This is a genomic window from Microvirga terrestris, from assembly GCF_015694425.1.
Taxonomy (GTDB): Bacteria; Pseudomonadota; Alphaproteobacteria; order Rhizobiales; family Beijerinckiaceae; genus Microvirga; species Microvirga terrestris.
On sequence record NZ_JADQDN010000001.1, the window covers coordinates 282,861 to 340,531 of the forward strand.

43 protein-coding genes and 1 pseudogene (2 of these 44 cut by a window edge) are annotated in these 57,671 nt (G+C 60.2%); 24 read left to right on the forward strand and 20 right to left on the reverse strand.

Annotated features, from left to right (window positions below):
* On the forward strand, positions 1–1,879 hold the 3' portion of the coding sequence (locus tag I2H36_RS01300) for a tetratricopeptide repeat protein (RefSeq protein ID WP_196262079.1). It extends 2 nt beyond the left edge of the window; only the last 1,879 of its 1,881 coding nucleotides appear in the window; only part of the start codon is in view: it crosses the left edge, with 1 base visible at position 1; its stop codon occupies positions 1,877–1,879.
* 19 nt (positions 1,880–1,898) lie between these two features.
* On the opposite strand, the gene I2H36_RS01305 is transcribed toward I2H36_RS01300, so the two are convergent.
* From I2H36_RS01305 to tam, 3 genes are all read right to left on the reverse strand, one after another.
* Positions 1,899–3,797, reverse strand: a complete 1,899-nt coding sequence (locus I2H36_RS01305) for a CHASE2 domain-containing protein (protein ID WP_196262080.1) — start codon at positions 3,795–3,797, stop codon at positions 1,899–1,901.
* A gap of 6 nt (positions 3,798–3,803) precedes the next feature.
* On the reverse strand, positions 3,804–4,289 hold the full coding sequence (locus I2H36_RS01310) for a FecR domain-containing protein (protein ID WP_196262081.1): 486 nt from the start codon (positions 4,287–4,289) through the stop codon (positions 3,804–3,806).
* Positions 4,290–4,490: 201 nt separating this feature from the next.
* Positions 4,491–5,264: a trans-aconitate 2-methyltransferase gene (tam, locus tag I2H36_RS01315; protein ID WP_196262082.1), complete on the reverse strand. Its 774-nt coding sequence runs from the start codon at positions 5,262–5,264 to the stop codon at positions 4,491–4,493.
* 301 nt (positions 5,265–5,565) lie between these two features.
* On the opposite strand from tam, the gene I2H36_RS01320 reads away from it, so the two are divergent.
* Positions 5,566–6,390 carry a DUF2189 domain-containing protein gene (locus I2H36_RS01320; RefSeq protein ID WP_196262083.1) on the forward strand — a complete coding sequence of 275 codons (825 nt, stop codon included), beginning with the start codon at positions 5,566–5,568 and terminating at the stop codon, positions 6,388–6,390.
* Between the two features lie 57 nt (positions 6,391–6,447).
* Here I2H36_RS01320 and I2H36_RS01325 read toward each other — a convergent pair whose 3' ends face one another.
* The 5 genes from I2H36_RS01325 to I2H36_RS01345 are packed head-to-tail and all read right to left on the reverse strand — an operon-like array spanning position 6,448 to position 10,873.
* Entirely contained in the window at positions 6,448–6,783 is a 336-nt protein-coding gene (locus I2H36_RS01325) for a cytochrome C oxidase subunit IV family protein (protein ID WP_196262084.1), read from the reverse strand.
* 8 nt (positions 6,784–6,791) lie between these two features.
* A complete protein-coding gene (locus I2H36_RS01330) occupies positions 6,792–7,514 on the reverse strand; it encodes a heme-copper oxidase subunit III family protein (RefSeq protein WP_196262085.1) in 723 nt (240 codons plus the stop codon).
* Between the two features lie 14 nt (positions 7,515–7,528).
* The gene (locus I2H36_RS01335; protein WP_196262086.1) at positions 7,529–8,233 is read right to left on the reverse strand and encodes a cytochrome c oxidase subunit 3; all 705 of its coding nucleotides are present in this window, start codon (positions 8,231–8,233) and stop codon (positions 7,529–7,531) included.
* Positions 8,226–10,007 carry a cytochrome c oxidase subunit I gene (ctaD, locus tag I2H36_RS01340; protein WP_196262087.1) on the reverse strand — a complete coding sequence of 594 codons (1,782 nt, stop codon included), beginning with the start codon at positions 10,005–10,007 and terminating at the stop codon, positions 8,226–8,228. Before ctaD ends, I2H36_RS01335 begins: the two co-directional genes overlap by 8 nt.
* 38 nt (positions 10,008–10,045) lie before the next feature.
* Positions 10,046–10,873 (reverse strand): cytochrome c oxidase subunit II, encoded by an 828-nt coding sequence (locus tag I2H36_RS01345; protein WP_196262088.1) that lies wholly within the window; start codon positions 10,871–10,873, stop codon positions 10,046–10,048.
* Between the two features lie 642 nt (positions 10,874–11,515).
* On the opposite strand from I2H36_RS01345, the gene I2H36_RS01350 reads away from it, so the two are divergent.
* Positions 11,516–13,474 carry an autotransporter assembly complex protein TamA gene (locus tag I2H36_RS01350; RefSeq protein WP_246718591.1) on the forward strand — a complete coding sequence of 653 codons (1,959 nt, stop codon included), beginning with the start codon at positions 11,516–11,518 and terminating at the stop codon, positions 13,472–13,474.
* Positions 13,474–17,775, forward strand: a complete 4,302-nt coding sequence (locus I2H36_RS01355; protein ID WP_196262090.1) for a translocation/assembly module TamB domain-containing protein — start codon at positions 13,474–13,476, stop codon at positions 17,773–17,775. The genes I2H36_RS01350 and I2H36_RS01355 overlap by 1 nt, the downstream gene beginning before the upstream one ends.
* Positions 17,776–17,838: 63 nt before the next feature.
* Here the strand turns inward: I2H36_RS01355 and I2H36_RS01360 are convergent, their stop codons facing one another.
* Positions 17,839–18,840 (reverse strand): Bug family tripartite tricarboxylate transporter substrate binding protein, encoded by a 1,002-nt coding sequence (locus I2H36_RS01360; protein WP_196262091.1) that lies wholly within the window; start codon positions 18,838–18,840, stop codon positions 17,839–17,841.
* Between the two features lie 280 nt (positions 18,841–19,120).
* On the opposite strand from I2H36_RS01360, the gene I2H36_RS01365 reads away from it, so the two are divergent.
* Positions 19,121–24,970, forward strand: coding sequence for a HAMP domain-containing protein (locus I2H36_RS01365; protein ID WP_196262092.1), 5,850 nt, complete (start codon positions 19,121–19,123; stop codon positions 24,968–24,970).
* Positions 24,967–27,075, forward strand: coding sequence for a response regulator (locus I2H36_RS01370; RefSeq protein ID WP_196262093.1), 2,109 nt, complete (start codon positions 24,967–24,969; stop codon positions 27,073–27,075). The genes I2H36_RS01365 and I2H36_RS01370 overlap by 4 nt, the downstream gene beginning before the upstream one ends.
* A gap of 541 nt (positions 27,076–27,616) precedes the next feature.
* Here I2H36_RS01370 and I2H36_RS01375 read toward each other — a convergent pair.
* Genes I2H36_RS01375 through I2H36_RS01385 form a run of 3 tightly spaced genes read right to left on the reverse strand, consistent with a single transcriptional unit; the run spans position 27,617 to position 31,030 of the window.
* Entirely contained in the window at positions 27,617–28,387 is a 771-nt protein-coding gene (locus I2H36_RS01375; RefSeq protein WP_196262576.1) for an SDR family oxidoreductase, read from the reverse strand.
* A 30-nt stretch (positions 28,388–28,417) separates the two neighbouring features.
* The gene (locus tag I2H36_RS01380; protein WP_196262094.1) at positions 28,418–29,794 is read right to left on the reverse strand and encodes an FAD-binding oxidoreductase; all 1,377 of its coding nucleotides are present in this window, start codon (positions 29,792–29,794) and stop codon (positions 28,418–28,420) included.
* A gap of 36 nt (positions 29,795–29,830) precedes the next feature.
* Positions 29,831–31,030, reverse strand: a complete 1,200-nt coding sequence (locus I2H36_RS01385) for a mandelate racemase/muconate lactonizing enzyme family protein (RefSeq protein ID WP_196262095.1) — start codon at positions 31,028–31,030, stop codon at positions 29,831–29,833.
* Positions 31,031–31,361: 331 nt separating this feature from the next.
* On the opposite strand from I2H36_RS01385, the gene I2H36_RS01390 reads away from it, so the two are divergent.
* From I2H36_RS01390 to denD, 4 genes are all read left to right on the forward strand, one after another.
* A complete protein-coding gene (locus I2H36_RS01390; RefSeq protein WP_196262096.1) occupies positions 31,362–31,904 on the forward strand; it encodes a TRAP transporter small permease subunit in 543 nt (180 codons plus the stop codon).
* Complete coding sequence (locus I2H36_RS01395; protein ID WP_196262097.1) at positions 31,901–33,184, forward strand: TRAP transporter large permease subunit; 1,284 nt, start codon at positions 31,901–31,903, stop codon at positions 33,182–33,184. Before I2H36_RS01390 ends, I2H36_RS01395 begins: the two co-directional genes overlap by 4 nt.
* A gap of 36 nt (positions 33,185–33,220) precedes the next feature.
* On the forward strand, positions 33,221–34,231 hold the full coding sequence (locus tag I2H36_RS01400; protein WP_196262098.1) for a TRAP transporter substrate-binding protein: 1,011 nt from the start codon (positions 33,221–33,223) through the stop codon (positions 34,229–34,231).
* 112 nt (positions 34,232–34,343) lie between these two features.
* Entirely contained in the window at positions 34,344–35,327 is a 984-nt protein-coding gene (gene denD / locus I2H36_RS01405; protein WP_196262099.1) for a D-erythronate dehydrogenase, read from the forward strand.
* A gap of 537 nt (positions 35,328–35,864) precedes the next feature.
* On the opposite strand, the gene I2H36_RS01410 is transcribed toward denD, so the two are convergent.
* Positions 35,865–36,164, reverse strand: a complete 300-nt coding sequence (locus I2H36_RS01410; RefSeq protein ID WP_246718593.1) for a hypothetical protein — start codon at positions 36,162–36,164, stop codon at positions 35,865–35,867.
* A 638-nt stretch (positions 36,165–36,802) separates the two neighbouring features.
* On the opposite strand from I2H36_RS01410, the gene I2H36_RS01415 reads away from it, so the two are divergent.
* The 3 genes from I2H36_RS01415 to I2H36_RS01425 all read left to right on the forward strand — a co-directional run bounded on the left by I2H36_RS01415 (position 36,803) and on the right by I2H36_RS01425 (position 39,557).
* Positions 36,803–37,783 carry a S1C family serine protease gene (locus tag I2H36_RS01415; protein WP_196262100.1) on the forward strand — a complete coding sequence of 327 codons (981 nt, stop codon included), beginning with the start codon at positions 36,803–36,805 and terminating at the stop codon, positions 37,781–37,783.
* A 91-nt stretch (positions 37,784–37,874) separates the two neighbouring features.
* On the forward strand, positions 37,875–38,711 hold the full coding sequence (locus I2H36_RS01420; RefSeq protein ID WP_425523263.1) for an aldo/keto reductase: 837 nt from the start codon (positions 37,875–37,877) through the stop codon (positions 38,709–38,711).
* Between the two features lie 12 nt (positions 38,712–38,723).
* A complete protein-coding gene (locus I2H36_RS01425; protein ID WP_196262102.1) occupies positions 38,724–39,557 on the forward strand; it encodes an inositol monophosphatase family protein in 834 nt (277 codons plus the stop codon).
* Here I2H36_RS01425 and I2H36_RS01430 read toward each other — a convergent pair.
* Both I2H36_RS01430 and I2H36_RS01435 read right to left on the reverse strand, forming a co-directional pair.
* Positions 39,548–40,192, reverse strand: coding sequence for a helix-turn-helix transcriptional regulator (locus I2H36_RS01430; protein WP_196262103.1), 645 nt, complete (start codon positions 40,190–40,192; stop codon positions 39,548–39,550). The two genes, I2H36_RS01425 and I2H36_RS01430, sit on opposite strands and share 10 nt — an antisense overlap.
* Entirely contained in the window at positions 40,189–41,304 is a 1,116-nt protein-coding gene (locus I2H36_RS01435; RefSeq protein WP_196262104.1) for an aminotransferase class I/II-fold pyridoxal phosphate-dependent enzyme, read from the reverse strand. The genes I2H36_RS01430 and I2H36_RS01435 overlap by 4 nt, the downstream gene beginning before the upstream one ends.
* A 155-nt stretch (positions 41,305–41,459) precedes the next feature.
* Between I2H36_RS01435 and I2H36_RS01440 the strand changes: the two genes are divergently transcribed.
* From I2H36_RS01440 to I2H36_RS19860, 5 genes and pseudogenes are all read left to right on the forward strand, one after another.
* A complete protein-coding gene (locus I2H36_RS01440) occupies positions 41,460–42,575 on the forward strand; it encodes an aminotransferase class I/II-fold pyridoxal phosphate-dependent enzyme (RefSeq protein WP_196262105.1) in 1,116 nt (371 codons plus the stop codon).
* Between the two features lie 15 nt (positions 42,576–42,590).
* Positions 42,591–43,982, forward strand: a complete 1,392-nt coding sequence (locus tag I2H36_RS01445; RefSeq protein ID WP_196262106.1) for a M20/M25/M40 family metallo-hydrolase — start codon at positions 42,591–42,593, stop codon at positions 43,980–43,982.
* Positions 43,979–44,284 carry a pyridoxal-phosphate dependent enzyme gene (locus I2H36_RS20265; RefSeq protein WP_210330884.1) on the forward strand — a complete coding sequence of 102 codons (306 nt, stop codon included), beginning with the start codon at positions 43,979–43,981 and terminating at the stop codon, positions 44,282–44,284. Before I2H36_RS01445 ends, I2H36_RS20265 begins: the two co-directional genes overlap by 4 nt.
* A gap of 41 nt (positions 44,285–44,325) precedes the next feature.
* A complete protein-coding gene (locus I2H36_RS01450; protein ID WP_343234379.1) occupies positions 44,326–44,910 on the forward strand; it encodes a pyridoxal-phosphate dependent enzyme in 585 nt (194 codons plus the stop codon).
* 32 nt (positions 44,911–44,942) lie between these two features.
* Positions 44,943–45,848: pseudogene (locus I2H36_RS19860) on the forward strand (Rossmann-fold NAD(P)-binding domain-containing protein).
* A gap of 74 nt (positions 45,849–45,922) precedes the next feature.
* On the opposite strand, the gene I2H36_RS01465 reads toward I2H36_RS19860, so the two are convergent.
* The 3 genes from I2H36_RS01465 to serA form a co-directional block, all read right to left on the reverse strand.
* Positions 45,923–46,516: a hypothetical protein gene (locus I2H36_RS01465; RefSeq protein WP_196262108.1), complete on the reverse strand. Its 594-nt coding sequence runs from the start codon at positions 46,514–46,516 to the stop codon at positions 45,923–45,925.
* Positions 46,517–46,713: 197 nt separating this feature from the next.
* A complete protein-coding gene (locus I2H36_RS01470) occupies positions 46,714–47,286 on the reverse strand; it encodes a hypothetical protein (RefSeq protein ID WP_196262109.1) in 573 nt (190 codons plus the stop codon).
* 136 nt (positions 47,287–47,422) lie between these two features.
* The gene (serA, locus tag I2H36_RS01475) at positions 47,423–48,670 is read right to left on the reverse strand and encodes a phosphoglycerate dehydrogenase (protein WP_196262110.1); all 1,248 of its coding nucleotides are present in this window, start codon (positions 48,668–48,670) and stop codon (positions 47,423–47,425) included.
* 447 nt (positions 48,671–49,117) lie between these two features.
* Between serA and I2H36_RS01480 the strand changes: the two genes are divergently transcribed.
* Together I2H36_RS01480 and I2H36_RS01485 are read left to right on the forward strand one after the other, a co-directional pair.
* Positions 49,118–49,891, forward strand: coding sequence for an endonuclease/exonuclease/phosphatase family protein (locus tag I2H36_RS01480; protein ID WP_196262111.1), 774 nt, complete (start codon positions 49,118–49,120; stop codon positions 49,889–49,891).
* Positions 49,892–49,995: 104 nt separating this feature from the next.
* Positions 49,996–50,940, forward strand: coding sequence for a putative bifunctional lysylphosphatidylglycerol flippase/synthetase (locus I2H36_RS01485; RefSeq protein ID WP_196262112.1), 945 nt, complete (start codon positions 49,996–49,998; stop codon positions 50,938–50,940).
* A 3-nt stretch (positions 50,941–50,943) separates the two neighbouring features.
* On the opposite strand, the gene I2H36_RS01490 is transcribed toward I2H36_RS01485, so the two are convergent.
* Positions 50,944–52,443: a phospholipase D-like domain-containing protein gene (locus I2H36_RS01490; RefSeq protein ID WP_196262113.1), complete on the reverse strand. Its 1,500-nt coding sequence runs from the start codon at positions 52,441–52,443 to the stop codon at positions 50,944–50,946.
* Between the two features lie 159 nt (positions 52,444–52,602).
* Here I2H36_RS01490 and I2H36_RS01495 point away from each other — a divergent pair, with 159 nt between their 5' ends.
* From I2H36_RS01495 to glgA, 4 genes are all read left to right on the forward strand, one after another.
* Complete coding sequence (locus tag I2H36_RS01495; protein WP_196262114.1) at positions 52,603–53,217, forward strand: VTT domain-containing protein; 615 nt, start codon at positions 52,603–52,605, stop codon at positions 53,215–53,217.
* Between the two features lie 195 nt (positions 53,218–53,412).
* Positions 53,413–53,736: a DUF2934 domain-containing protein gene (locus I2H36_RS01500; RefSeq protein ID WP_196262115.1), complete on the forward strand. Its 324-nt coding sequence runs from the start codon at positions 53,413–53,415 to the stop codon at positions 53,734–53,736.
* 141 nt (positions 53,737–53,877) lie between these two features.
* Positions 53,878–55,161 (forward strand): glucose-1-phosphate adenylyltransferase, encoded by a 1,284-nt coding sequence (glgC, locus tag I2H36_RS01505; protein ID WP_196262116.1) that lies wholly within the window; start codon positions 53,878–53,880, stop codon positions 55,159–55,161.
* Positions 55,158–56,606 carry a glycogen synthase GlgA gene (gene glgA, locus I2H36_RS01510; protein WP_196262117.1) on the forward strand — a complete coding sequence of 483 codons (1,449 nt, stop codon included), beginning with the start codon at positions 55,158–55,160 and terminating at the stop codon, positions 56,604–56,606. Before glgC ends, glgA begins: the two co-directional genes overlap by 4 nt.
* A gap of 21 nt (positions 56,607–56,627) precedes the next feature.
* Here the strand turns inward: glgA and glgX are convergent, their stop codons facing one another.
* On the reverse strand, positions 56,628–57,671 hold the 3' portion of the coding sequence (glgX, locus tag I2H36_RS01515; protein WP_196262118.1) for a glycogen debranching protein GlgX. 1,164 nt of this gene lie beyond the right edge of the window; only the last 1,044 of its 2,208 coding nucleotides appear in the window; its start codon lies beyond the right edge, outside the window; the stop codon is at positions 56,628–56,630.

Genomic DNA, 57,671 nt, shown 5'->3' on the forward strand with positions numbered 1-57,671 from the left:
GACGACCTTCGACGCTCACCATCGTATCCGCCCATCGCGATCCGCTCTGCTTGCAGCAACGGCTGCTCTGGCCCTGCTGGCAGGAGGTACGGCCTATGCATGTCCTCTCGGTGGACATGATAGTCCCCGGGTCCGTATGCTGCATGCCCTGCAGAATCCGAGCCATCACGGCTCCGGGCAGCATATGTCGGTGGCGCAGTTGCAGCCACAAACCAGTAACGTTCAGCCGAAGCGTACGGAACTCGGCGCCTATGGCCGCGACCTGCCGCGCGGTGCAGCAGCTCCCACATCTGACGCCAAGCCCCCGTTGCGCGACAATCTCGGCACTCTCTCCTGGGTGGTAATCAAAGACTCGAACGGGGAGGCTCAGGCCTATTTCAATCAGGGCTACAGGCTGGGCTGGGGCTTCAATCACGCGGAAGCGGCGCGTGCCTTCCGGGCGGCGCAGGAACTCGACCCGAATTGCGCCATGTGCCTGTGGGGCGAGGCCTGGGTGCTCGGCCCGCATATCAACTACCCGATGGATGCGGACGCCAATGCGCGCGCGCTCACAGTGCTCGAGAAAGCACGCACTGTTGCTTCAGGTAACGGCGATATGCAGGTCGCGTTGGTGGAGGCGCTCTCAAAACGGCATTCGCCTGATCCCAATGCTGATCGCAAGGCTCTGGATCAAGCTTACGCTGATGCCATGGAGGCGGTGCAGGCGCGATTCCCCAACGATCCGCATGTGGCGGTTCTCACGGCCGATGCTCTCATGAATCTCACGCCGTGGGATTACTGGGCCGATGGCGGCAAGACGCCGAAAGGCAAGACCGAGAAGATCGTCACCTTGCTGGAAGGCGTGCTCGGAACGGCGCCATCCAGCCCAATCGAAGCCAATCCCAGCCACCCCGGCGCCGTCCACCTCTATATTCATACCGTCGAGGCATCTGACCATCCGGAGCGGGCCGCTCCTCATGCGGCCCGCCTGGAGAGCTTGATGCCCGGCGCAGGTCATCTGGTGCATATGCCGAGCCACATCTGGTACCGGCTCGGTCGCTGGCGGGAGAGCCTCGATGCCAATGTGCGTGCGGCGGCAGCCGATGAGACGCTCGTCAAAGAGGGCGGCGCGAGCCTTCTCTATTCCGAAGCCTATTATGCACATAACGTTCACTTCCTGATGGTCTCGGCGCTGACCGGCGGCGATGGCGGCACTGCCGTAGACGCGGCAACAAAGCTGTCAGGTATCGTGTCCGAGCGTGCGCAGCGTGAGGTGCCTTGGACACAGCCGATCACGGCCGCGCCCTACAACGTTCATGCGGTCTTCTCGAAGCCGGAGGACGTGCTCGCCCTGCCTGAGCCGAAGGGTGATTTTCCATATGTGAAAGCCGCATGGCATTATGCACGCGGCGTTGCCCTGGCCCGTCTCGGGCGAGCTGATGAGGCCCGTTCGGAGGCTGGCGCCATAGACGCGTTGGCGAAGCGCCCTGAGATCAAGGCTCTGCCCGATGCTGGTGTACCCGGGCCGGATGTGCTCTCGATCGCGGTGCACGAGATTAAGGCCAGAATTGCGCAGCATGCCGGCGATCAGGCCCAGGCTGCCGCGCTGTTTGCGGAGGCTGCGACGATCCAGGACAGGCTGCCCTACATGGAGCCGCCCTACTGGTACTACCCGGTGCATCAATCCCTGGGAGCTGCCTTGATGGCACAGGGTAAATCCGCTGAGGCAGCGATGGCATTCCGCGAGGCGCTGCATCGCTCGCCAAACAATGGTTGGGCCGCGGCAGGGCTGCTCCGTGCAGCCGAGGCGCAGGGCGATCAGGCAACGGTCGAGGAAGCAAAGTCCCTCATGCAGAAGAACTGGTTCGGAACGGGCATGCCGGCTCCCGAACAGCTCTGAATCAGAAGCTTGATGGTGATCAGGATGGGCTCCGGTGGCGTTCACCGGAGCCCGAATGCATGTGGGTGTGACTTCTTCGCCAGAGCCAAATCGGAATGGAACCGGACCGGCCGCGGATCGCAGTCGGAAATGTTCCTTCCAGAAGACCGGATTCGAAAATTGAACAACCATCGCCTGCTGCGCGGTGGAGATCGTCGCTCAGGGCCACATCGGCATCGTGCGAGGCGGCGACCTCCATCAACCGGCTCGCCACATTGACCGTATCGCCGACGGCCGTGATGTGCTGATGACTGTCGCCACCGAGCCGCGAGGCGATGATTTCCCCGAAATGAGCCCCGATCTTGAACCCGATCTGGGATGCAATCGTATCAGGCAAGTCCGCCATCCAGACTTCCGTCCGCAGACACAGTCCGACGCAGGCCTCCACGGCATGGCAGGCATCCTCGGGCGAGGAATCCGGCAGCCCGAACAGGATCATGGCACCATCGCCCATGAAACTGGCGACGATTCCCTGATGGCGCACCGCCTCCTGATCCACGAGAGCGTGAAAGCCGCGCAGCATTTCGCGGGTTTCGTCGAGAGGCAGAAGTTCGCTCAGGCCAGTGAAGCCCGATAGATCGATGAAGATCACAGCTACCTTCTGGCGCACCGGCTTCATGAGGAAAGCAGGATCCTCGGCGAGGCGCCTGGTAAGGCTCGGAGGCTGGAAGCGGCGCAAAGTCCTGCTCTGCACGCTGAGCCTGTCTGCGCGACGCCTGTCAAGCCAGAGTTCCGCCGCTCCGAAGACTATGGCCGGAGGCAAAGCTGCCAGCAGCGGAAGGGTGGCGCTGAGCCAGATGCCTCGCGTGAACGCCGCGAAGGTCAGCCCGATCCATGCGGCCGTGACAAGGGCGATGACCGCAAATCCCCATATGCCGCGATGCCAGGCGAGGAGCAGAACGAACAGGATCGGCAGCAGGATGGCCACGCAGCCATCGGCGAAGCGCACACGCCTATCACGCACCAATCCGTCGCCATCCATGAGATGCGCCATGGCGGTCGCCAAGACCTCGACGCCCGGCAATACCGGATCGAAGGGTGTCGGAAAGGCATCGCCGCCTCCCGTCACCGTCGCGCCAATTACGACGATCCTGCCCCGAAACGCATCTTCATCGGCCTGTCCGTCCAAGACCTCGCTGGCGCTGATGGTGCGAACGGTGCCGGACGGGCCATAGAAACGGAGAGGAAGTGCATATCCCCTCTCAGTGCTTGTTGCGACGTCGCCGATGGCGACTTCGTCTGCCCGGAGAACCGGATCTTGTCCCATGGCAACAGAGACGGTGCGAAGCGGGAATGAGGGAATGATCTGGGAATTTGAGCGAACCAGAAGCGGAATGTGTCGCGGCACCCCAGACGGATCCGTGGCGATGTTCACGACACCCACCGCCGAGGCACTGGCCAGAGTTTCAATCGGCAGGAGAAGTCTCTGGACCATGGGGAGGTCGTTGAGAGCAGCTGCGTCGGCATCGTACGGCACGTTTCGATCAAATAGGCCTGCTGCCGCCAAGACGCCCCGCGTCTCGCCCAGAGCCTTGGCGAGCGCAAGGTCCCCCTCCGCCGGGCCCGGATCGACGAACAGGATGTCGAGCGCGACGGCCTTCGGCTGCATGCGTCCCACCTTTGAGACGAGCTGTGCCATCGTGGTGCGGGGCAGGGGATAGGCGCCGACCTGCTGCACGGTCTGGTCATCGATAGCCAGGATCGTGATGCCGTCCGGTGCCGGGCGTGGACCTTGGATCAGAAACCGCAGATCGACCAGGGGAGCTTCCAGCCGATCAAGAAGGGCGGACTTGCCCTGCCAGTGTAAGATGGCCAGCCCTGCACCCCAGACACCCGCAAGGGCAGCGGCGATCAACGGAATGGCGTATCGCCTACCCATGAAGGCTCAGCGCCCGAGGCGGGCGAGGAGTGCTGCTGCCCGGGCGGCTGGCCAGCGCCGCACGACGAGAGACGATGTGCCGGCCTCCACATCGACACCCTCTCCAGGCCCGAGGCTGACACCCCGGGTATTGCCTGAGACCCGCCGCACCGCGACCCGTCCCGTCACGACGAACACGGACGTCCGGGTGCCGCTCACGTCGACCGCCCATTGCGTGCCGCGCACTGCGGCAATGGCCTGTGGCGTCATGATCTGGAAGCCCCGCCCTACTGACCGCGCGGGCGCATCGACGAAGATGGCGCGGCCCTGCAGATTCACAGCATCTGGCTGGGCGTCCCGGTTGCGATCCACGATTTCGTAGGCCGCTCCCGCTTCAGCCTCAATAGTGAGGCCATCATGGCAGCGCAGGATCTGGCGCTGCGGGCCCGATGCCGCTTGGAGCACGCAGCCGACACCTTGAGCCAGTGCAGTCTCACTCAAGGGAAAATGCATCAGAGTGCATAGAAGGACGAGCCGTGCCGCAGCAGGAGAAACTGCCCAATGACTTGTCCTTCTCCATGTCATGATGTTCCTCCGCTGCCAAAGGCCCCGCTGTTGTCACGGACGGCTCAAAGATGCCAATGGTTACAATATGGAGGATAGGAGAGTGCCAGCGATGTGCCAGATGTCACCCTTCGGGGGGCGTGGCAAACCTCAATGTTTTAGGGCAACCATAAACAGGCGTGGAAAGCGCAGAAGAACCTTGCCGTCCTGCTGAACTGGATAGGCCTTCTCGATCTGTGCGTGATACTGATCCACAAACCCGGATTGCTCCTCCGGTGAGAGAGGATCGAGATAGGGTCTCAAACCCGTGCCCTTGAGCCACTCGACGATCGCTTCCGCATCCGCCAGGGGATGTACATAGGTCGTCTGCCAGAGATCGGCTGAGCATCCCGCCTCAAGCAGCCAGGAATAATAATCCTCAAACGATCCGATTTTCTCACGGGATACGGACGCAGCTTTGAGCTTTTCCGCCCAAGGCCCCTCCTGCGCAACCTTCCGCATGAGTCGGTGCGAGGGTTCCTGCAGGTTGTAGGGCATCTGAACCGCAAGGCAGCCTCCTGATTCCAGAGAAGAGGCGAGACGTGCCAGCAGGCGCTTATGGTCCGGCAGCCATTGGAGGACGGCGTTGGCGAAGATCAGGTCGTAGCGCTGGTCTGGTTTCCAGGTTGCAATATCCGCTTCCTGGAACTTGACCTCTGGCAAACGCACCCGCGCCTTGGCGAGCATGTCGGGCGAGTTATCGAGGCCGATCACGCGCGCTTCGGGATAGCGATTGGTGATCAGTTCCGTACTGTTCCCAGGGCCGCAGCCTATGTCGACGGCACTGCGGATTCCCGCCGGAGGGACACGTCTGATCAGATCTATCGCGGGTCGCGTCCGCTCATCCTCGAATTTCAGGTATTGTCCAGCGTTCCAGTCTGCCAAGGGAGGCCTCATCATCCTTAGGGTTCAGGGTCAGCACATCCTGCAGAAGCGCCAGTGGCTCCCTCGGCGCAGCCAAGCATGGCGTTGATCTCAGACGCAAGTCCCAACAGGCGATGCTGCACTGCGCAAACCTATCAGGGGAAATCAAGCCACCATTCTCGACACGGGAGAATCCATTCAAGGGCGACATCTTTCTCGTTCGAGCGTATAGTCATTGCATAGGTTACGGCTAAGCGTGACCGCTGCATTGTCGCGCATGGCCGTGTCTCAACTGCCAAGGTTCAGCCCTGGAGGAGCGCTTATGGCCCATTTTCACATTGTCGCCGGTGCAACCGAAACCCCAGCCCACCCGATTGTCAGGAAGATCACACCCGCCGATCTGAAGGAGGCATTGGCGAGGGGGTTCGATGATTTTTGGGCGATGCCATCTCACCTCGTGTTTCTCGGGCTGATCTATCCCATTCTGGGCGTATGTCTCGCCGCGCTGACATTCAGCAACAATGCGCTGCCGCTGCTCTACCCGCTGGCTTCGGGCTTTGCCCTGGTGGGGCCGTTCGCGGCCATCGGGCTCTATGAGATCAGCAGACGGCGGGAGCTTGGTCTCACCACCTCCTGGCAGGATGCCTTCGATGTCCTCAAATCGCCTTCCATCCCTTCAATCATGGCTCTCGGGGCGGTGCTGCTCGTCATCTTCCTCGTATGGCTGACATCGGCGCGCCTGCTATACCAGTCCATCTTCGGCTATGAGGTGCCTATGTCGTATTCGCAATTCGTCAATCAGGTGCTCTCAACCTCCGAGGGCATGAGGCTGATCGCCATCGGCAACATTCTCGGCTTCTGCTTCGCCGTCGCTGTTCTGAGCATCAGCGTGATCTCGTTTCCGCTGCTTCTCGACCGGGATGTAGGGGTGGCTGTGGCCGTCTACACGTCGATAAAGGCAGTCGTCATGAACCCGCTGACGATGGCCTTATGGGGCTTAATCGTGGCAGCAGGGCTCCTCGTCGGATCGATCCCGCTCTTCGTGGGTCTTGCCATCGTCATGCCGGTGCTCGGGCACGCGACCTGGCACCTATATCGCCGGGTGGTGGAGCCTCCGCAGCCTGATGAGGCTCATCCGGTCATGTGACTTGAATACTGTAGAAGGCACAAAGGCGGTCCGGTCAAAAGGCCGCCTTTTCGCTGATCAGGTGCCCGGCCCGAAGAAAGAAAGGCGGGAGAGGAGTGTGTGATCCGATTCCAGCACCATGATCGCCACGAAAACCAGCACGGCACTGATCGGCACCAGGATGGCATAGACCAGCGAGAGGCGCTCCCAGGCCATATGCATGAAGACGGCGATGATGAGGCCGGCCTTCAGCATCATGAACAAGAGGATGAGCGAATATCTCAGGAGCCCCTGAATCTGGAAGTAATCGACAGAGTAGGAGCAGGCGCTCAGGATGAACAACCAGATCCAGACTACGAGATAGAGCCTGATCGGATGCTGCTGTCCCTGCATGTGGGCAGATGCCTGTGCCATGAGCGTGCTCACCAGAGATAGAAGAAAGCGAAGATGAAGACCCAGACCAGATCGACGAAGTGCCAGTAGAGACCCATGATCTCGACAGCCTCGTAATTCCCCCTGCGGCTGGTGAAGAAACCCTTTCTCTCTTGGTCATAGTCGCCCCGCCAGACCTTTCGGGCGACGATCAGGAGAAAAATCACGCCGATGCTCACATGGGTGCCGTGGAAGCCAGTGATCATGAAGAAGCTCGAGCCGAACTGCGCCGCTCCCCATGGGTTGGACCAGGGGCGCACGCCTTCATGGATCAACTTGGTCCACTCGAAAGCCTGCATGCCGACGAAGGTGGCTCCGAGCAGGGCCGTCACCAGCATCAGAACCGCGGTCTTCCGGCGGTCGCGGCGGTAGGCGAAGTTCACCGCCATGGCCATGGTGCCGCTGCTGCTGATCAGCACGAAGGTCATGATCGCGATCAGGATGAGGGGGAGGCTGGTGGCTCCGATGGTCAAGGCAAAGACTTCACTCGGATTGGGCCATGCCACCGTCGTGGACATGCGAGCCGTCATGTAGGAAATCAGGAAGCAGCTGAACACGAAGGTGTCACTGAGGAGGAAGATCCACATCATGGCCTTTCCCCAGGAGACGTTCCTGAAGGCTTGCCGGTCTGAGGAGAAGTCGGCTGCGATGCTGCGCAGACCTGCAGCCTCGGAGTATCTATGTGTTGTGTCCGTCACAGCCTGTTCCGTCATGAGCAGGGCTCCATTCAGGTCAGCAACTGCCGACAGATGTCGATGAACCGGCCGGCCCAACCCAGCCAGATGCTCAGAAGAAGGAGCCAGAGAAGGAGCAGGAAGTGCCAGTATGTGGCGCAGAGCTCCACGGACAGGCGCAGTCGCTCAGGTACGGGCACGCGCCATGCCATCTCGGTGGTACGAGTCAACGCTACCAGCCCGCCCAGGAGATGAAGACCGTGCGCTCCGGTCAGGACATAGAAGAAGTCATTGGCCGGACTAGCGGCAAGGCGATAGCCCTCATCCGACAATTGCTGCCAGGCAACCAACTGCCCCGACAGGAAGGCCAAAGCCGAGATGCCGGCTGCAATCAGGCTCGCCTTGAGCTCTACCCTCTCGCCATGCCCCACAGCGACCTTAGCGCCCTGAAGTGCGATGCTGCTCAGCACAAGCATGATGGTGTTGAGCCAGAGGATGGGCGGGAGTGGCAGTGCGCGCCAATCCGGAAGCTGCATGCGCATTGCATAGGCGCTGATGAACAGCGCGAAGAATGAGCCGACAACAGCGAGGAAGATACGGAGCCCGATTGTTGTCGGATCCGCCGGTTGAACAGGGAGATCCGACAGGACGACCGCTGCCTCCTGCTCCAGCCACGGCTTGGACGCGATGCCCTGCCGCGAAAGCCACAATGTCGCGATGATCGCCAGGATGCTCAGGAACAACAGGATGCTACCCATGGCCTGCTCCCGTTGTGGCGCGAGTGGGCCCCGGCTGGTTCTGCGGTAGAAAATCCTGATCGGCTCCCGGCACGCTGTAATCGTAGGCCCAGCGGTAGACGACCGGCACGTCCCTGCCCCAATTGCCATGAGGAGGGGGAGTTTCCGGCGTTTGCCATTCCAAGGTGGTGGCGCGCCAGGGGTTGCCGCCCGCTTCCCTGCCGTGGCGCAGGCTCCAGAAGAGATTGAACACGAAGGCGAGCTGGGTTGCGCCGACGATCAGCGCGACAATGGTGATGAAGGCGTTGAGTGTGTGCGCTGAGGGAGGCACGAAGGCCATATCGCCGATGTCATGGTACCGGCGCGGGATACCCATCAGGCCAAGATAATGCATAGGGAAGAAAATCGCGTAGGCACCGAGGAACGTGACCCAAAAGTGGAGCTTGCCGAGCCCATCGTTCAGCATGCGCCCGGTCACTTTCGGATACCAATGATAGATCGCACCGAAGATCACCAGGATCGGGGCCACCCCCATGACCATGTGGAAATGCGCGACGACGAACATCGTATCCGACAAGGGAACATCGACGACGACGTTGCCGAGGAAGAGCCCGGTGAGGCCGCCGTTCACGAAGGTGACGATGAAGGCGAGCGCAAACAGCATGGGGACGGTGAGGTGGATATCTCCCCGCCAGAGCGTGAGGATCCAGTTATAAACCTTGATCGCTGTCGGGATGGCGATAATCAGAGTCGTGGTGGCGAAGAAGAACCCGAAATACGGGTTCATGCCGCTCACATACATGTGGTGCGCCCAGACGACAAAGCTGAGAGCGCCGATGGCCAGCAGCGCCCAGACCATCATGCGATAGCCGAAGATGTTACGCCGTGCATGGGTGCTGATGAGGTCCGACACGATGCCGAAAGCCGGCAGGGCCACGATATAGACCTCGGGATGCCCAAAAAACCAGAACAGGTGCTGGAAAAGGAGAGGGCTGCCGCCGTTGCGGTCCAGAGGCTGTCCCATCTCCACCATGGCGGGCATGAAGAAGCTCGTGCCGAGCATCCGATCGAACAGCATCATCACGGCGCCGACGAACAGGGCCGGGAAGGCGAGCAGCGCCATGAAGCTTGCGGTGAAGATGCCCCAGACTGTGAGCGGCATGCGCATCAGCGTCATGCCCCGCGCTCGCGCCTGCAGCACGGTCACCACGTAGTTCAGGCCACCCATGGTGAAGCCGATGATGAAGACCATCAGCGACACGAGCATCAGGATGATGCCCCATTCCTGACCTCCCGGCGTGCCTGACGTAATGGCTTGCGGCGGGTAGAGCGTCCAACCGGCTCCCGTGGGGCCGCCCGGTGCGAAAAAGCTTGCCACGAGAATGAAGACTGCCAGGAAATAGATCCAGAAGCTCAGCATGTTGACATAGGGAAAGACCATGTCGCGCGCGCCGACCATCAACGGGATGAGGTAGTTACCAAAGCCGCCGAGGAAGAGCGCGGTGAGCACATAGACCACCATCATCATGCCGTGCATGGTGACGAACTGGTAATAGGCATTGGCGTCGATGAAGGAGAAGACGCCTGGAAATCCCAGCTGCAGGCGCATCAGCCATGAGAGGACGAGGGCGATGAGGCCGACGGACAGAGCCACGAAGGCGTACTGGATGGCGATGACCTTCGCGTCCTGACTGAAGACATATTTCGTCACCCAGCTATGCGGATGGTAGAGCTCGACGTCCTCGACATCGGGCGCTGTGACCACTCCTGCCGATCCAAGTGGAACGTCTACCATCAGGATTCTCTCCCTGGTTCTTCACTCTTTCACTTCGCTCAATCGGGCACAGCTGTCCCGCTCATGGCGTCCGGCGTCAGGCGAGCGAAGCTCGTCGGCGCCTTGTCCTGCAGCCATGCCTGATAGTCGCTCTCTTCCTGAACGATAACCTTCCCGCGCATCTGCGGATGGCCGACCCCACACAGCTCCGCGCACAGGATCTCGAAGGTCCCGGTTCTCGTCGGGGTGAACCAGATGAACGACACCTGTCCGGGCACCAGATCCATTTTCGCCCGGAACTCCGGTACGTAGAAGTCATGGAGAACGTCAGCTGAGCGCAGGAGAGCCTTGACCGGCCTGTTGACCGGAAGATGCAGCTCTCCACCCTCGATGACGACATCATCCTGTGATTTCGGGTCGTCGCGGTTGATTCCGAGCGGGTTGTCAGGACTGATGAGGCGTGTGTCGGATGTGGCGAGCTGGCCATCGGGTCCGGGCAGCCTGAAGCTCCATTGCCATTGCTGGCCGAAGATCTCGATGTCGGTTGCGTCATCGGGCACCGTGATGAACTGCTGCCAGACGAAGAGGCCGGGCGCCAGCATGGCGGCCACACCGACGCCCGTCACGATGGTCAGCCACCACTCCAGGCGCTTGTTCTCGGGCTCATAATGGGCTTGCCGTCCTGCTTGATGGCGAAAGCGATAGACGCAATAGGCCATGAAGAGTATGACCGCGACAAAGACCGCGCCCGTGATCCAGAACGTGATGATGATCGTGTTGTCTATGTAGCGCCAATTCGATGCGATCGGCGTCCACCACCAGGGGCTGACGAGGTGGAAGACCACTGAGCCAACAGCGATAAGAACGAGTATGAGCGCTACAGCCATTCCTCACCATCCTTGCCTTAATCAGGCGTTGGATCTGAAGCAGAAGGAGCAACTCTATTTTGCGTCGTAGCTATGTTTTGATTGAGACACTACCAAAGAAGCCGCAACCAAAACGCATTCAACAATCAGCATCAGCTCTGAGGCGGCTGCTCTATACATGACAGAAACTTGGCATTTGCCTTACAGCTACATCAAAAATTACACCCGTTGGAGTTTGCGGTCAATCAGGCTTGGCCGTCCGCGGCATGAAGAAAGCCAAGTGCGGTATATTTGTTTCATGTGAAACATAAGCACATGCGCATTATGTATGGTCGGGTCGACAGAGGCGTCCTCAGAAAGTGACGGAATAATGGCAACATTCGGTCCGATTTTAGTGTGCCTGCGACAACAGTTTTTCTTATCTTGCAGGCCTTGGCGTGAATAGGGATGTGGATGTTTTCCTCACAACTAAGGTTTGCTGATCTCTTTCATCAATAATCAACTTGAAATCGCCCGGCCGGGGTTTTGCCTCTGCGGAAACTATGGTTAGGTACGCGCCTGACGAACCTCGACAGATCGCAACATGTCTCCTGGGAACACTTGGAGCGGTGAGAGATCAAGAACCAATTCCGCATTAGGGAGAGAGTGCCTCAAGTGCTGTGGTTGAGCACCATTCGAAGGACAGCGTTTCTCTTCCTGTTAGGCGTTCTGTTCAGTGGACTGCCGTCGACCTATGCCGTCGCATTCGATCTCTTCGGATGGTTCGGCGGAAGTGATGATCCGCCCCCTCCCAGCGCGGATGCCCTACCTTATTCCCTCGATTATGCCATCGGCAGCGACATAAAAAATCTGGAGCAGACGCTGAAGGATGCGTCAACGCTGCAGAGCCTCCAGTCGGATCCTCCTCCAGACGCTGCAGCCCTGGTTGCTCGGGCGCAGGCCGATCTGCCACGTTTGATCGACGCGCTCTGGGGAGCGGGGTATTATAACGCCAATGTTACGATCAGCGTCGCCGGTGTTCCACTGGCGCTTCAGTCCGGACGCATCGAGGCCGCGGCGCGCGCGGTGGCCGGGTATCGGGCACGGGCCCTCGTGCCGGTCCAGATCATCGCGGATCCTGGGCCTCAATTCGCACTCCGACATGTTGCCGTTCTGGATGCACGCTCAGGAAGACCGTTCCCGCCAAGTGAACTTCCGCCGCGGGTGGTTCAGATCAACCCGGGCGATCCAGCTCGCTCTGCCGATATCCTGGGTGCTGAGGCGCGCATCGTGGATTATTTCCGCGCCGAGTCCCGCCCTTTTGCAAAGGTGGAGCGGCGTGAGCCGGTGGTGGTTCATCCGGCGCAAGCGATGGACGTGAGCCTCGCGGTCAATCCAGGCTCTCGTGCGGGTATCGGGCCCATTACGATCCAGGGGGCCGAAGGCGTCGATCCGGCCGTGGTGCGCTCTTTCATCTACACGGAGCCGGGCGATCCCTATTCGCCAGCGGAACTCGCCTCGATGCGCAAGTCGATCTCACAGATCGAAGCGCTGTCCTCGGTACGCATCCGTGAAGCGGAGGTGCTCGATGCCTATGGGAATTTGCCGCTCTTCGTGGAACTCACCGAGCGTCCGCCGCGCATCATTGGAGCGTCTGCTCAATACTCGACCACGGACGGACCGGCGCTCAGAGCCTACTGGGCGCATCGCAACCTGTTCGGCGGCGCCGAGCGGCTGAGGTTCGAGGGCAATCTCTTTTACCTGACCGAGGACGGTGGGCGGCCAGACGAGGACGATGGTTTCGACTGGAGCGATCTCGGCGGTCGTTTCCGCGCGAGCTTCCTGAAGCCGGCCCTGTGGGGAACCCGCAACGACCTGCTCGTCGATGCACTCGTCGAGCGCGACCGCACGGAGGGCTATACCAGCCGCCTCGTCAACGCGACCGCCGCCATCCGTCACCGCTTCAGCGAGACCTTCGCGATCCAGGGCGGCATCGAGTACGAGCGGGGACAGACCTCGGACGTGCTCGGGCAGATCGACTATACCCTCGTCGGATTGCCCGTCTCCCTCACCTATGACTCCACCGATAACGCCCTCAATCCCACCGAAGGCATTAGGCTGATCGCCTCGGTAACGCCTTACCCCGAGTTCCTCGGCTCCTCGGTTCCTATCACGGTGGCTCGTGGGACTGCGTCGGCCTATTACTCGTTGGATGAGGAATCGCGCTACGTGTTGGCCGGGCGCATCGGCCTCGGCTCAATTGTCGGGGCGGATCTCGATGAGATTCCCGCCAACCGGCGTTTCTTCGCGGGTGGCGGTGGTTCCGTGCGCGGTTACACCTACAGGACTCTTGGACCGACCTTCCAGGGCGAGCCGATCGGCGGACGGAGCCTTCTGGAGGCATCGCTTGAGGCCCGCATCAAGATCACCGACACGATCGGCATCGTGCCTTTCGTCGATGCCGGCACCGCTTTTGAATCGAGCTATCCGGATTTCGACGAGCGCATCCGCATCGGCGCTGGTCTTGGCCTCCGCTATTACACCGGGATCGGCCCTATCCGCCTGGATGTCGCGATTCCGGTCAACCCGGAAAGCGGCGATCCGTCTTACGCCATCTATGTCGGAATCGGGCAGGCCTTCTGATGAACAAGCCAATCCGCTCCCTTGCCCTTCTGACCGTCTTCCTCGCTGTCGCGCTGATCGCGTCTTGGGTCCTCGTCTCGCGTCCGAGTCAGGCGCAGAGTGATCAGGGCGTTCTGGCGAGCCTGATTTCGCGTCTCCTCTCCACGCCGACTACGCGTGTCAGCATCGGCAGCGTCGAAGGAGCGCTCTCCTCGAATGCCGTCATCCGCGACGTGCGCATCGCAGATCGGGACGGTGTGTGGTTCAGTCTCGACCGCGCAAACCTGGTCTGGAGCCGGACAGCGCTTCTGCGTGGACGGCTCCAGGTCGACGAACTCACCATCAGCCGACTTCAGATCCAGCGCCGGCCGCTGCCCGTCGAGGAGGACGCGCCGGTCTCCGACGAGCCGATCCTGCCCGAATTGCCGGTCCGGGTCATCGTCGACCGCTTTGCCTTGCAGGAACTGGTGCTCGGCGAGCCGGTGCTGGGCACACAGGCACGGCTTTCAGCAGTAGGCTCCGCCCAGATCGGGAATCCTTCGGAAGGGCTCGACCTTACCTTTGCGGCGCAGCGCCTTGATGCTCCCGGGCAGCTTTCCATCGATCTCAATTACGTGCCGCAGACCAACCGCCTCGCGCTCGACCTCACGCACCAGGAGCCCCCCGGCGGCATCGCGGCCCGGCTTCTGGAGCTTCCCGGCCTTCCGCCGGTCGATCTGAAGCTGGCCGGGCAGGGGCCATTGAGCGACTTCGCGGCGCGGCTCGATTTTACAGCCGGCCCGACGATCGGAGCGGCGGGCACGACGACGGTACGACGCACGAACGCTGCCTATGACTTGAAGGTGGACCTCGCAGCCCGCATCGAAGGGCTGCTGCCGGCGCCGGCTGCCCCGATCTTCAGCGGTACCACGCAACTCGTCGGCAATGTGAATGTCGCCGATGACGGCGCTGTCCGTTTCCAACCGGTTCAGATCACGTCGAATGTCGCCCGCTTCGATATGAGCGGAACGGTCAGTTCCGGTCAGGTTCTCGATATCCGGCTCAATGCCCGTGCCCTTCCGACGGATGGCAGCAGAACGCGCGCCGGAGTGGCCGAGATCGCCCGGCTCAACTTCGACGGCACCGTTCAGGGTCCGCTGACGGCGCCGCGCGTCAATGGCACCTTGGATGCTGCGGAGATCCGGTTGCCGGAAGGCTCCCTCGATGCGCTCAACGCCCGCGTGACCATGAACCCGGTGGAGGTCGCCTCTCCCCCGGACCGCTTCTCCTTCGCCATCGATGCCAATGCCAGCGGGATCCGCCCCGCTGATCAGGCGCTGGCGCGCGCCATCGGGCCGACCCTTGCGGTGACTTCCCGCGGCTCGTTCGATCTTGAAGGTATTGCCAGCGTCGAGACTGCACGCATCGAGACGTCGACCGCGAAGGCGAGCTTCACGGGCCGGGTCGGATCGACTGTCCTCAACGGTACGCTGGATGCGAGAATTCCTGCGCTGGCTCCGTTCTCCGGCATCGCCGGACGCACGCTTCGTGGCTCGGCGGATCTTGACGCCCGGCTCACCGGCAATCCGCGCCGCTATGATATGGCGGCGGCTGTCGATGCGCGGCTTCGCGAGCTGTCGACCGGAACACCGGCTCTTGATGGACTTCTGGGACGTGCGGTCACCGCTGCAGGCACATTGCGCCGCATCCCGAATGGGTTCGCCTTCAACGACTTCCGCATCGATGGAGCGCATCTCGATGCGCGTGTGGACGGGCAGGCCACGCAATCGGCTGCGAACCTGGGTCTCGACATCACCATTGACGAATTGAGGCGTGTGGACGAGCGCATCACGGCAGGCCGGGCGACTGTTGCTGCGCGCCTGATGGGCTCTCTCGAGCGGCCGGATGTCACCGGCACCGCTACGCTCACCGATGTCCGCGCGCTCGGCCGCTCCATTCCGCGCCTTGCTCTCGATCTCAGTGCCCGCGACGTGACCGGCGCACTCGACGCGGATCTCACCTTGGACGGGCGGGTTGATGACAAGCCGGCCACGGGTTCCCTCCATCTGGCGAAGCCAACCGACGGTGGATGGCTGCTCCATCGGCTCGATCTCGACATCGGATCGGTGGCGCTCAATGGAAATCTCCGCCTAGGTCCTGACCAGTTGGCACAGGGCGAGATCACCCTGTCCGGCAGCAACCTCGACGATCTCTCTCCACTCGTGCTGACGAAGCTCGATGGGTCGCTCGATGCCGCCGTGTCGCTCAGCGCGCAGGGGGGGCGACAGGACGTGCGGGTCACCGCACGAGGGTCGCGCTTCGCCGTGGGCGATGTCTCCGTGCGGGATTTCGACACGCGGCTTAAAGTTCAGGACATCTACCGTCGCCCGGTGATCGATGGCTCAATCTCCGCTGCGTCATTGACCGCCGGGGGGCAGACCTATCGCGATGTACGTTTCGTGGCTGAGGGCACACCGGATGCCTCCCGCTTCAGCGCCTCAGCGACGGGGCAGGGGTTCGATCTCGATGCGCAGGGTCGCGTCGTGCCGGGCGACGCGACACGGATCGAATTGGCTTCGTTCAGTGCGCGCCGTGGCGGCAGGCGTCTGGCTTTGGCGCAGCCCGCCACTGTTACGCTGCAGGATGGCGCCGTTGCCCTGTCCAATGTGGTGATCGCGGCGGATCAGGGACGTGTTGCCCTGTCCGGTACAATCGGCGACAGGCTCGACCTCAATGTCGACATCCGCAACCTGCCGCTTCAGACGGCCGAAATCATTGTGCCGAATCTCGACCTTGCCGGCACTGTCAACGGTAATGCCGCAGTGACAGGAAGCACGAGCAATCCGAGCGGCACCTATCGGCTCACGGTATCCGCCCTTGCGACCGCGCAGACCCGTCAGGCGGGGCTGCCGCCGCTCGGCATTGAAGCCCAGGGCCGGTTAGCCGATCAACGCATCGGTATCGATGCGCGTGTCTCGGCCGGCCGCGCCGGCACCTTCCAGGTTTCCGGCAGCGTTCCGATCAGGACAGCCGATGAAATTGCGCTCAGGGTTTCGGGGCGCACCGACCTTGCCATCGCAAACACGTTCCTCTCAGCCTCCGGTCAGCGCCTTACCGGCACGGCCAACCTGGATCTCTCCATCGCTGGAACGATCGCCGATCCCCGCATTCAGGGGAGTGTAAGCCTTGCCAACGGCAGCTTCTCCGATGCGCTGCAGGGCATCCAGCTCAACGGCATCGCCGGGCGGCTTGCGGCACGCGGACAGGTGCTCGCTATCGAGAGCCTGACGGCGCAAACCCCAAACGGCGGCTCTCTTGCGGCCCGGGGACAGGTGACCATCGATCCGGCCGCGGGCTTTCCCGGCGAGATCAGGATTACAGGCAGCCGGGCCCAGCTCGTATCCAACGAAACCGTCGAGGCGAGCGCCGACTTGGACCTGACCCTCTCAGGACCCCTGGCCCGCCGACCTCGCGCGGCGGGTCGCGTCAGCATCATCACGATGAACGTCTCCGTGCCAGACCGCCTGCCAACCACCTTGCGGCCGCTGCCCGGGACGAAGCATGTGAGGCCCACGCCGACCGCCGCGGCCCGGCTTGCCCTAGCCCAGCGGCGGCAAGCCGCTTCTGCGAGAGGAACGCCTTTCCGAGCTGAACTCGATCTGGTGCTGACCGCGCAGAACCGCATCTTCGTACGCGGGAGAGGACTTAATGCGGAACTCGGAGGCGACCTGAGGCTTCAAGGAACCACGCAGGATCCCGTCGCCATTGGGGCCTTCGAGCTGCGCCGCGGACGCTTCGATCTTCTCGGGCAAAGGATCGACCTCGTGCGCGGGCGCCTGGACTTCACGGGCGATCTGACGCCGTCGCTCGACTTCCTGGCCGAAACCCAGGCTGGAGACGTGACGGCGCGCATTGGGGTAACAGGGCCGGCGTCGAGCCCCGAGTTCTCGTTCAGCTCGAGCCCCGATCTGCCGCAGGACGAAGTGCTCTCCCGCGTCTTATTCCAGAAGCCATCCGGCGGCCTTTCCGCCGGTCAGGCGCTGCAACTCGCGCAGGCCGTGGCGCAGCTCTCCGGCGGTTCCGGCAACGATGCATTCGAGCGCCTGCGCCGTTCGCTCGGCGTCGACAGCCTCGACATCACGGTGGGCGCCGGCGGCGGGCCGGGTGTCGGTGTCTCCCGCTATATCAGCGATAATGTCCGCGTGGGCGTGCGAGCCGGTGCGCGGCCTGAGGAAAGTGGCGTTACGGTGGATATCGATTTGACACGGCGCCTCAAGGCCCAAGGCGAGGTGAATGCCGAGGGCGGCACCTCCGTTGGGCTTGGATTCGAGTTGGAGTACTAATGCCGTCGGGCTGGAAATCATTTGGTGGGAGCTGCCAGATGACGGCTCCCACGTTTCTTTCTATCAGTCGACCTTGGCACCGGATGCCTTAACGACCTTGGCCCACTTCTCGTGCTCGGCTCCGACATAGGCCATCAGTTCATCCGGGCTCATGGGTTTGATCTCGCCGCCGAGATCGGCAAAGCGCTTCTGCAGTTCCGGCGTTTCCAGCGCCTTGCGGACTTCCTGGTTCAACTTGTTCGTGATCTCCGGCGGAGTGCCCTTGGGAGCAAACAGCGCGAACCAACTCGTTGCCTCGAATTGGGGAAGGCCTGCTTCGGCAAGCGTCGGTTGGTCGGGGAGAGCCGGGGAGCGCTTCGACGACGTGACCGCCAGGGCTCGGAGATTCCCGGCGCGCACATGCTCGATCGAGGAGGGGAGGTTGTCGAACATCACGTCCACCTGCCCGCCGATCAGGTCGTTCACCGCCGGCCCGCTGCCGCGATAGGGCACGTGAGGCATCTCGACGCCCGTCATCTGCTTGAAGAGCTCGCCTGAGAGATGGATCGAGGTGCCGTTGCCGGATGAGGCCATGGTGAATTTGCCGGGTGTCGCCTTTGCCTCGGCGATGAATTCCTGCACGGTGGTGGCCTTCACCTTCTTGGGACTGACCACCATCAGGTTCGGCACGCCGGCCACATAGGCAACGGGTGCGAAATCGGTGAGCGCATCGTAGGGCATCTTGGCATAGAGGCTCGGATTGATGGCATGAGTGCCGACCGTGCCCATGACCAGCATGTAACCGTCCGGCTCTGCCTTCGCGACCGCATCAGCCCCGATATTGCCGCCGGCACCGCCACGGTTCTCGATGACGAACTGCTGGCCTAAGGACTGGGACAGCTTCTCGCCTACGAGCCGGGCGAAGATGTCCGTGGTGCCGCCCGGCGTGAAGGGCACGATGAGGCGGACTGGTCTGGTCGGATAAGCTGCCGGCTGGGCAAACGCCGCTCCCGAGACAAGGCAGGCTCCGGCTCCGAGCAGAAGGCCAAGCATGTATTGGCGTCTCGAGTAGGAAGAGGATGGCATGGCGACTCCCTAGGGTTTAGTGTTGTTGACCGCTGGGATAATTTCCTGGGCGGTAGCCCCCATGTGAGCGCAACCGACGGCCCGGGGCAATGGGCCATAAAGGGCCGGCTTGAGGCTCCCTAGTGCCGGAAAAATTTTTCTGGATTTAGGGAACTATGATCCCTTGAAAAGTGTTACGCAGGGTCGAATTCCATCCGAAGACGAACAAAGTAGCTTTTGGGACGTCGGCATATGGGGATCCAGGCGCGGGTAAGCCTGGAACAGCGTAACAGGGGGCCTTATGTCACAAGTCGAAACCGCCATTTCGCAGCTTGATCCCAAGCTGCTGCTCAAAACCCTGCGCGCATTCCGGAGAGGCGACTTCTCCGTGCGCCTGCCATCGGATCTGACCGGCATCGACGGCGAGATCGCCGAGGCCTTCAACGACATCGCTGACCTGAACAAGGGGCTGGCCCAGGAACTGGACCGGGTGGCCAAGGTCGTCGGCAAGGAAGGGCGGATCGGCGAGCGCGGACGCCTTGCGGCAGCAACCGGTTGCTGGAACGAGTGCATCGACTCTGTCAATTCGATGATCGGCGATCTCGTCCAACCGACAACCGAGGTGGCCCGCGTGATCGGCGCGGTGGCCAAGGGCGATCTCAGCCAGACCATGCAGCTCGAGATTGAAGGCCGCCCCCTGCGCGGCGAATTCCTGCGCATCGGCAAGGTGGTCAACACCATGGTGGGCCAGCTGAGCTCGTTCGCGTCCGAGGTGACCCGTGTCGCGAAAGAGGTGGGCACCGAGGGCAAGCTTGGTGGTCAGGCGCAGGTGAAAGGCGTTGCCGGTACCTGGAAAGACCTGACCGACAACGTGAACATGATGGCAGCCAACCTCACCGGTCAGGTGCGTAACATCGCCGAGGTCACAACCGCGGTGGCAAACGGCAACCTCTCCAAGAAGATCACGGTTGACGTCAAGGGCGAGATGCTTGAGCTGAAGAACACCATCAACACCATGGTGGATCAGCTCAACTCCTTCGCCTCCGAAGTGACCCGCGTGGCGAAAGAGGTGGGCACGGAAGGCAAGCTCGGCGGGCAAGCACAGGTGAAGGGTGTCGGCGGCACCTGGAAGGACCTGACCGACAACGTGAACATGATGGCGGCGAACCTTACCGGCCAGGTGCGCGGCATCGCCGAGGTCGTGACTGCCGTCGCCGTCGGCAACCTTACGCGCAAGCTGACCGTGGATGCCAAGGGCGAGATTGCGGCGCTGGCGGACACCATCAACGGCATGATCGACACATTGGCCACCTTCGCCGATCAGGTGACGAACGTGGCACGCGAGGTGGGTATCGAAGGCAAGCTCGGGGGCCAAGCGCTCGTGCCTGGCGCTGCCGGCCTGTGGCGCGACCTCACCGACAATGTGAACATGATGGCGGCCAACCTCACCGGTCAGGTGCGTAACATCGCCGATGTGACCACGGCGGTTGCTAACGGTGACCTGTCGAAGAAGATCACCGTCGACGTCAAGGGCGAGATGCTGGAGCTGAAGAACACCATCAACACCATGGTGGACCAGCTGAACTCCTTCGCCTCCGAAGTGACCCGCGTGGCCCGCGAGGTGGGCACGGAGGGCAAGCTCGGCGGCCAGGCCCAGGTGAAGGGAGTCGGTGGTACGTGGAAGGACCTGACCGACAACGTGAACATGATGGCGGCGAACCTCACAGGCCAGGTGCGTAACATCGCGGACGTGACCACGGCGGTGGCGAACGGCGACCTCTCCAAGAAGATCACCGTCGATGTGCGTGGTGAGCTTCTCGAGCTGAAGAACACCATCAATACCATGGTGGACCAGCTCAACTCCTTTGCCTCCGAGGTCACCCGCGTTGCGAAAGAGGTGGGCACGGAAGGTAAGCTGGGAGGTCAGGCCCGCGTGGAAGGCGTCGGAGGCGTCTGGAAAGGCCTGACCGACAATGTGAATATGATGGCGGCCAACTTGACCGGCCAGGTGCGTAACATCGCCGATGTGACCACGGCGGTGGCGAACGGCGACCTCTCCAAGAAGATCACCGTCGATGTGCGTGGTGAGCTTCTCGAGCTGAAGAACACCATCAATACCATGGTGGACCAGCTCAACTCCTTCGCCTCCGAGGTGACCCGCGTCGCGAAGGAAGTGGGCTCCGAGGGCAAGCTCGGTGGTCAGGCGCAGGTGAAAGGTGTCGGCGGCGTCTGGAAGGGCCTCACCGATAACGTGAACCTTATGGCGGCGAACCTCACCGGCCAGGTGCGCGGCATCGCCGAGGTCGTGACTGCGGTTGCAACGGGCGACCTGTCGAAGAAGATTACCGTCGTGGTCGAAGGCGAGATGCTGGAGCTGAAATCGACCATCAACACGATGGTGGACCAGCTCAACTCCTTCGCCTCCGAGGTGACCCGCGTGGCCCGCGAGGTGGGCTCTGAGGGCAAACTCGGCGGCCAGGCCCAGGTGAAGGGCGTTGCCGGGACCTGGAAGGACCTGACCGACAACGTGAACATGATGGCGGCCAACCTCACCGGCCAGGTGCGTAACATCGCGGACGTGACCACGGCGGTCGCGAACGGTGACCTGTCCAAAAAGATCACCGTCGACGTTAAAGGCGAGATGCTGGAGCTGAAGAACACCATCAACACCATGGTGGACCAGCTCAACTCCTTCGCCTCCGAGGTGACCCGCGTGGCCCGCGAGGTGGGCACGGAGGGCAAGCTCGGCGGCCAAGCACAAGTCCGGGGTGTCGGCGGTACCTGGAAGGACCTGACCGACAACGTGAACATGATGGCCGCCAACCTGACGGGTCAGGTGCGTAACATCGCGGACGTGACCACGGCGGTGGCGAACGGCAACCTCTCCAAGAAGATCACGGTCGACGTCAAGGGCGAGATGCTGGAGCTCAAGAACACCATCAATACCATGGTGGACCAGCTCAACTCCTTCGCCTCCGAGGTGACCCGCGTGGCGAAAGAGGTGGGCACGGAAGGAAAGCTCGGGGGCCAAGCCCGCGTGGAAGGCGTGTCGGGTCTCTGGCGCGATCTCACGGACAACGTTAACCAGCTCGCCGCCAACCTAACCAACCAGGTGCGAGCCATCGCAGAAGTCGCTACGGCCGTGACGCGCGGCGACCTGACCCGGTCGATCACCGCGGAAGCCCTTGGCGAGCTTGCAGCGCTGAAGGACAACATCAACGAGATGATCCGCAACTTGCGCGATACGACGCTCAAGAATGCGGAGCAGGATTGGCTGAAGACCAACCTCGCCAAGTTCACCCGCATGCTGCAGGGCGAGCGCGATCTCGCCACCGTCTCCAACATGATCCTGTCGGAGATTGCCCCGCTGGTGAATGCGCAACAGGGCGTGTTCTACACGGTCGAGAACCGTGGCGAGGAACCGAGTCTGGAACTCGTCGCTTCCTATGCCTTCACGGAGCGCAAGCATCTTGGAAACCGCTTCCGCCTGAGGGAGGGGCTCGTCGGCCAAGTCGCTTACGAGAAGAAGCGCATTCTTCTCACCAACGCACCGAACGATTACATCAAGATCGGTTCGGCGCTTGGCGAGGCCGCGCCGCTCAACATCATCGTCCTGCCGGTTCTGTTCGAGCAGGAGGTGAAGGCGGTGATCGAGCTGGCTTCGTTCAACCGCTTCTCCGAAACCCACCAGTCCTTCCTCGACCAGCTGACGGAATCGATCGGTATCGTTCTGAATACGATTGCGGCCAACATGCGCACGGAAGGTCTCCTGAAGCAGTCTCAGCTTCTGACCACCGAGCTGCAGAGCCAGCAGGAGGAGTTGCGGAACACCAACGATCGTCTCGAGCAGCAGGCAGCCACGTTGCGTCAGTCCGAGGAGCTTCTGCGCCAGCAGCAGGAGGTGCTCCAGAGGACTAACGAGGAGCTTGAGGACAAGGCGCGACTGCTTGAAATCCAGAAGCGGGAAGTGGAGACAAAGAACCAGGAGGTCTCCATTGCCAAGACCGCCCTTGAGGAAAAGGCCGAGCAGCTCTCCCTGACCTCGCGCTACAAATCGCAGTTCCTGGCCAATATGAGCCATGAGCTGAGGACGCCTCTCAACTCGCTCCTGATACTGTCCAAGCTTCTGACCGAAAACTCCGATGGCAACCTGACGGACAAGCAGAAGGAATTTGCCAAGACGATCCACGCGGCCGGTTCCGATCTCTTGTCGCTCATCAACGACATTCTGGACCTGTCCAAGATCGAATCCGGAACGGTCAGCCTTGAGGTCTCCAACGTGGCCTTCAAGGATTTGGTCGAGAACATGGACCGAACCTTCCGCCAGGTGGCGGAGGAGAGGAAGCTCAATTTCCACGTCGAGGTCGATCCGAAGCTCCCGCTGGCTATCAGAACGGATTCGAAGCGCCTGCAGCAGGTACTGCGCAATCTGTTGTCGAACGCCTTCAAGTTCACGGAACGTGGAGGCGTGACGCTTCAAATCGGTTCGGCCGAGGGCTCGCCGCTGCGGGCTGGAAGCCAATGGATCGCCATGTCCGTAACAGATACCGGCATCGGCATTCCCGAGGAAAAACAACGGATCATCTTCGAGGCGTTCCAGCAGGCGGACGGGACCACGAGCCGCAAGTACGGTGGAACCGGTCTCGGCCTGTCGATCAGCCGTGAGATCGCGCGCCTCCTTGGCGGCGAGATCGTGGTGTCGAGCACGCCAGGAAGCGGCTCCACGTTCACGCTCTTCGTCCCCGTGGAGCCTCCTTCAAGTCATGGAGCGCTGAGCACGGCATCTGCAGCGCGAGCGATCGGCGACGGAGCGGGATCCTACATGCCGTCCGAGGATACATCCGGAACGATGATCCGGCAGCCTTCCGCTGCCATGGCGCTTTCCGCGTCCCTCGATGATCGGCATGCGATCACGGTGGGCGACCGCATCGTGCTGATCATTGAGGACGATGCGATGTTTGCATCGGTGCTGCTGGAACTTGCGCGGGAGGAGGGCTTCAAGGGCCTTATCGCCATGGACGGCGCTTCGGCGCTTGCCTTGGCCCATCGCTACAAGCCCCATGCAATCACCCTCGACATCGGATTGCCCGACATGGACGGGTGGGCACTCCTCGACCTGCTGAAGCATGATCCGAGGACGAGGCACGTTCCCATTCATGTGATTTCGGTCGACGATCAGAAGAAGCGCGGCCTCAAGGCCGGCGCCTTCGGCTTCCTCGAGAAGCCTGTCGACCGAGAGGCTCTCATGGGGGCGCTCAACCGCACGAAGGAGTTCATCGATCGGCCGGTGAAGAAGCTTCTCCTCGTCGAGGACGACGACAATCAGCGCATGAGCTTGTCCGAACTCATGAAGAACGAGCAGGTCGATGTCACTGCCGTCGGGACGGCCGAAGGCGCTCTGGAGGTCATCCAGGTGCGACCCTTCGATTGTGCCATCGTGGACCTCGGCCTTCCGGATCTGCCCGGCGCCGAACTGATCGAGCGTATTCGCAAGACCAACGGCGGTGAGGAACTGCCGATCGTCATCTACACCGGTCAGGATCTCACCAGGGAGGAAGAGCGTCGATTGCAGAACATTGCTGCAACGATCGTCGTCAAAGGCGAGGGCTCGTCCGAGCGGCTTCTCAATGACACGGCGCTGTTCCTCCACCGGGCGATCAGCGCCATTCCTGAGGATAAGCACATCATTGTCGAACATCGGGCCGATGGATCGCTCGATGGACGCAAGGTGCTCATCATCGATGATGACATGCGCAACATCTTCTCGCTGACGAGCGCGCTCGAGCAACATGGGTTATCCGTGATCTTCGCGGAGAACGGTGCGGAAGGAATCGAGAAGCTTCAGGCCAATCCCGATATCGATGTTGCCCTGGTTGACATCATGATGCCGGGAATGGACGGCTACGAAACCATGCGCGAGATCCGGAACATCCCGCAATACCGTGATCTGCCGCTTGTTGCCGTCACCGCCAAGGCCATGAAAGGCGATCGTGAGAAGTGTCTCGAAGCAGGTGCGACGGATTATGTGTCGAAACCTGTGGATATCGATCAGCTTCTTGCCGTCCTGCGCGTTCAGTTGAGCCGGAGCACCTATATCCCTGAAGGGAAGGCCGCTCCCAATGGCGCGGCAGGTGTCGGGTTGAACTCATGATCGAAGACGCTGGGCGGGTTGATGCGGGCCTGGGGGCGGATGAGTTTCATCTGGTCTCGGCCCGTCCTGTGACGGATCCCATCCTGGCCAAGATCCTAGTGGTCGATGACGACCCCAGGAATTTGATCGCCGTTGAAGAGGTGTTGCGATCTCCCGGTGTGGAGATCGTCACCGCCGATTCAGGCGAGTCCGCTTTGCGTCGTGTTCTTCAAGACGACTTCGCGGCCATCCTTCTCGATGTGCAGATGCCCCGGATGGACGGTTATGAGGTTGCCAGCCTGATTCGAAACAGACCCCGCTCATCGCGGGTTCCGATCCTTTTCCTGACGGCCTTCAACAAAGACGACATGCATGTCTTCAAAGGGTACTCGGCAGGTGCAGTCGACTATGTCTTCAAACCTATCGAGCCCCTGATCCTCAAGTCGAAGGTGGATATCTTTGTCGATCTCTATCGCAAGACGGAGGAGATCCGCCGCCAGGCGGAGCAGGAGCGCCATCTCCTCATGGACAACCTGCGGGTCCGTAGCGAGAAGCTGAAGGCCGAGCAGGCCCTGCGGCGGCGCGAGGAGCATCAGGCCATCGTTCTGCAGTCGCTGCCGATTGCGCTCTATACGGCGTCCGTCCAGAAAGATCACAGGCAGCTTCACTTCACCAACGAAAGCATCGAACGGATCAGCGGCTTTCGTCCAGAAGCCTTCCTTGAACGTTCAGACTTCTGGTCCTCCCGGATCAACGACGAGGATCGGGACAGGATCTTGAATGAACTCAAGCGATTAGAGGAAGAAGGGTTCGTCAGCCTCGAATATCGCTGGCTTTGCGCAGATGGCGTTGAGCGATACTTTCTCGATCAGACGGTTCTCATGCGGGATGACGAAGGTCGCCCACGCGAGTTCTTTGGGATGTGGTTCGACATCACCGAGCGCAAGCAGATGGAGCAGAATCTGCTTCATGCCAGCAAGCTTGAGGCCGTTGGTCGCCTGACGGGTGGCATCGCTCACGATTTCAACAACATGCTGAGCGTCGTCATCGGGAATCTCGACCTTCTCAAGAAATCCATACAGGGCAATGAGAAGGCGGAGCGGCGGGTTCGAATGGCCATGGAGAGCGCGCAGCACTGCGCGGATCTCACCTATCGGCTCCTGACCTTCTCCCGCCGTCAGGCACTGCAGGTGTCGACGATCAACGTGATGAGCCTGATGCCGAGCCTCCTGGAGCTCATGCGCAGGACACTCGGTGAGAACATAAACGCCAGCGTCCGTGCAGATGACAACATTTGGCCGATTCAGGTTGATCGGGCCCAGTTCGAAGCGGCTCTACTGAATCTTGCCGTGAATGCTCGAGACGCTATGCCGGATGGCGGCGATCTGACAATCACCGTTGCAAACCAGACTGTAGAAGAAGGAAAGTCTCTTCCACGCGGTGATTACGTGGAAATTGCGGTTCAAGACACCGGGATCGGAATGCCGCCTGAAGTACTCGCGAAAGTCTTTGAGCCGTTCTTCACGACAAAGGAAAGTGGCAAGGGTACCGGTCTCGGTCTCAGCATGGTCTATGGCTTTGTTCAGCAATGTCACGGCCGCGTAGAAGTGGATAGTGCGCAAAATGTCGGGACGACAATCCGCATCTTCCTCCCTCGGTCATATGAGATCGCCGAAGATACCTCCAACAATCACACGGGCGTTACCACGCCGTTCGGCGAGGGGCGAACTATCTTAGTGGTCGAGGACAATCCTGCAGTCCGTCAAGTCGCCACATCCACACTTCACTCTCTTGGCTTCACGGTACATGAGGCCGAGAACGGCGACGAGGCCGCCCGAATCCTGAAAAAAACGAGGGATATATCTCTCGTACTCTCCGACGTTCGAATGCCCGGGGATCTGAGTGGCGTTGATCTTGCCCGCCTCATCCAACAAGAGCACCCAGAGATTCAAGTTCTCCTGACAACCGGCTACTTCGATGGTGAAGAGACGCTCAACGATCTCAATCTTCTTTACAAGCCTTATCGTGCAACTGATTTGGCCGAGAAGATCCAGGATCTGATGAAGCTGCCAGAGATAGTCGAGTTAGAGAGTGTCACAGCGCGACCAGAGGCTGCAGTAGCGTAACTTCCTAAGTGCCTCTATGATGAAGGTCATTTCATCATTATGCCCTTAGCGATGTATTTCAGTTTCCAAGCTGTTCGAAGAACAAGATATCACTGCGGCACAGGCTGCCGCTAAGATGTTCAAGTAGTCGCGGTGAGTGTATCCCTGTCGCCTTGCCATGCGGTGTAGAAGTCGCCGGTACGGTCGAGAACGAACACCGTCGGGCAGTTAGATACGGCGGACCAGCAAGCCGATTCAACTGCGAATTTCAAAGCCTTGGCGCGGAAATAGAAGGAACCCAGATCTCTCCCAAACTGCGAAACAGTCCAGCGATTATGCTTGAACGCAACGCAGTACGCTCCGTGGGCCATCGGAATCCTCCCAAGTAGCTTATCTGGCAAATCACAGGGCAGTTGCTAACCATCCTGTAATGAGAATGCAACCGCCATTGGCGACTCATTTACGCATGAAAAGTTAAGTGTGAGTTTCGCCGGCTGGTGCTGAACGCTGGATCCGGGAAATTGCTCAATAGGCTCAAAACGGTTATCTCATAAGCGATGTCTCAGAGCGAGGCCGTCACTCCTCCATCGACATAGATGATCTGCCCGTTGACGAAGTTTGAGGCATTCGAGGCGAGGAAGATTGCGGCTCCGACGAGGTCTTCCAGCTCACCCCAGCGGCGAGAGGGAGTTCGACCGATCAGCCATTCGGAGAAGGCCTTGTCCTCCACGAGCGCGCGGTTGAGTTCCGTCTTGAAATATCCAGGACCAAGGCCGTTGACCTGAAGTCCGTGCTTTCCCCAATCGATCGCCATGCCCTTGGTGAGCATCTTTACTGCTCCCTTGCTCGCCGCATAGGGAGCAATGGAGGGGCGCCCGAGCTCGCTCTGGACCGAGCAGATGTTGATGATCTTGCCTCGTCCGCGCGGGATCATGCATTTTGCAACGGCCTGCCCAACATGGAAGACGCTGTCGACATTTGTCTTCATCAAGGCATGCCAGGCATCTTCCGGGTAATTTTCGAGCGGCGCTCGAAGCTGCATGCCGGCATTGTTGACTAGGATGTCGATGGGACCGACATTGTCCTCGATCCATTCAATGGCTGGCCTGACTGCACTGCTGTCGGTGACATCAAAGGCCATCTCATGTGCCGACAGGCCTTCCTGGCGGAGCCGCTCGGCAGCCAGTGCAAGTTTCGCCGGCTCGCGCCCGTTGAGAACAACCTTGGCTCCGGCTCCTGCAAGCCCATGGGCAAGGGCAAAGCCAATTCCCGCGCTCGATCCTGTCACCAGAGCAACCCGTCCGGAGAGACCGAAGAGATTTACAACATTCATCATCATGCGCCTTCGTTCCGCCGGCTGCGCCTAAAGCACCCTTCCAGGGTTGAGAATGCCAGCAGGGTCGAGGGTCTGCTTCATCTTGGCCATCAAGGCGAGTTCAGGTCCGGATCGGCTCAAGGGCAGGTAAGGCCGCTTGATGCGTCCTATGCCATGCTCGGCCGACACCGAGCCGCCGAGGCGTGAGACGAGGTCATAGACAAGCCTCTGGACACCCTTCTTGGTCGCGTCAGTCATTTCCCGAATGGCCACATTGATATGAATGTTGCTGTCTGCGACGTGTCCGAAAACCACCCAGATAGCCTCCGGCCAATGCTTTGGCATCTCCTCACGCAGATGTGCGACGGCCTCCGTCATCCGGTCGAGCGGAACGCTGACATCGAAGCGGATCTCCTCAGGCAGGAAGCGGCCATACTCATAGGGCGTTTCCCGGTAGGCCCAGAACCGGTTTCGGTCGGTGCGCGATTGTGCGACCAAAGCGTCCTTGATCAAGCCCTGCTCATAGAGGTCACTAAGGACAAGCGAGAACGCCTCCGTTCCTGCTGGGTCTTGTCCCATATCCGCTTCGATCAGGAGCGTGATGTCATGCTCGGCCTCGAAAGCTTTTGAGAGTCCGCAGACTTGGGTGGCGACGGTCATGAACTCCCGCCACATCGCCTCGAACACCAGCAGGCGCCCCGGATGCGCCTGCTGGAACTGCCGCAGAACAAGGAGCCCGTCCTCAAAGCTCTCGACAGCGCAGAGAGCGGTCTGAAGGCCCTGGGGTTTCGGGTGCAGCCCGATCACAACTCGCGTGATGACGCCGAGGGTTCCTTCGCTTCCGATGAACAACTGCGTCCAGTCATAGCCGGCATTGTTCTTCAGCATCTTGTTCAAGGATCGGATGACGGTGCCGTCCGCGAGAACAACTTCCAGACCAAGGATGTTGCGGCGGGCCATGCCGTAACGCAGCACCTGATTGCCGCCGGCATTGGTAGCAGCATTGCCGCCGATGGTGCAGGTGCCTCGCGCACCGAGATCGATCCCGCACAGATAGCCAGCCTCATCAGCGGCCTGCTGCACGGCTGCGAGCGGCGTTCCGGCAAGAGCCGTCAGCGTCGCGCTGGCGGCATCGATCTCTTCGATGCCTGTCATGCGCTCGAGGGAGAGGGCGATTTCTCCGGCCTGAGGGTGCGCACCGCCTGCCAATCCCGTTAGACCGCCCTGGACAACGACGGCGTACTTATGCTCGTGGCAAATGCGAAGAGCTGTGGCAACATCCTCGGTCGTCTGCGGCATGACCAAAGCTTTGGGGGGCGTAGGCGGAAGCCCGCTGGCATCGGCATGATTGCGCAAAGGAATATCGGATCCTGTCTTAACCTGAGATCCAAGGGCAGCTTTTAAAGCATCAATCAAATCGCTCATGGCATTCCATGTCTTCAAATGGTCCTCCGGTCTCGATTATGAGTTCTCGGATAGTCTGACGATCGCATCCGGCCGGCTGCAGAGATCCGGCAATAACTCCAGGCCTAGGCCCGGCTTCATGTTGACCGTGACCTCTCCATTCGTGACGACGGGCAATTCGGTCACCAACTCCGTATACCAGCCGGTGTAGAACGCCCGGACGCTTTCCTGGATCAAAGCATTCCTCGCATGCAGGGAGAAGTGGCAGGAGGCTGCGTAAACCACCGGCCCGGTGCAGTCATGGGGCGCAACCGGCACATGCCACGCTTCGGCCAGTGCGGCAATCTTGCGCGCCTCGGTGAGGCCGCCGCACCAGGACAGATCGAGCATGGCGACGCCGGCGACTCCGGTTTCGAGATATTCCCGGAAGGCGTGCGTGTAGGAAAGGGTTTCGGATGCGCAGACCCATGCCTTGGAGTGCAGGGCATACTCCTTGAGGTCGCCAATGTTGTCGAGGCGGAACGGATCTTCGTGCCAATAGGTGTCGAACTCTGCGAGAGCCGCGGCAAGCTTCTTGGCCATCGGCAGGCTCCACAGGGAGTGAAACTCGACCATGATGTCCATCTTGTCGCCGACGGCCTTGCGGATCTTGGCGAACGGCTCAAGGGCTGTCCTGAGTTCCGCAGGAGATATGTCATAGCCGTGGCTGCGCTCGGCTGCGACATCGAATGGCCAGATCTTCATCCCCGTGATGCCCTGCTCCAGCAGGGAATGCGCTAGATCGTCGGCGTTGTGCAGGAACGCCTCCAGATCCTCGTATGCACCTTCTGCGCTACCGACTCCCCAGTTCGCCACCTTCTGAGCACGGTTGTCGCGGATATATCGGTATCCGGCGCAGGTGTTGTAGACCCGAATCTTCTCCCGCGAGCGCCCACCCAGCATTTCGCAAATGGGCTTGCCATGAGCCTTGCCGAACAGGTCCCACAAGGCAATGTCGACAGCTGAGTTGCCCCGTGTTTCCACCCCGGCCGATCGCCAGCCAAGATAGTTCTGGAGATCCCGGTTGATCGCCTCGATCTGAAGCGGGTCACGCCCGATCAGCTTGGCTGCGACGGTCTCATGGATACAGGCCTCCACGGCAGCTGCGCCCATGAAGGTTTCACCCAAACCAATAAGGCCCTCATCCGTGTGAAGGCGAACCCAGATGATGTTTGCAAATTCCTGGAGGCGGACTGTCTCGACCCGGGTGATCTTCATTGAACTCTCGTCGTGGCTGCAACCCATGTGGACATGAAAAACGGCAGAGAACAACAGTTACAGTTGACGCCTTGGATGCTGAAGAGAGTAGTACGGTATCCACCGAAATGTGCCATCAGGATGGTATTCATAAGTATAATTCGCAACATTAGAACGCTTCCATAAAATTTGGACTTATTGCAGCGTCTAAAGCTCAAAACCCGTTCCGCACCGAATTGACACTCGTCAAGGCTGCGCCTTAGATCAGTGAAACTTTGCCCATGAGTGACCTTGAACAGTTGCCTGAGGCGAACAGAATAATGTGGGCAGGGACAGGAAACAGGGAGCAGCGGTGAACAGGGCTATATCCTTCTTCTTCAAGGGCCTAGAGGGCCTCTTGGTCTTGCTGCTCGCCGCCATGGTTGTCATGGTCTTTGGCAATGTCGTCCTGCGCTACCTCTTCGATACCGGGATCGACGTATCCGAAGAACTCTCCCGGTACTTCTTCGTCTGGCTGACATTCATCGGAGCGGTCGTGGTGGGACGGCAGAACGCTCACCTTGGTGTGGAAACCCTGGTGGTCCGCTTGGGGGATCAGGGGCGCAAGGTCTGCATGGTACTATCTGACCTATTCGTGATTGGATGCTGCGCCGTCTTCTTTTGGGGAACTTGGCAGCAGGCGGAGATCAACGCCACCAACTATGCTCCCATCACGGAAATCTCGATGCTCTGGGTCTATGGCGTTGGCTTCTTCGCGAGCATCGGGCTGGGCCTGATGGCTGCGCTCCGCATCCTGCGGGTTCTCACCGGACGCCTGAGCGGTCAGGAACTGCGGGCTTTCTCTGGCGACTACAGTGACGATGAAGCGAATGATCTGAGAGGGCACCTCGAGTGACGATTGTCGTATTCCTCACATCTCTTCTGGGGGCCATGGCCCTGGGAATGCCGATCGCCTTCGCGCTCATCGTCTGCGCGCTGGCGCTCATGCTCTGGCTTGGCAACTTCGACAGCCAGATCGTCGCTCAGAACATGATCATAGGGGCAGACAACTTCCAACTCCTGGCCGTGCCTTTCTTTCTGTTGGCCGGAGAGTTGATGAATGTGGGTGGGCTGTCGAAGCGCATCGTCAACTTCGCGCTGGCGTGCCTGGGCCATATTCATGGCGGGTTGGGTTATGTCACCATCGTGGCAGCCCTGATCCTAGCTGCATTATCGGGATCCGCCGCAGCAGATACCGCTGCTCTCGCGGCTATTCTCATCCCGATGATGCGAGACGCCGGATACAACATTCCCCGCGCTGCCGGTCTTATCGCCGCAGGAGGCATCATCGCTCCGGTGATCCCGCCTTCCATCGGCTTCATCATCTTTGGCGTTGCTGCCAATGTCTCCATCTCGCAGCTGTTCCTCGCCGGTGTCGTGCCTGGCTTGATGATGGGCGTCTCATTGGTCGTGGCATGGGCGATCGTCAGCAGGAAAGACAAGATGCAGACGACCCCGCGCACATCCATGCGGGAGCGGGGCAAAGCCTTCGTCGACGGGTTCTATGCACTCCTGATGCCGGTCATGATCCTGGGCGGGATCAAGTGGGGGATCGTGACCCCAACAGAGGCAGCCGTTCTAGCTGCTGTCTATGCTCTTCTGATTGGCATGTTCGTCTATCGCGAACTGAAACCCTCGATGCTGTATGGGGTGTTTCTCACAGCGGCCAAAACGACTGCCGTGGTGATGTTCCTCGTGGCGGCCGCACTCGTGTCTGCTTGGCTGATCACCCAGGCCAACATTCCGGGTGAGATCAGCGGTCTTATCGAGCCTCTGATGGGCAATAAGACCCTGCTCATGTTCGCCCTGATGTTCCTTGTTGTCATCGTCGGAACGGCGCTGGACTTCTCCCCAACAGTTCTGATCCTAACCCCGGTTCTTATGCCGATTGTCAAGCAGGCAGGCATCGACCCGGTCTATTTCGGCGTTCTGTTCATCATCAACAATGCGATCGGACTGATCACGCCTCCGGTTGGGATTGTACTCAATGTGGTAAGCGGCGTGGCTCGTATTCCGATGGGAGCCGTGATCCGAGGGGTTAACCCATTCCTGATCGCTCAATTGATCGTGCTCGTCTTGCTCATCGTAATCCCCGAGCTGGTGACGGTGCCCCTCGCTTTGTTGCGGGGACGCTAACTCGGCTGAAGTTAAACAAAGAGAGAGGAAACAACCATGAAAGCGCTCAAATATACCCTTGCTACAGGTGTTGCGGCGACCATCCTTGCGGCTCTTCCGGCCTATGCGCAATTCACCGAGCGTAACATCCGTATTTCCAACGGTGTGAACGAGGATCACCCCAACGGTAAAGGGGTTGAGAAGTTCAGGGCATGCTTGACCGACAAGTCAGGCGGAAAGCTGAAGGTTCAGGGCTTCTGGGGCAATGCCCTCGGCGGTGATCTGCAGGCGACCCAGGCTCTTCGCTCCGGCACGCAGGAGATGGTCGTCACCTCAAGCTCGCCGCTGATCGGCATCCTGCCGGATCTCGGCGTCTTCGATCTGCCGTTTCTGTTCGCCAACGAGAAGGAGGCTGATGCTGTCCTCGATGGCAGCTTCGGTAAGCACATCGACGCGAAGCTTGAGTCGGTTGGCCTCGTCAATCTGGCTTATTGGGAGAACGGATTCCGCAACCTCACAAACTCGCGTCGTCCGGTCGAGAAGTGGGAGGACTTTAAGGGCCTCAAGGTCCGCGTGATGCAGAACAATGTGTTCCTCGACACCTTCAAGACCCTGGGCGCCAATGCCGTTCCGATGGCTTTCGGTGAGGTGTTTACAGCACTGGAGACCAAGGCCATCGACGGTCAGGAGAATCCCTTCGTGACCATTGATACCTCGAAGTTCTCCGAGGTGCAGAAGTACCTGTCGGTCACCCGTCATGCCTATACGCCGTTCCTCGTTCTCTACTCCAAGAAGCTGTGGGACGGATTGTCGAAGGATGAGCAGGCGGCATTGCGCGATTGTGCGGCTGTGGCTCGCGATGAGCAGCGGAAAGTCTCCCGTGAGCTGTCTGAGGCCTCGCTCAACAAGATCAAGGGTCAAGGCGTCGTGGTCAACGAGCTGAATGCACAGGAGGCCAACCGCATGCGCGAGCAGGCGAAGGCCGTTTGGGAGAAGCATGCGTCGACGATCGGTCCGGAAACCGTGAAGATGATGCAGGACGAGCTGACGAAGGTTCGGGGAAAGTAATTCTTCCATTATGAAGAGGTGGCGCCGCTGACAGCGGCGCCACCTACGTTTCTAATGTCCAGATAATTCACGGTACCCAGCTGCGGCATTGCTGAATAAGGGATTTTGATCGATGCAGATCCTCATTCTCGGAGCCGCCGGAATGGTCGGCCGTAAGCTCGTCGAGCGCCTGCTGAAAGAACGGCATCTCGGCGGGCAGGAGATCTCCCGTCTTGTCCTGCACGACGTGGTCGAGCCGGAGCGACTTGAGGCACCGTTTGCAATCGACACTCTGAAATCCGACTTCTCCATCCTAGGCGAGGCCGAGCGCCTCGTGGCGTCCCGCCCGGATGTCATCTTTCATTTGGCTGCGATCGTTTCCGGCGAAGCGGAGGCCGATCTGGAGAAGGGCTATCGGATCAATCTGGACGGCACCCGGTTCCTCTTCGATGCCATTCGCCATATCGGAGATGGCTATCGACCGCGGCTGGTGTTTACGTCATCCATCGCCGTGTTCGGGGCGCCTTTTCCGGAGGCAATCGGCGATGAGTTCTTCCTGACACCTCTTACGAGCTACGGCACCCAGAAGGCCATAGGCGAGCTGCTGCTGGCCGACTATTCGCGACGAGGCTTCTTTGACGGTATCGGCATCCGGCTGCCGACCATCTGCGTACGTCCTGGAAAGCCCAACAAGGCCGCTTCAGGGTTCTTCTCTGGCATCATTCGCGAACCTTTGAACGGGCAGGAGGCTGTCCTGCCGGTGCCTTTGGAGGTGCGCCATTCCCACGCTTCGCCGCGGTCAGCCGTTGACTTCCTCATCCATGCGGCAACTCTCGACCTCTCCCAGGTGGGACCTCGCCGCAATTTGACGATGCCGAGTGTGTCAGTGACCGTCGCTGAGCAGATTGATGCGCTCAGGCGGATCGCCGGCGACCGTTGCGTCGCCCGGATCCGGCACGAGATCGATCCGACCATCGTGAGCTTTGTCGAAGGCTGGCCCGAGCGCTTCGATGCGCGCAGGGCCGAAGGTCTAGGCTTTCAGGCAGAGAAGAGTTTCAAGGAGATCATCTCGATTTACATCGAAGACGAGCTTGGAGGCGTTCTACCGGACCGGTAGCGCCTCTGACCCGTGTCTTTCGGGCCATGCTATCATTGAGGCCGTTCTGGACAGAACCGCTGCCTGAGCCGGGCCCATTTTCGAACAGCCCAGATGGTAAAATGACCGACAGGTTTCCGCAGGAAGCGGATGTCATAGGCCATCAGCAGCAGGCCTAACGGCAGCATCCACAATCCGAGGAAAGGCAGGATCGAGAATATTCCTCCAATGGCGAAGAGAATGCCGACAGGCAACCTGATCCACCGAGCCGCTGGATGGCGAAGGTTCCGAAGAACCCGCGCGACTTTGCCAGGCACCTCATGTTCCAGTTGCCTGAACGCCTGTCTCAGAACAGCTCTGCCGCTAATGGCTCCCATGGCTTCTGAAGTTCTTATTCATGGCGAGAGTTCCACGATCCTCCGGCAGTCTCATGATCAACGGCACCAGTGGCAACTGGCGTCAAGCGATAGGAAAGCTTCCTATTCGAAGTTGATAACTAATGAGCTGCATCATTGACGATATGCATTCTGCAAGGATTTGCGTGCATAGAACTAGTTTTTAAGCATTAAGTCCTAATAACGCAACAGCGACAGCGTGCCTTCCCTGTTCCTCGATCATTGAGGATTTCAGATCTCGTTCTTTCTGGTCGAGACGCTGAAGATAGGGATCGAATTCAAGCGGAAGTGCAGGATCGCCCAGGAAGCGCGGCTTATCTCCGCGCTCATAATATTCTGCTCTCAGCAATCGGCCCAAATGGTCCTGGATATTGGCCGGGAGCGAGGGGGTATTGCTGCGATACTGCGGTGAGGGTTTTGTGGCTTTAGGCGAGAAAAGATATTCTGTTGCTTTGGTGATCATGTTGTAGCCCCACAGGTACCTGAAACAACGCTAAATCTTGGCCTTGGTTGCAAGCCGAAAAGGAGAGGCCGCGTAGGTGCGCGCGCGACCATCCCGTCGTCTTCTTCAAAGGTCTTGAATCGTGTCTTTTCTGATACAGACACATCCCCGCAAATCAGACACCTTGGCTGTTGACGCAGCGGCATCGTTCCGCGTGCCGTGAGAGACGCAACAGTTTCTCTGTGGGGGCAAAGGTGGATCAGGTGGATCTTGAGGTCGAGCATATTGCCCGGGCGTTCTTTGTCGCTTGGCATGAGACAGAAGCTTGGGAGAACGCCTCCCGAAGCCTGAAGCATGAGTTTCGCCTGTATGCCAGAAGAGCCATCAGCATGGTGGACAGGCGCCAAGAGCAGGCACACCGTGTCGAACTGGAGATATCTCCGATCAGAGTCCTGGAAACTGCCTAAGGCAATTCCAATCCTCTTAGACAATACCAAGCCTCTTTTATCAGGATCACACCGGCGTCCTGGACTTGCTTCAACCTATCCTGAGAACACAGCTTTTTATGCGCCAAAACGGGGGAGGGCTGTTGAAGGGATGGTTTTTCTTGCCATGTTGAAAGGGTGCAGGCTCTCGGCGGAGAGACCGGGGAGTTTTTCATGCAGTCACCCGACGAATGGGAGATCCCTCCTGAATTCCAGCCTGATCCGAGGCTGCTCGATTACGATCTGAAAAACGCCTTGTCGGCCGTCGTTTCCCTGCGGGCCCGTGTTCCTGAAGACGCTTTCACTGCTGAGACTCTCGGTATCGAACGAGCGGGGCAGGGCGTGGTCATCCGGGATGACGGCCTTGTCCTGACCATCGGGTATCTCATTGCCGAGGCCGAGGACGTCTGGCTCACCACCAACCGGGGGCGTGTGGTGCAGGCTCATGTGATCGCCTACGATTATGAGAGCGGCTTCGGCCTGGTTCAGGCGCTCGAGCCTCTTGGCGTGCCGGTGCTGGCGCTCGGAGACTCCCGGCGCCTGAAACCTGGGGAGCAGGTCGTCGTCGGCGGAAGCGGGGGACAGATCCATTCCCTGGCAGCCCAGGTCGTCGCCTGCCAGGAATTTGCGGGATATTGGGAGTATCTGATCGACGGGGCTGTCTTCACCGCGCCAGCTCACCCAAACTGGGGCGGAACGGCGTTGATTGGCCCGCGCGGCGACCTTATGGGCATCGGCTCCCTTCAACTCCAGCACCAAGCGTCCGGCGGAACGATTGTGCCCCTTAACATGAGCGTGCCCATCGATCTCCTGAAGCCCATCCTCGACGACCTTCTGACGTCTGGCCGAGTCAAGCGCGAGCCGCGGCCCTGGCTGGGCTTCTACGTTGCCGAGGCCGATGACGACGAGCTCACGATCATTGGCCTTGCAGGGGACGCCCCGGCACAGCGCGCCGGCCTGCGTGCCGGTGATCAGATCCATGCGGTCGCAGAGCAGAGCGTGACCTCGCTAGCGGAGTTCTACCGGGCCATCTGGGCGCTCGGTCCGGCCGGTGTTGACGTTCCGTTCACTATTGAGCGGGAAGGCGACAGGTTCGACGTGACGATCCGATCGGCAGACAGGGGCCGCTTCATGAAGACCCCCCGCCTGCAATAGCGCTTGTGCCCTGCAAACCTCCTCGGGAAATAGCCAGCTTGCGTGAGTGCGTTGGCTTCCGGATGAGGCGATTGCCCAAGGAGAGATGACGATGAGTCTGACTGTCACCTTGCCGAATGGCAAAAGCGTTCCCGCGCTCGGGCAGGGCACCTGGCAGATGGCCGAGAAGGCCAGCCGCCGGACGCAAGAGATCGAGGCCCTGCGCCTCGGGGTGGAACTTGGACTGACCCTCATCGACACGGCTGAGATGTATGGGGAGGGAGCCGCCGAGGAACTGGTGGCCGAGGCTCTGTCCTCAGAGCGAGACCGCGTTTTCCTCGTCAGTAAGGTCTACCCTCACAATGCCAGCCGGCGGGGTGTCGTCGAGGCCTGCGAGCGCAGCCTCTGGCGGCTGAAGACAGATCGACTGGATCTCTACCTCCTGCATTGGCGCGGAAGCGTGCCGTTGGAGGAGACTGTCGCCGGTTTCGAAGAGCTTCGCCGGTCCGGCAAGATCCGACAGTGGGGCGTCAGCAACTTCGACGTGGAAGACATGGAGGAGCTGCTTGGCGTGCCAAGTGGAGAGAACTGCGCCACCAATCAAGTTCTCTACAATGTGACCCGGCGGGGCCCCGAGTTCGACCTCATTCCATGGATGACGGCTCGCCGCATGCCATTGATGGCTTACAGTCCGATCGAGCAGGGAAGGCTGCCCCAAGGCGGCGCGCTGCAAGCCATCGCACGAAAGCATGAGGCAAGCCTATTTCAGATCGCTCTGGCATGGCTGCTGAACAGGCCAGGGGTAATTTCTATTCCGAAAGCGTCGAGCATCCAGCATGTGCGGGAAAACCATCAGGCGCTGGAGATCCGGTTGACTCCGGAAGACTTGGCAGCCATCGAAGCCGAGTTCCCGGCGCCGAAACGCAAGCGTCCGCTGGAGATGATTTAGGTGGCCAGTATTATGAGTTTCTCCCAAACCGACGCTATGACTGTCGCGGAACTTCTCAGGACCGTGGCAAAGGCAGAGATTCTGCCACGCTTCCGAAATTTGTCCGCTGGTGCCATACGGGCCAAGACCGGTCATCTCGACCTCGTCACGGATGCGGACGAAGCAGCCGAACGGGCAATCGAGACGGAACTTCAGCGTCTCTTCCCCGCGGCCCTCGTCGTCGGCGAGGAAGGTGTAAGCCGCAATCCGCGGCTGCTTGACGACCTGGACGAAGCAGATCTCGCCTTCATCCTGGATCCTGTCGACGGCACGCTCAACTTCGCATCCGGGCTCCCACTGTTCGGCGTCATGGCGGCCGTGGTGATGAAAGGGGAGGTCGTCTGCGGAGTGATCCTTGATCCGATCTCGGACGATTGGGCCATGGCCGTTCGTGGTGAGGGGGCTTGGATCCAGCATCCCGACGGCAGCACCGCTCCGCTAAGTGTTGCATCTGCCGCTCCGCTTGCCGAGATGGCGGGCAACGTCTCCTGGCGCTATCTTCCCGAGAACCTGCGTCCTGTTGTGACGGGCAACCTGCCGAAGGTCGCGATGGCGGCGGACCTCCGCTGCTCGGCGCATACCTATCGGCTCATCGCCGCAGGTCACCTGCACTTCTCGTTCTCGTCCAGTGTCATGCCCTGGGATCACGCGGCCGGCTGGCTGATTCATCGAGAGGCTGGCGGCTACTCGGCGCATTTCGATGGCTCTGCTTACCGTCCGGCCAACCGGAGCGGCGGTCTCATCAGCGCGCCCGACGAGAAAAGTTGGCAGGCCGTGCGCGACGCGCTTCTTCCCTCTCAGACCTGATCCTTCTTGCGAAGGTAGTTGTAGACGGTGGCGCGGCCCAAGCCGAGAATCCGCGAGATATAGGCTGCCGCATTGCGCCCGCCGAAGGCGCCGTCGCCGGCCAGATCGGCAACGAGCTGCTGCTTCTGCAGGCGCGTCATCTCCGCGATCGAGAGCCCACGTTCACGGGTCCAGCTCTGGATATACTCGTTGATGCGCTCGTGCCAATCTTCCTTGAACAGGGAAGCCGGTTTCCCGGCGAATTGGGGAACCGCCACGAGGGTGGACAGCGTCTGCATCACCGCATGGAAATGTGATACATCGACGTTGATGCAGAGGATGCCGATGCCCTTGGAACCCGCACGAAGAACGGCGCTGACCGACTTGATGCGCCTGCCGTCCCAGTTCACCTTTTCATAAGGGCCAATGATGACATCGGACGGCTTGAAATCGATTTCATGCAGGAGAGACGGCTCGCCGAGCTCTCGTTTGGAAAACGGGCTCGATAGATAGACAACGGTCTCGGTCGAGAGATCGTGCAGCACCACTTCCGCATAGGGCTGAAACAGCAGGGCGATAGCGTCGCACACCGGAGCATAGGCTGCCAGCTCCGGTCTAATGTCGGTTGCCCGAGACACCTTCTGCGCCTGTGTCATGTGAGTTCCGCACGCACGAAGGCCGCAAGGCGCTGGAGACCCGCCTCCAGGTGATGGGCAGGCGCGCCGATACCGATCCTGATGTAGTGATCCATGCCATAGACGTCGCCCGGCAGGAGCATGATGCCGCGCTCTTCACGCAGGCGATGCACCAGCTCCGTCGAGTTCATGGGCATCGCATAGCGGATGAACGCCATGCCGCCGGCCTTGGGCGGCACGAAAGAGAACAGGCCGCTGTTCTCATCGACCCAGCGCTGCAGGAGAGCGAGATTCTCGCGCAGGATGCGCTTGCTGCGGGACAGGATCTCCTGCCGCTTTGCGGGCTCCACGACGATCTCGGCCACGAATTCGCTGACGGCACCCGTCGTTATCGAGGTGTAGTCCTTGCGCTGCCAGGACGCGTAGATCTCCTGCGCAGGCCCGACAAGCCAGCCGATGCGCAGGCCGGGCAGTGCCATTGCCTTCGAGAGGCCACTGGTGATGATGGCTTTCTCATAAAGATCGGCAAAGCTCGGGGGCTCATCCTGCTCCAGCTCTGCTCCCTTGTAGACCTCATCCGCGTGCAGGTAGATTCCGTGCTCGCGGGCAATGGCCACGAGACCGTCCATCGTCTCGCGCGACAGAACGCTACCTGTCGGGTTGTTGGGGTTGCAGATCGTCATCATCTTCGTGCGGGTGGACACGGCCTTGCGCACATCGTCGAGATCGGGAGTCCATCCCAGCTCCTCCCGGAGAAGAATCTCCTTGACGGTCACGCCAACGGCACGGGCCCAACCCCAGATCTGCAGGTAGTTCGGAACGAAGACGACGAGCTCGTCGCCCGGTTCGAGCAGCGACATCACGAGCAGGAAATTCGCTTCGGCCGAACCATTGGTAACGATGACTTCGTCAGCCGTACGTCCCGTATACAACCTGGCGATGGCCTGGCGCAGCTCCACACGTCCGTTTGTCCAGCCGTAGCCCAGCTCCACGTCGAGCAACTGCTCCTGTTGTGCAGGCGTCAGGAGCTCACGCAGGGAATAGGGATGCACGCCGCTGTCGGACAGGTTGTACTCGACCGTATTCTCGTACAGCGACTGAATGCGCTCGAGGGTGAATTCTTCGATTTTCATGGGATCCCTACGAGGCTAAGCAAATTGTTAAGGATCTGTAACATCATGAATTTGGACAAGAAAGTCCAAATTGGACTTGACGGTTAAAAACCTCCCCTGCCATGGTCCCGGTCCATTCAGCGCCGAAGCGCTGCCATTTCCGAATTGGAGCAATCGTGCACTTTGATACCTTTCTCATGGAACGGAACCAGACGCTCTTCGAGAACGGCGTCGAGATCAATCTAACCGAAAGCGGCGTGCATCCCTGGACCATCGAGGAAATCATGCCGACGGATGCCGCGCAGGAGCTCCTGCGGCTGCCGCTCGGCTATGGCTGGACGGATGGCCGGCCGGATCTGCGGTCTGCGATCGCAAATTGGTATCCGGATGCATCGGCCTCCAATGTGCTTGTCACCAACGGTTCCTCGGAGGCGACGATGATCGCCCTGATGGCCATGGTGAATCCAGGCGACAATGTTCTCTTCGCGGTTCCCAACTTCATGCAGGTCGACGGCCTGGGACGGGCTCTTGGCATGAATGTTCAGCGGCTTCCGCTCCTGGCCGATCAGGGATGGCAGATCGATCCCGATGCCCTCGCGCAGGCGGTGGACGGTGGTGTGAAGCTGATAGCCGTGACCAATCCCGGAAACCCGACGGGCGCTGTCCTCTCGTCTCGCAGCCGCGAGCTTCTGGTGGAAACCTCACGCAGGGCAGGAGCGTGGCTCATGGTCGACGAGATCTATCGCGGCGGCGAGATCGACAAGACGGAAACGGAAACTTTCTACGGAAGCTACGACCGCGTCATCGTCACCAGCAGCCTGTCGAAGTCGTTCGCCTGCCCGGGCCTGCGCCTCGGCTGGATCGTTGGGCCGGAAGTGGTTGTCGAGGAGGCAGCCAAGCGTCAGGACTACACCACCATCGGCAGCGGAATCCTCAGCCAGATCGTCGGCGCGGCCGTGATGGCACCGGAGAACCGTGAGCGCATTCTGGCACGAGGGCGGGCTCTGCTGCGCGAGAATGCAGACATCGTTCAAAGCTGGATCGAGAAGCGGAACCGCTGGTCCTGGCAACGGCCTGCGGCTGGTGGCATGGCTTTCCTGCATTATGACTTCGATATGTCCTCGGAGACCCTGTCCAATGCGTTTCGCGAAGAGGAAAGTGTCTTCGTCGTGGCAGGAAGCTGGTTTGGGATCGAGAACCACATCCGGATCGGTATTGGGGTGAAGACCGAACACCTCGTGGAAGGGCTCGCCCGCCTCGACACCTTCCTCGCCCGCCGCGGCTTGGCTTGAGGCGAGGCCAACACGATGCTGCCGCACGACCATTTGCTGAAGGCAAGCGAAGAACTCCGCCGTCTCGTGGCCATTCCATCCGTCAGCGCTCGGGGTGAAAGACTCGTCGAGTGCGCCGAGGCCGTTCGCGATCTGCTGGTCGAGGCGGGCTTCGAAACTGAGATGCAGCCTGGAGAGGTAGGTCCGTTCGTCGTGGGCGAGATCGGCAGCGGCCCTCTCACGGTCATGATCTACAATCATTACGACATTCAACCCGAAGACCCGGTGTCGCTGTGGGATTCTCTACCTTTCGAGATGTCCGAGCGGGATGGCCGCTGGTACGGGCGCGGGGTTGCAGACGACAAAGGGGAGTTCATTAGCCGCCTCGCAGGCTGGCGCCTGTTCCGGGAGCAGCATCCGGGTCCCTTGCCGTTCAGGCTCATCTGGTTGGTCGACGGTGAGGAGGAGATCGGCAGCCCGTCGCTCGAAGCCTTCCTGAAAAGGCGTTTTAAGGGCGAAGCGGTCGATGTCTGCTGGTGGGAGTATGGCGAGATCGACGCAGGCGGGCGTCCGATCATCCTTTGCGGCTTTAAGGGTGTGATGGCGATTGAGCTGCGCGCCAGAACGGCAAGAGCGGATCTGCATTCAAGCCTCGGCGCCGTCTTCGAAAATCCGCTGTGGAGGCTTGCAGCCGCGACCGCGTCCCTCCGCGATCGATCGGGGCGGATCCTGATCGACGGTTTCTACGATGCCGTCCGGCAGCCTTCTCCAAGCGATAGCGAACTGGCCTCGGCCCCTCCTTACTCGCTTGATAGCCTGATGGAGGCGACCGGCGCGCAGCGGCTACTCGATGGAGTTGATGCCGGGAGCTTCTACCGTGCCGTCAATTTCGAGCCTTGCATCAATGTGAATGGCTTCGCGGGCGGTTATGCGGGCGAAGGCGCAAAGACCGTTCTGCCTGCAGAAGGCGCGGTCAAGATCGATTTCCGCCTCGTGCCCCATCAGGACCCGCAACGAATTGTTGCGCTTCTGCGCGCGCATCTCGACAGACATTGCTTCGAGGACATTGAGCTAATCGTTCATGATGCCAATGTGAAGCCGGTGCGAGCGTCGACCGATCAATGGTTCGTTCAGGATGTGAAGGAGCTTCTGGAAGGGTATTTCGGCCGACCCGCTATCGTGCAACCGAGCTCGCCAGCCTCGGGCACGGCCCATCCCTTCGTGGAACAGCTGGGCGCCGAGATCGTCGGCCTTGGCATCACACATCATGGAGCCATGCTTCACTCGCCCAATGAGAACATCATCATCGACCAGTTCGCCAGAATGATCGAATGCTCTGCTGCAATTCTTGCAAGGCTATCCGAAAGGGCGATCCAGATGAGGGATCGGTCGAATTCCGAGCAACTGCCAGACGGAGAAATGCCATGATCAGCATCGGTCTTGAGGCAGCAGCCCAATCGATGCAGGCCCGCCGGCGGATCTGCAGCCACATCTACGAGACACGCTTGCTCCCGTCCCGGCATATCGGTCGGGAAGCCGGCTCGGCGCTCTTCATCAAGGCCGAGAACTTCCAGCTCACCGGGTCGTTCAAGATCCGCGGAGCTGCCAGCAAGATGACAGCACTCGGCATCGACCGGGAAGTCATCACGGCATCGTCCGGCAACCATTGTATCGCGTCGGCGCAGGCTGCTGCATCGATCGGTCAGGCATTGACCGTGGTGCTGCCGTAGACTGTAACGCAGACCAAGCTCGACCGCATCGCTCCTTCAACGTGAAAGTTATTCTGCACGGCGCGGAGAGCGGCTTGGCGGAGCTTTATTCGCAGGAGCTAGCGGCAGCCCGCGGTCTCGTTTACGTGTCTCCCTACAATGATCCCGAGATCGTCGCCGGGCATGGAACTATCGGGCTCGAACTGCTTGAGCAGGCGGAGGAGATCGATAATGTCTTCATCGCTATGGGAGGCGGGGGGCTGATCAGCGGGATCGGCTCCGTGCTCAAGAGCTTTAGTTATCGAACACGAGTCTACGGCGTGGCCGCTCAGAATTCTGCAGCTTTTGCGGCATCGATGGCGGTAGGACGTGTTGTCGAGACCAAGCATCACGATACCCTTGCGGACGGTGTTGCAGAAGGCATGGAAGAGGACAGCATCACGCTGCCGCTCGCTGTCTCGGTGGTCGATGAAGTCGTCACCTGCACAGAGATCGAGATCGCGCATGCGCTTAGAGAGCTGGCATTCAGGGAAAACCAGATCGCGGAGGGCGCGGCGGCTCTCGCCTTGGCCGGGTTCCTCAAAGTGGCGGAACGCTGCAGAGGTCAGAAGAGCATCGTCATACTGTGCGGAGCGAACTTCGACTAGGACAAGATTTTCTCCGTTCTGAACGGTCAAGGGTGCGAACCATCGCTGCCGCCGGTCCGATCACCTTTCTCAATCCGTCGCAGATCGAGCAGCGATTGAAGGGCGTGAATCTTGTGCGCTTGATGGAGCGGGCTTTCGCAGCCTTCTCCCGTGGCGAGGCTGTGATCCCAGCGCCCGGTGAGCTCCTGTTTGAGGAACCGCCGGGTGAGGTCCATATCAAGTATGGCTACCTGAAGACTGGCGACACCTATGTGATCAAGATCGCATCCGGGTTCTGGAACAATCCCGCACACGGCTTGAGCAGCAGCGATGGCCTTCTGCTCGTCTTCAGGAAGGATACGGGAGAATTGGCAGCCGTACTCAACGACCACGGGCGCTTGACGGATCTGCGCACGGCAGCGGCCGGCGCTGTCGCTGCCAAGGACCTCGCGCCTGAACAGATCGAGAATGTCGGCGTGCTTGGGACAGGCATTCAGGCGGAGTTGCAAGCTCAACTCCTCCAAGCGGTTCGGCCATGTCGGAACATCGTGTTCTGGAGGCGCAATCCGGAACGGGGAAACGCTTATGCCGAACGAATGCGGGATAGAGGTTTCCTCGTCGAGACTGCGTGGTCGCCTGCCGAGGCCGCGCTCCGCTGACACCTGATCGTCAGTGCCACGGCAAGCCAGGAACCGCTCCTGCAATGGTCTGACATTCAGCCCGGCACCCATATCACGGCTATCGGCGCCGACAGTGCCGACAAGCAGGAGCTGGATCCAGCAATCATCCGACGAGCTGACCTTGTCGTCACAGATAGTAGAGTGCAAGGTCGATCACGGGGTGAGCTCTGGCACACCTATAGGGTCGATAATGCAGGCATGAGCCGCATCGTCGAGATTGGCGAGATCATTTCGGGAATGGTCAAGGGCCGAACGGCAGCCGAACAGGTGACAGTGTAAACATTCTCGGGGCTCGCCGTTCAAGATATTGCAATCGCGTCAGCCGTTCTCAGCCGTTCATGACGCCGCTGCCCTCAAGGGGCATGCTCGATCCGCTCGATCAGGAAGTCTATCTCCGCGATCTTTCTAAGGCGGCGTTTGCATTGCCTGTCGAGATACCAAGCTCTGCAGATGCTTAAACCCAGGAGAGGAAGCCCCCAGAGGATGCTGACGACGTTCAGAAGCACCAGGGTCAGGAATGCAATGGACAGGACCCATGCCTCGATGCGTCCGAAGCCTTCGGTGAATTGGTTTCTCAGGAAAAGCTGCTGCCGCTCGATGAGGAGCTGGCTCCTGGCATATTCGAGCAGGTGTTTCTTCTCAGCCATCGGCCGGGAGCTACGCCGCTGCTCTAGGCTTCCTCTGAGTTCTGTGAGATCCGAAACTCTATCAGGAGTGTCGTAGGCTCTTTCAATGGGTACGAAGGCTGCGATAATCAGGCGATGCAGGGCAACGAGCGCTGGAGGTTGGTTATCTTGCTCCGTTTGTAATGCGCCTGGTTCGAAGTTATCGGTGATACGATTGCGGATTTGGGCCACGGCAGTCACTTGGCGACCTTGCTCGAAGACAGTGGCGACGTGCATCGCGATTGCCGCCTCGATTGTCGCTCCTGCCCTGTCCGTTGACATCACAACTTCCTATGCCCCTAGCCTACCAGCAGTCGAAGGCAGTAGGGCGATGGACCCAGTGTTAGGCAAAAACGCTCAGTGGCACCATCGCAGCTATTAGCGAAGTGTGAAACAGCAGGGTTAACAGATGCTTAACTTCAGCATCCTTCTTCAAAAATTAGGTATGGAATCTTCTCTATGCAGAGGTAGAGACAGTATCAGCGCTGATCCTCAGGGAGCATTCCGGCCAGGTCTTGGAGGAACTTGATTGATGCGGCTGGACGTCCTTCCTGTTCAGCGACCTTGATGATGTGGTTCAAGATGGTGCCGATCTCACTCATCTTCGCAACGCGTCCGGCAGAGAGAACGTGAAAGAAGGTTGAGAACGCAACCGCTATCGCCTGGTCATGCTCCTCTAGGACGCGGCAATGCTCCTTGAGCGCTTTGATGTCTCTTTCCTGGGCGGAGACGATCTCGACGAGAGTGAGCATCTGCTCGGCCAGGGTATCTACGGAAGTGTTCATGTCGCTGAGGCGTTCCAATCGGGCATGAATGGGCGGACGAGGATTATTCTGATCGTCGGTCGGAGGGTGTTCGAAGGATTCAGAGAGCGCTGAGGACTTGAGTTGACCGTCCTCAATCGGCTCAAGATTTGCGTTCAAAGCCAAAGGCTCTCCGATCACAGGTTCCGTTCTACCTGTAACAATGCGCGGAAGCCCGATTGTGCGAGCAAACCTCATCGCTGCCTGCTGCATGAAATGACGTAACTTCACCTGAACACCGGCAATCACGTTTCTGCTTTCGCTCGCAAGAGCACAGCCAGTTCTTCATGAAAGACATGGCGCAAACGACAGTATCATGCCTTGAGCACGAATGCTCCATGTGGGTGACCCCACGGGTCAAGCTTCCTGCGTGTTCTTCTGCCCACTACCCACGAGCATAGAGCAGCCGGGCGCGGATGGTTCCCTCCAGCGCGCGGATCTCTTGAAGCGTTTCCCGGCTCTGCTCGGGCTGACCTTCCACCTCGATCACGACATACCCGAGTTCGCCATCGGTCTGCAGATGTTGAGCCGTGATGTTGAGGCCACGCTGGGAGAAGGCATTGTTCAGACGCCCGAGCATCCCAGGTACGTTTCTGTGCACATGGATATAGCGGGTGCCTGTGGTCCCAGATGGCAGCTGCACCTGAGGAAAGTTCACGGCTCCAACCGTTGTTCCCACGTCGGAATAATCGGTCAGCTTCTTGGCCACTTCTGCGCCGATGCGTTCCTGCGCCTCCTCCGTCGACCCGCCGATGTGAGGTGTCAGAATAACGTTATCGAGACCCTGAAGCGGTGTGACGAAAGGGTCCTCGTTGGATGCAGGTTCCACTGGAAACACATCGACGGCCGCGCCCCGCAGATGACTGCTTCGCAACCCCTCGGCCAGTGCGTCGAGGTCAACCACTGTGCCGCGACTGTTGTTGATGAGGTAAGCGCCATTCTTCATGGCGGCGATTTCAGACTTGCCGATCATTCCGTGCGTTGCCGGGGTTTCCGGCACATGGAGGCTGACGATGTCACTTTGACTCAGCAGTGCATGCAGGCTGTCAGCAGGCTCCGTGTTGCCGTGACGGAGCTTGTCGGTCTGATCGAAGAAAATGACACGCATGCCCATGGCTTCCGCCAGATAGGAGAGCTGCGAGCCGATATTGCCGTAGCCGACAATGCCGAGGGTCTTGCCACGTACCTCGTGGCTATCCGACGCGGACTTGTCCCACTGGCCTGCATGGGCGGCGCTGGACTTGGGAAAGGTGCGCCGCAGGAGCATGACGATTTCCCCGATCACCAGTTCGGCCACGCTTCTTGTATTGGAGAAAGGGGCATTGAAGACAGGTATTCCAGCCTGCCGCGCGGCCTCCAGATCGACCTGGTTCGTCCCGACACTGAAGCAGCCAACGGCGATCAGCCGGTTGACCGATTGCAGAACCCTGCTTGTCAGCTGAGTGCGGGAGCGGATGCCCAGGAGATGGATCCCCTGCAGGGCTTCAATGAGTTCGTCCTCATCGAGGGCGGTCTTGAGGTGGGTCAGGTTGGTGTAGCCCGCCGCTTTGATCAGATCGACTGCACTCTGGTTCACCCCCTCAAGGAGGAGAACGCGGATCTTGTCTTTCTGAAGAGAGAACATCTCGGACATGTTAGCTCCAACTGCCTTCCATGGGCATGCCATAGCGCGCCGGGGCAGAGGCGGGAATCTCTTTTTCTCGCATAGGTGCGGCTTCCAGCATCCTTTCGGACATCTGGCCCCCGACAGGGTGAGGTCTCCTACCTCCAATGCTCTGACCCGGCCTCCTGCGTCCGGTCTATGATGACTGAATCCGGTTGCAGCTGCAGCTGGTCGAGGAGGCGGGGACCGGTGCCGGATGTACGCACGGTCCCCGTTCCATTTCCGAGTCACCTCCCTCCATATCCTCAGGTTGAGGTCCGGAACTGCCCACATCTTCGGTGATCTCGGACGTAACCCATCAGAAAGCCGAGCTTGGATGGATCCAGGCCTCTGGGATCGGAGTTCTCGTTCCAACTGCATAGGAACCAGCCAACGGGACCGGGGGCTCCCTCCGGAGGTCTATCAACAGGGGGCGAAGTGCCGCGAATCCTGACCTACAACGTACATCGTTGCCTCGGCACGGACGGACGGCTGTCTCCTGTGCGCGTCGCCGATGTGATTGCTGCTTATGAGCCGGATGTCGTGGCGCTGCAGGAACTCGACGTGGGGCGGGTTAGAACGGGGGGCGTCGATCAGGCTCATGCGATCGCCCAGGCGCTCGGAATGCATGTGCATTTCCATGCCAGCATGCGGATGCTGGAAGAGGAGTACGGCAACGCGATCCTGACCCACAGGCCCTCGAAGCTCGTCAAGGCGGAGGCTCTCCCGGGTCTGGCCGGAAAACCCCGCCTCGAGCCGAGAGGGGCACTCTGGGCCTCGGTCAAGCTCGGGGGCGCGGATGTTCAGATCATCAATACCCATCTAGGCCTGCGTCGCCACGAGAGGCTTGCTCAGGTGAATGCGCTATTGGGCCCGCACTGGCTCGGGCATCGGGCCTGCCGGGGGCCGATGATCGTGCTGGGGGATTTCAACGCCACGCCGCGGTCGCGGGCCTATCAACGCCTCGCAGCGCAGCTCTGGGATGCGCAGGCGCTGGCGAGACTTCCCAGACCCACGGCTACCTTCCCGTCGCGCTTGCCGATATTCCGCATCGATCATGTATTCGTTAGCCGTGGGATTGCCGTACAGCGGGTGGAAGCAGTAAGGACACCCTTGGCCCGTGTCGCCTCGGATCATCTCCCGCTTCTCGTTGAGTTCCAGATCGTTCGTGGCAAGGCATCTCAGGCCAGCATGGCCCACATTCAAGGATGAGAGGCATGATAGAGGCGTCTGAAGGATCGCTGGTCCTGCTATTGCGTTGAACCTCATGGAGCGTGGCCGTTAGCTGCTGCGGCAAGTGTAGATGAGGAGAGGGGATGCGTAACTGGAAGTACCTGATTGCTGCAGCTGCGGTCGGTCTGGCGGCTTTGCTGCTGTATCGCACGCTCAGCCGCTACAGCCTGAATGAGCTGGTCACTGCTGTCACGGCCATTCCCATTCCGAGGCTTCTTGCTGCTGCAGGATTTGCTGCAGCTAGCTATATATCGTTGACCTTCTTCGACTATCTGGCTCTGCGCTATGTCGGCCGGCCTCTCCCGTATCCAAAGGCAGCCCTGGCCTCCTTCACGGCCCTCTCTCTCGGCCATAACATCGGATTGGCCGCCCTGAGCAGCGGTGCTGTGCGCTATCGCTTCTACAGCCGCTGGGGACTTGCCGCGAGCGAGGTGGCAAAGGTCATCGTCTTCTGCGGGGTCACCGTCGGACTCGGCCTGACGACCCTGGGTGGAGCAGCCCTGCTCCTGCGCTCGGGACTAGCCGTGGAAATCACAGGGTTGACCCATTCCATTGTAATCGCACTAGGCCTGGGCTGCCTCGCCGTTCCGGCAATCTATCTAACCCTGTCAATGTTCGTGCGCAGGCCGCTGCGGATCCGGCGCTGGTCGATTGAGGTTCCGGCTTTTCGGCTTGCCGTCGGACAGGTTCTGATCGGGTCCACAAACTTCGCCTTCGTGGCCGCCTGCCTTCACCAAGCGCTCTCAGCCGTAGCAGACGTTGCGTATCTCGGTGTCGCATCAGTCTATGTGATCGCCAATGCGACCGCTCTGGTCAGCCATGTGCCCGGAGGGCTCGGCGTGATCGAGAGCGTCGTCATGTACCTTCTGCCTCGGGACGACCTGATCGGACCGCTTCTGGTGTTCCGGTTCGTCTACTTCCTCGCACCGCTCGGGTTAGGGAGCGTTCTGTTTGCCGTAACCGAGCTTCTCTTGCGGCGTCGGGGTTTGGACACCAATAGAGACGCTTCCTTTCCTATCAAAGCCTAGACATCAGTCCTTGCGACGACGAAATAGAGCGAGCGGCTCGAATGGCTCCAGCGGATCCAAAAGGCCAGTGCCCGGTGCCGGTGCATCCGGTCCGTCATCAGCCATGGCCCCGAAGGCGCGCAGCCCGCGCACTCTGGTATTCAGTTGGTTGATAGCCCGGATCAGGGATCCACCTGCTCCTGCCATAGCTTCGGCGAAGGTCTCCGGCGAAATTTCGAGATGCTCTGCGATCAGCTGTTCTCTCAGATGAGTGATGATCCGACGCTGCTCCTCGGTCGTTGCCTCGATGGCGAGGTCGCACTCGCTGTCGAGGCCCATGGAGCGGTTGTTCAGGTTCGAAGAGCCGATGCGCAGGAACATGTCATCGACGATGATGAGCTTGGAATGGATGAGAACCTGGCACTCTCCGCCCGCTCCATTGGGAATAACCGGGTAATAGACGCGCAGGCGGTCGTAGTGATCGCATTTGCGCAGACGCCGGATCAGCCTGTCTCGGTTCGTGCCCATGACCAGTTCCTCGGCCCAGCCGTGGGACTCGTGCGTTTGAATCACGACGATTTCCGGCCCTCCGGGATCGGCAAGGTGACGCTCGAGGACATCACCAATTGAGGGGGCCGTCATATACTGCGCTTCGATGTAGATACTCTTTTTGGCGGCGGCGAGCGCATCCAGCGTCAGGGCCGCTGCCTCTTGAGCGGCGGGCTGCTCTCCGCAGGCCGGATAGGTGCGGGCGATGGCGACGGGCACTTTGACGAAATCGGCGGAAAGGTCCTCCGGCCACGGATCGGTCCCATCAGGCAGGGCCGGGCTCAGATCTTCGCCTGTCGCACATTTCCAACGGCCATAGCCCACCTCGGCGACGGACCGCGCAGCCTCGCCGTCGACAGCCATCTGTAGGTCATGGACCGGTTCGTAGATGCTCCCGTCATCTCTCAGCCGGAAACGATCATCGCAGGCATGGCGATGGGTATCCCAGCGCTCGACCGTCAGGTCCATGCCACCGACGAATGCCAACGCATCGTCGATGCAGACGATTTTCTGGTGGTGGGCGGCATAAAGCGGGTGGTGGGTGTCGAGCTTGAGCTGAAGGCGCGGGTGGTCCTGCCAATCAGCGCCGAATATCAGCGGACCGGGAGCGCCGGGGGCATGCACGACGGCAACGCTCCATACCAGGATCCTGACCTCAAGGTCAGCCTTGGCCTCGACGAGAGAGCGGAGCAGGGGGCCGAGCGCCGGGGATTCCTCCGCACTCACATCCGGGCGCAGGCGGATGCTGCCGTCGAAATCCCAGCCGATGATGAGAATGGAGCGTTGGGCCCGGCGCAGAGCCGCTTCGAGGTAGGCGAAGTAAGGGGCGCCGTCGATCAGAACCGATGCACGATCAGCTTTGGGAACGCGCCAGCAATTCTGTCCAGGGCGCAGAATTGACCCTTCAAGCGACCGCAAGGCTGCCTGGGCAAACAGAAGTTCATTCCGGCTCGTCGATTCTTCGAGAAGCTGCACGCGACTAAGATCCTAAACGCAGTCCTCTGCCAACTCGGAAACCGAGGCCAAGGTTCCGGGGAAACAGAGCGCCTCAGAAGCGTTGCCCAGGGCGATCTGACTTGCGGATCGAATCTGCATCAGCAAATTCCCGGATCACATCACAACAGGTGGAACAACGTGTTCGATTGGATTGTCAGCCTCATCGACAAGGCCGGATATGTCGGCATTGCCCTGCTCATGCTGCTGGAGAATGTTTTCCCGCCGATCCCTTCGGAACTCATCATGCCGCTGGCGGGCTTCTCCGCCGCCAAGGGAACGCTCAGCTTCACAGGAGTCGTTCTTGCGGGCACGATAGGCTCGCTCGCCGGCGCCTATTTCTGGTTTCTGATTGGCCGCTGGATCGGCCCGAAACGATTGAAGCGTTTCGCCGCCAGACATGGACGATGGCTGACCATGCATCCCGACGAGGTGGATCAGGCCAGGGTGTTCTTCGCCCGCCATCAGGGCCTCGCTTTGTTCTTCGGGCGCCTGATCCCGACAATCCGTTCCCTTATCTCTGTCCCTGCAGGAGTAAATTGCATCCCTATTTCCACTTTCCTGCTGTGGAGTTCCCTCGGGACGGCTCTCTGGACGGTTTTCCTCGCGGGTGCCGGATATCTTCTTGAAAGCCAGTACGAGCGGGTTTCGGGATGGTTGAACCCAATCTCGAATGTCGTGTTTGCAGCTCTGGTTGTTTGGTATGTGTATAGGGCCATCCGCTTCAAGGCGCCTGAGGCCATTGAACGCGCCTGAAATTTCATCGGGAGCGATTCGATTTTTGAGCAGGCATTTGCAGCAGATTCAGGTTCCTGCCGTTGCCAATCTGGCAAAGCGCCTAATAATTTACACAGTTCGCACGATGAGCGCGCCAACTGCGGCAGGATGTCCGGCTGGCTTTCCTTTGCGCTTCATTGGTTTGAGGCATGACATCAGGACTGAAGGGCGACCATGGACAAGGAACTAGAAAGCAAAATCCGTGAGCGGGCTTACGAGCTCTGGATGCGGCACGGGGCTCTTCCTGATCGCGCAGACGAATATTGGTATCAGGCCGAGCGCGAGCTTCGCGGCGAAAGCGGCGAAGGTTCCGGCGTCCAACCTCCGTCCCTTATCGATCCCGCCCCCTTGGGCATGACCAGCATGACGGCCGATGAAGCTCCTCCGGTTGCTCCGAAGACCCGCAAGAAACGCAATTCTGCTCCGGCTCCAGTGGAGGAAAGCAGTGAGGCTCCAGCCGCTACGCCGAAGCGTCGGCGGACAACGCGGGTGACTTGAGCACGATCAGCACACAAGCCTTCGGCCGCTGGTCGGAGGCTCCCGGGCGGTACTCCGTTGAAGTCAATCACGCGACAAGTACCCGCGGCCATTACGGCCTCTATATAATCAGGTGACTGCCTTTGATGTGAGGACCCGGCCTTGCAGAATCCCAGCGTTCCCTATGCGCCTCTCGCCCGTCATGCCATGGCGTATATTCTGGCAGGTGGGCGCGGCAGCCGACTGATGGAACTGACCGACATTCGCGCCAAGCCCGCCGTCTACTTCGGGGGCAACACCAGAATCATCGATTTTGCACTCTCGAACGCCCTGAATTCAGGGATCAGACGCATCGGAGTGGCAACACAGTACAAGGCCCATAGCCTCATTCGTCATCTCCAGCGGGGCTGGAACTACTTCCGCGCCGAGCGGAACGAGAGCTTCGACATTCTGCCGGCCAGCCAGCGTGTCTCGGAAACCATGTGGTACGAAGGCACGGCCGATGCGGTGTATCAGAACATCGATATCATCGCGAGCATCGACCCCGAGTACATCATCATCCTAGCCGGCGATCACATCTACAAGATGGATTACGAGCTCATGTTGCGCCAGCACGTCGACATGGGGGCCGATGTGACCGTCGGCTGCCTCGAGGTGCCGCGCATGGAAGCGACCGGCTTCGGCGTGATGGCCGTCGATGAGACGGATCGCATCATCTCCTTCCTTGAGAAGCCCGCCGACCCGCCCGGCATGCCGGACAATCCGGACAAGGCTCTGGCGAGCATGGGCATCTACGTCTTCAACACCCGTTTCCTGTTTGATCAGCTGAGACGCGACGCGGAGACACCCGGCTCGAACCGGGATTTCGGAAAGGACATCATACCCTATCTGGTCCAGCACGGAAAAGCCGTGGCTCACCGGTTCACGCGATCCTGCGTCCGCTCCGGAGCGGAGGCTGGTGGGCCTGATGCAGAGGCCTACTGGCGGGATGTCGGGACCGTGGATGCGTATTGGGAGGCCAATATCGACCTGACGGCGATCGTTCCCTCCCTCGATCTCTATGACCATGACTGGCCGATCTCGACCTTTACGGAAACATGGCCGCCAGCGAAATTCGTCCACGACGAGGAGGGGCGCCGCGGTCATGCCATCAACTCGCTCGTTTCCAGCGGCTGCATCGTGTCAGGTGCGGCTCTCCGCCAGTCGCTCGTCTTTACAGGCGTGCATCTCCATTCCTATGCCTCCGTCGAGGGAGCCGTTATTCTTCCCTTCGCGGACGTGGGAAAAGGTGCGCGGCTCAAGAACGTTGTCGTCGACCGGGGCGTACGCATCCCCGATGGGCTCGTGGTGGGCGAGGATCCTGAACTCGACGCTCAGCGCTTCCGCCGCACCGAAAAGGGCATCAGCCTCATCACGAAGCCGATGATCGAGAGATTGGCCGGATGAGGCCTCTGAACATTCTCTCCGTCACGTCAGAGATCTTTCCCATCATCAAGACAGGCGGACTGGCCGATGTCGCCGGGGCCCTTCCATCCGCCCTTGCGGCCGAGGGTGTGAGGGTCATCACGCTCGTTCCGGGATATCCGGCTGTGCTGAAGGCTCTAGAGGCCATGGAGGTCGTACATCGTTATCTTAGCTTCTTTGGCGGAGCGGCAACTCTGCTGTCAGGAAGAGCAGGGGATCTGGACCTTTTCGTCATCGATGTCCCGCATCTCTTCGACAGGCCCGGGTCTCCCTACCTCGCGCCTGATGGCCGGGACTGGCCGGACAACGCGCGGCGCTTCGCGGCCCTCGCTCGGGCGGCGGCCGATATCGGACAGGGAGTGGCGCCGGGATTCGCGCCCGACGTAGTTCATGCCCATGACTGGCAGGCTGGGCTCGTGCCGATCTACCTGAGCCTCACGGAAGGCCCGCGCCCTGCAACGGTCATGACCATACACAACATCGCCTTTCAGGGCGTTTTTCCTCCACACCTGTTGTTCGAATTGGGATTGCCGGCCAGCACCTTCACCATCGACGGCGTCGAATATTATGGGCAGATCGGATTCCTGAAGGCCGGCTTGCAGCATGCGGATCGGATCACGACCGTTTCACCGACATATGCCAAGGAAATTCAGACGCCAGCGGGCGGAATGGGTCTCGATGGATTGCTGCGAGTTCGCTCGACTGTCGTGTCGGGCATTCTCAATGGCATCGATGACAAGGTCTGGGATTCTTCTGCGGACACGAACCTCGCGCAGAGTTACACTCGTGACGATCTCGATGTCCGGATAACCAACAAGCGAGCACTGCAAAAGCACTTGGGCTTGAGCCAGGATCCTGACGTGATGCTCTTCGGCGTCGTCAGCCGCCTGTCCGAGCAGAAAGGTCTCGACCTCGTGCTCGCCGGCTTGTCGAGACTTCTTGCCGGTGGCGCACAACTGACACTCCTGGGCTCTGGAGACAGAATCCTTGAAGACAGATTCCGGAGCGCCGGCCTCGCCCATCCTGGCCAAGTCGGTTGCTTCTTCGGTTATGACGAGGGGCTCGCTCACCTGATTCAGGGCGGCAGCGATGCCCTGCTCGTGCCGTCACGGTTTGAACCCTGTGGCCTGACTCAGTTGTGCGCCATGCGCTACGGGTGCGTGCCCATCGTGTCTCGGGTGGGTGGGCTGGCCGATACTGTGATCGATGCCAATGAGATGGCGGTCTCTGCCGGAGTCGCCACAGGTTTCCAGTTCGGGCCTGTCGCGCTCTCGCCGTTTACAGATGCTATCGACCGCGCGAAAGCTCTTTGGCGCGAAAGAGATGCATGGCGGCGCCTGCAGGGCAACGGCATGCGCGCGGATGTGAGTTGGCGTCGCCCCGCAAAGCAATATGCCCGCCTCTACGGGTCCTGCCTGTCGACATGAGGCCGAAAAAGGAGCACGGTATCAGGCGCTCCTCCGTTTTTCGGGTTTTGGCTGCTTGACTGGTTTCAGTTGGAACAGCAGCAGAGAATGAGCCGTGACCGAGTACACCTTGCCGAAACCGAACTCCGCCGGAGTGTCCAGATCCGGGTGGTTGGTATCGATGTGACACATCCAAGCCTCTCCGCCGACCACCTCCGGCAGGGTGCACTTCACCACATCATTATGGGCATTCATGATCATGAGGAGAGTCACGTCCGTGCCTCGCCGGCGAATGCCGGTCGGTTGAGCACGACCATCCAGCAGGATGCTTATGCAGCGGGCGTTGGGATCCTCCCAGTTTTCAGGCGTCATCTCATCGCCCGCAGGAGTGAGCCACGTCACGTCTTTGACGTCGAGCTCCTCGTTGTAGATGCCGGAGAGAAAGCGCATGCGTCGCAGGATCGGCAGGTTCTGACGTAGCTGGATCAGCTTGCGTGTGAACTCGAGAAGTTCGATGCCATCCTGGTCGATGCCTTCCCAGTCGATCCAGGACACCTCGTTATCCTGACAATAGGCATTGTTGTTGCCCTGCTGGGTATGGGCGAATTCGTCGCCTGCCAGCAGCATCGGCGTTCCTTGCGAGAAAAGCAGGGTGGCCAGCATGTTGCGGATCTGGCGCAAGCGCAGGGAGCGTATATCGGGATCTTCCGTCGGTCCTTCTACGCCATAGTTGAAGGAGAGGTTGTGATCGTGGCCATCCTTGTTGTCCTCTCCATTCGCCTCGTTGTGCTTCTCGTTATATGAGACGAGATCGTTCAGCGTGAAGCCGTCATGGGCTGTGACGAAGTTCACGGAAGCCCATGGTCGGCGCCCGCGCTTGTTGAAGATGTCCGCCGATGCCGTGAGACGGGCCGCAAGCTCCGGCAGCTTTCCTTCTTCGCCCTTCCAGTAGGCGCGCACCGTATCGCGATAGCGGTCGTTCCACTCGGCCCAGCCGGGTGAGAAGCGCCCGACCTGATAGCCACCGGGTCCGCAATCCCATGGTTCGGCAATCAGTTTGACCTGGCTGAGCGCCGGATCCTGGCG

Bases quoted from the DNA above. Each gene is read 5' to 3' on its own strand.
- I2H36_RS01305 (WP_196262080.1), bottom strand. From the start codon at position 3,797: ATGGGTAGGCGATACGCCATTCCGTTGATCGCCGCTGCCCTTGCGGGT.
- I2H36_RS01310 (WP_196262081.1), bottom strand. From the start codon at position 4,289: ATGCATTTTCCCTTGAGTGAGACTGCACTGGCTCAAGGTGTCGGCTGC.
- I2H36_RS01320 (WP_196262083.1), top strand. From the start codon at position 5,566: ATGGCCCATTTTCACATTGTCGCCGGTGCAACCGAAACCCCAGCCCAC.
- I2H36_RS01325 (WP_196262084.1), bottom strand. From the start codon at position 6,783: ATGGCACAGGCATCTGCCCACATGCAGGGACAGCAGCATCCGATCAGG.
- I2H36_RS01330 (WP_196262085.1), bottom strand. From the start codon at position 7,514: ATGACGGAACAGGCTGTGACGGACACAACACATAGATACTCCGAGGCT.
- I2H36_RS01335 (WP_196262086.1), bottom strand. From the start codon at position 8,233: ATGGGTAGCATCCTGTTGTTCCTGAGCATCCTGGCGATCATCGCGACA.
- ctaD (WP_196262087.1), bottom strand. From the start codon at position 10,007: ATGGTAGACGTTCCACTTGGATCGGCAGGAGTGGTCACAGCGCCCGAT.
- I2H36_RS01345 (WP_196262088.1), bottom strand. From the start codon at position 10,873: ATGGCTGTAGCGCTCATACTCGTTCTTATCGCTGTTGGCTCAGTGGTC.
- I2H36_RS01355 (WP_196262090.1), top strand. From the start codon at position 13,474: ATGAACAAGCCAATCCGCTCCCTTGCCCTTCTGACCGTCTTCCTCGCT.
- I2H36_RS01360 (WP_196262091.1), bottom strand. From the start codon at position 18,840: ATGCCATCCTCTTCCTACTCGAGACGCCAATACATGCTTGGCCTTCTG.
- I2H36_RS01365 (WP_196262092.1), top strand. From the start codon at position 19,121: ATGTCACAAGTCGAAACCGCCATTTCGCAGCTTGATCCCAAGCTGCTG.
- I2H36_RS01370 (WP_196262093.1), top strand. From the start codon at position 24,967: ATGATCGAAGACGCTGGGCGGGTTGATGCGGGCCTGGGGGCGGATGAG.
- I2H36_RS01375 (WP_196262576.1), bottom strand. From the start codon at position 28,387: ATGAATGTTGTAAATCTCTTCGGTCTCTCCGGACGGGTTGCTCTGGTG.
- I2H36_RS01380 (WP_196262094.1), bottom strand. From the start codon at position 29,794: ATGAGCGATTTGATTGATGCTTTAAAAGCTGCCCTTGGATCTCAGGTT.
- I2H36_RS01385 (WP_196262095.1), bottom strand. From the start codon at position 31,030: ATGAAGATCACCCGGGTCGAGACAGTCCGCCTCCAGGAATTTGCAAAC.
- I2H36_RS01400 (WP_196262098.1), top strand. From the start codon at position 33,221: ATGAAAGCGCTCAAATATACCCTTGCTACAGGTGTTGCGGCGACCATC.
- denD (WP_196262099.1), top strand. From the start codon at position 34,344: ATGCAGATCCTCATTCTCGGAGCCGCCGGAATGGTCGGCCGTAAGCTC.
- I2H36_RS01410 (WP_246718593.1), bottom strand. From the start codon at position 36,164: ATGATCACCAAAGCAACAGAATATCTTTTCTCGCCTAAAGCCACAAAA.
- I2H36_RS01415 (WP_196262100.1), top strand. From the start codon at position 36,803: ATGCAGTCACCCGACGAATGGGAGATCCCTCCTGAATTCCAGCCTGAT.
- I2H36_RS01420 (WP_425523263.1), top strand. From the start codon at position 37,875: ATGAGTCTGACTGTCACCTTGCCGAATGGCAAAAGCGTTCCCGCGCTC.
- I2H36_RS01425 (WP_196262102.1), top strand. From the start codon at position 38,724: ATGAGTTTCTCCCAAACCGACGCTATGACTGTCGCGGAACTTCTCAGG.
- I2H36_RS01430 (WP_196262103.1), bottom strand. From the start codon at position 40,192: ATGACACAGGCGCAGAAGGTGTCTCGGGCAACCGACATTAGACCGGAG.
- I2H36_RS01435 (WP_196262104.1), bottom strand. From the start codon at position 41,304: ATGAAAATCGAAGAATTCACCCTCGAGCGCATTCAGTCGCTGTACGAG.
- I2H36_RS01445 (WP_196262106.1), top strand. From the start codon at position 42,591: ATGCTGCCGCACGACCATTTGCTGAAGGCAAGCGAAGAACTCCGCCGT.
- I2H36_RS20265 (WP_210330884.1), top strand. From the start codon at position 43,979: ATGATCAGCATCGGTCTTGAGGCAGCAGCCCAATCGATGCAGGCCCGC.
- I2H36_RS01465 (WP_196262108.1), bottom strand. From the start codon at position 46,516: ATGTCAACGGACAGGGCAGGAGCGACAATCGAGGCGGCAATCGCGATG.
- serA (WP_196262110.1), bottom strand. From the start codon at position 48,670: ATGTCCGAGATGTTCTCTCTTCAGAAAGACAAGATCCGCGTTCTCCTC.
- I2H36_RS01485 (WP_196262112.1), top strand. From the start codon at position 49,996: ATGCGTAACTGGAAGTACCTGATTGCTGCAGCTGCGGTCGGTCTGGCG.
- I2H36_RS01500 (WP_196262115.1), top strand. From the start codon at position 53,413: ATGGACAAGGAACTAGAAAGCAAAATCCGTGAGCGGGCTTACGAGCTC.
- glgA (WP_196262117.1), top strand. From the start codon at position 55,158: ATGAGGCCTCTGAACATTCTCTCCGTCACGTCAGAGATCTTTCCCATC.